The 57,671-nt window shown below is 41.8% G+C and carries 53 protein-coding genes, 1 tRNA gene, 1 pseudogene, 1 CRISPR repeat array and 2 riboswitches (1 of these 58 running past the window's edge); of the genes and pseudogenes, 27 read left to right on the top strand and 28 right to left on the bottom strand.

Annotated elements, in window-relative coordinates:
- The 6 genes from V7L12_RS10115 to V7L12_RS10090 all read left to right on the top strand — a co-directional run.
- Positions 1 to 425, top strand: partial view of a serine/threonine protein kinase gene (locus V7L12_RS10115; RefSeq protein ID WP_335084200.1) — the end only. It extends 1,129 nt beyond the left edge of the window; the window shows 425 of its 1,554 coding nt (coding positions 1,130-1,554); the start codon falls outside the window, past its left edge; it ends in the stop codon at positions 423 to 425.
- Positions 426 to 535: 110 nt separating this feature from the next.
- Positions 536 to 609 (top strand) — tRNA-Asp (locus V7L12_RS10110).
- Between the two features lie 126 nt (positions 610 to 735).
- Positions 736 to 2,181: a glutamate--tRNA ligase gene (gene gltX / locus V7L12_RS10105; RefSeq protein WP_335084199.1), complete on the top strand. Its 1,446-nt coding sequence runs from the start codon at positions 736 to 738 to the stop codon at positions 2,179 to 2,181.
- 228 nt (positions 2,182 to 2,409) lie between these two features.
- A complete protein-coding gene (locus V7L12_RS10100; protein ID WP_335084198.1) occupies positions 2,410 to 2,904 on the top strand; it encodes a hypothetical protein in 495 nt (164 codons plus the stop codon).
- A gap of 171 nt (positions 2,905 to 3,075) precedes the next feature.
- Positions 3,076 to 4,374, top strand: a complete 1,299-nt coding sequence (locus V7L12_RS10095; protein ID WP_335084197.1) for a TolB family protein — start codon at positions 3,076 to 3,078, stop codon at positions 4,372 to 4,374.
- A 53-nt stretch (positions 4,375 to 4,427) separates the two neighbouring features.
- Entirely contained in the window at positions 4,428 to 5,357 is a 930-nt protein-coding gene (locus V7L12_RS10090; RefSeq protein WP_335084196.1) for a M23 family metallopeptidase, read from the top strand.
- An 85-nt stretch (positions 5,358 to 5,442) separates the two neighbouring features.
- Here V7L12_RS10090 and V7L12_RS10085 read toward each other — a convergent pair whose 3' ends face one another.
- The gene (locus V7L12_RS10085; RefSeq protein ID WP_335084195.1) at positions 5,443 to 5,955 is read right to left on the bottom strand and encodes a hypothetical protein; all 513 of its coding nucleotides are present in this window, start codon (positions 5,953 to 5,955) and stop codon (positions 5,443 to 5,445) included.
- Between the two features lie 473 nt (positions 5,956 to 6,428).
- Here V7L12_RS10085 and ftsH2 point away from each other — a divergent pair, with 473 nt between their 5' ends.
- Complete coding sequence (gene ftsH2, locus V7L12_RS10080; protein ID WP_335084194.1) at positions 6,429 to 8,315, top strand: ATP-dependent zinc metalloprotease FtsH2; 1,887 nt, start codon at positions 6,429 to 6,431, stop codon at positions 8,313 to 8,315.
- A gap of 152 nt (positions 8,316 to 8,467) precedes the next feature.
- Here ftsH2 and rnc read toward each other — a convergent pair whose 3' ends face one another.
- The 4 genes from rnc to V7L12_RS10060 form a co-directional block, all read right to left on the bottom strand.
- Complete coding sequence (gene rnc, locus V7L12_RS10075) at positions 8,468 to 9,154, bottom strand: ribonuclease III (RefSeq protein WP_335084193.1); 687 nt, start codon at positions 9,152 to 9,154, stop codon at positions 8,468 to 8,470.
- A 139-nt stretch (positions 9,155 to 9,293) separates the two neighbouring features.
- Entirely contained in the window at positions 9,294 to 10,100 is an 807-nt protein-coding gene (locus V7L12_RS10070; protein WP_335084192.1) for an NYN domain-containing protein, read from the bottom strand.
- A gap of 549 nt (positions 10,101 to 10,649) precedes the next feature.
- On the bottom strand, positions 10,650 to 11,261 hold the full coding sequence (locus V7L12_RS10065) for a hypothetical protein (RefSeq protein ID WP_335084191.1): 612 nt from the start codon (positions 11,259 to 11,261) through the stop codon (positions 10,650 to 10,652).
- A 54-nt stretch (positions 11,262 to 11,315) separates the two neighbouring features.
- On the bottom strand, positions 11,316 to 11,903 hold the full coding sequence (locus V7L12_RS10060) for a Uma2 family endonuclease (RefSeq protein WP_335084190.1): 588 nt from the start codon (positions 11,901 to 11,903) through the stop codon (positions 11,316 to 11,318).
- Between the two features lie 120 nt (positions 11,904 to 12,023).
- Here V7L12_RS10060 and bchD point away from each other — a divergent pair, with 120 nt between their 5' ends.
- Positions 12,024 to 14,060 carry a magnesium chelatase ATPase subunit D gene (gene bchD, locus V7L12_RS10055; RefSeq protein WP_335084189.1) on the top strand — a complete coding sequence of 679 codons (2,037 nt, stop codon included), beginning with the start codon at positions 12,024 to 12,026 and terminating at the stop codon, positions 14,058 to 14,060.
- Between the two features lie 65 nt (positions 14,061 to 14,125).
- Here the strand turns inward: bchD and V7L12_RS10050 are convergent, their stop codons facing one another.
- Positions 14,126 to 14,911, bottom strand: a complete 786-nt coding sequence (locus tag V7L12_RS10050) for an RNA polymerase sigma factor SigF (protein WP_229498888.1) — start codon at positions 14,909 to 14,911, stop codon at positions 14,126 to 14,128.
- Positions 14,912 to 15,716: 805 nt separating this feature from the next.
- Between V7L12_RS10050 and V7L12_RS10045 the strand changes: the two genes are divergently transcribed.
- The 8 genes from V7L12_RS10045 to V7L12_RS10010 all read left to right on the top strand — a co-directional run bounded on the left by V7L12_RS10045 (position 15,717) and on the right by V7L12_RS10010 (position 21,251).
- Positions 15,717 to 16,445 carry a Bax inhibitor-1/YccA family protein gene (locus V7L12_RS10045; protein ID WP_335084188.1) on the top strand — a complete coding sequence of 243 codons (729 nt, stop codon included), beginning with the start codon at positions 15,717 to 15,719 and terminating at the stop codon, positions 16,443 to 16,445.
- A 219-nt stretch (positions 16,446 to 16,664) separates the two neighbouring features.
- Complete coding sequence (locus tag V7L12_RS10040) at positions 16,665 to 16,949, top strand: hypothetical protein (RefSeq protein ID WP_335084187.1); 285 nt, start codon at positions 16,665 to 16,667, stop codon at positions 16,947 to 16,949.
- Between the two features lie 29 nt (positions 16,950 to 16,978).
- A protein-coding gene (gene prfB / locus V7L12_RS10035; RefSeq protein WP_335084186.1) for a peptide chain release factor 2 occupies positions 16,979 to 18,101 on the top strand; the annotation gives its coding sequence in 2 pieces (ribosomal slippage) (positions 16,979 to 17,050 and positions 17,052 to 18,101; 1,122 coding nt in all).
- Positions 18,102 to 18,231: 130 nt separating this feature from the next.
- Positions 18,232 to 18,387 (top strand): DUF3285 domain-containing protein, encoded by a 156-nt coding sequence (locus tag V7L12_RS10030; RefSeq protein WP_104904774.1) that lies wholly within the window; start codon positions 18,232 to 18,234, stop codon positions 18,385 to 18,387.
- Positions 18,388 to 18,426: 39 nt separating this feature from the next.
- Positions 18,427 to 18,954, top strand: coding sequence for an rRNA maturation RNase YbeY (ybeY, locus tag V7L12_RS10025; protein ID WP_335084426.1), 528 nt, complete (start codon positions 18,427 to 18,429; stop codon positions 18,952 to 18,954).
- Between the two features lie 154 nt (positions 18,955 to 19,108).
- Complete coding sequence (locus V7L12_RS10020) at positions 19,109 to 19,564, top strand: diacylglycerol kinase family protein (protein ID WP_335084185.1); 456 nt, start codon at positions 19,109 to 19,111, stop codon at positions 19,562 to 19,564.
- A gap of 316 nt (positions 19,565 to 19,880) precedes the next feature.
- Positions 19,881 to 20,480 carry an anthranilate synthase component II gene (locus V7L12_RS10015; protein WP_335084184.1) on the top strand — a complete coding sequence of 200 codons (600 nt, stop codon included), beginning with the start codon at positions 19,881 to 19,883 and terminating at the stop codon, positions 20,478 to 20,480.
- Between the two features lie 3 nt (positions 20,481 to 20,483).
- Positions 20,484 to 21,251 (top strand): MBL fold metallo-hydrolase, encoded by a 768-nt coding sequence (locus V7L12_RS10010; RefSeq protein ID WP_335084183.1) that lies wholly within the window; start codon positions 20,484 to 20,486, stop codon positions 21,249 to 21,251.
- Positions 21,252 to 21,355: 104 nt separating this feature from the next.
- Here V7L12_RS10010 and V7L12_RS10005 read toward each other — a convergent pair whose 3' ends face one another.
- From V7L12_RS10005 to V7L12_RS09995, 3 genes are all read right to left on the bottom strand, one after another.
- Positions 21,356 to 22,597 (bottom strand): FG-GAP repeat domain-containing protein, encoded by a 1,242-nt coding sequence (locus V7L12_RS10005; protein WP_335084182.1) that lies wholly within the window; start codon positions 22,595 to 22,597, stop codon positions 21,356 to 21,358.
- Between the two features lie 565 nt (positions 22,598 to 23,162).
- A complete protein-coding gene (locus V7L12_RS10000) occupies positions 23,163 to 23,396 on the bottom strand; it encodes a hypothetical protein (protein ID WP_335084181.1) in 234 nt (77 codons plus the stop codon).
- Positions 23,397 to 23,417: 21 nt separating this feature from the next.
- Positions 23,418 to 23,588: an NUDIX domain-containing protein gene (locus tag V7L12_RS09995; RefSeq protein ID WP_334824447.1), complete on the bottom strand. Its 171-nt coding sequence runs from the start codon at positions 23,586 to 23,588 to the stop codon at positions 23,418 to 23,420.
- A 304-nt stretch (positions 23,589 to 23,892) separates the two neighbouring features.
- Here V7L12_RS09995 and V7L12_RS09990 point away from each other — a divergent pair, with 304 nt between their 5' ends.
- The gene (locus V7L12_RS09990) at positions 23,893 to 25,203 is read left to right on the top strand and encodes an aminopeptidase P N-terminal domain-containing protein (RefSeq protein ID WP_335084180.1); all 1,311 of its coding nucleotides are present in this window, start codon (positions 23,893 to 23,895) and stop codon (positions 25,201 to 25,203) included.
- Between the two features lie 182 nt (positions 25,204 to 25,385).
- Here V7L12_RS09990 and V7L12_RS09985 read toward each other — a convergent pair whose 3' ends face one another.
- A complete protein-coding gene (locus V7L12_RS09985; RefSeq protein WP_335084179.1) occupies positions 25,386 to 26,576 on the bottom strand; it encodes a sensor histidine kinase in 1,191 nt (396 codons plus the stop codon).
- A 445-nt stretch (positions 26,577 to 27,021) separates the two neighbouring features.
- A riboswitch (cyclic di-AMP (ydaO/yuaA leader) is annotated at positions 27,022 to 27,222 on the top strand.
- Between the two features lie 97 nt (positions 27,223 to 27,319).
- Here V7L12_RS09985 and ntrB point away from each other — a divergent pair.
- The 4 genes from ntrB (at position 27,320) to V7L12_RS09965 (ending at position 31,583) form a co-directional block, all read left to right on the top strand.
- Positions 27,320 to 28,171, top strand: a complete 852-nt coding sequence (gene ntrB, locus V7L12_RS09980; RefSeq protein WP_335084178.1) for a nitrate ABC transporter permease — start codon at positions 27,320 to 27,322, stop codon at positions 28,169 to 28,171.
- Between the two features lie 86 nt (positions 28,172 to 28,257).
- The gene (locus V7L12_RS09975; protein ID WP_335084177.1) at positions 28,258 to 29,700 is read left to right on the top strand and encodes an ABC transporter substrate-binding protein; all 1,443 of its coding nucleotides are present in this window, start codon (positions 28,258 to 28,260) and stop codon (positions 29,698 to 29,700) included.
- A 50-nt stretch (positions 29,701 to 29,750) separates the two neighbouring features.
- A complete protein-coding gene (locus tag V7L12_RS09970; protein WP_335084425.1) occupies positions 29,751 to 30,587 on the top strand; it encodes an ABC transporter ATP-binding protein in 837 nt (278 codons plus the stop codon).
- Between the two features lie 16 nt (positions 30,588 to 30,603).
- Positions 30,604 to 30,739, top strand: a riboswitch (cyclic di-AMP (ydaO/yuaA leader).
- A gap of 223 nt (positions 30,740 to 30,962) precedes the next feature.
- The gene (locus tag V7L12_RS09965; protein ID WP_335084424.1) at positions 30,963 to 31,583 is read left to right on the top strand and encodes a universal stress protein; all 621 of its coding nucleotides are present in this window, start codon (positions 30,963 to 30,965) and stop codon (positions 31,581 to 31,583) included.
- Positions 31,584 to 31,873: 290 nt separating this feature from the next.
- Here the strand turns inward: V7L12_RS09965 and V7L12_RS09960 are convergent, their stop codons facing one another.
- Both V7L12_RS09960 and V7L12_RS09955 read right to left on the bottom strand, forming a co-directional pair.
- Positions 31,874 to 32,086 carry a high light inducible protein gene (locus V7L12_RS09960; protein WP_335084176.1) on the bottom strand — a complete coding sequence of 71 codons (213 nt, stop codon included), beginning with the start codon at positions 32,084 to 32,086 and terminating at the stop codon, positions 31,874 to 31,876.
- A 42-nt stretch (positions 32,087 to 32,128) separates the two neighbouring features.
- Positions 32,129 to 32,332: a high light inducible protein gene (locus V7L12_RS09955; RefSeq protein WP_292778497.1), complete on the bottom strand. Its 204-nt coding sequence runs from the start codon at positions 32,330 to 32,332 to the stop codon at positions 32,129 to 32,131.
- A gap of 733 nt (positions 32,333 to 33,065) precedes the next feature.
- On the opposite strand from V7L12_RS09955, the gene V7L12_RS09945 reads away from it, so the two are divergent.
- The 4 genes from V7L12_RS09945 (at position 33,066) to V7L12_RS09930 (ending at position 38,506) form a co-directional block, all read left to right on the top strand.
- A complete protein-coding gene (locus V7L12_RS09945; protein WP_335084175.1) occupies positions 33,066 to 36,179 on the top strand; it encodes an MFS transporter in 3,114 nt (1,037 codons plus the stop codon).
- Positions 36,180 to 36,533: 354 nt separating this feature from the next.
- Positions 36,534 to 36,806 (top strand): hypothetical protein, encoded by a 273-nt coding sequence (locus tag V7L12_RS09940; protein WP_335084174.1) that lies wholly within the window; start codon positions 36,534 to 36,536, stop codon positions 36,804 to 36,806.
- 281 nt (positions 36,807 to 37,087) lie between these two features.
- Positions 37,088 to 37,330, top strand: a complete 243-nt coding sequence (locus V7L12_RS09935) for a hypothetical protein (RefSeq protein ID WP_335084173.1) — start codon at positions 37,088 to 37,090, stop codon at positions 37,328 to 37,330.
- A gap of 234 nt (positions 37,331 to 37,564) precedes the next feature.
- Positions 37,565 to 38,506: an extracellular catalytic domain type 1 short-chain-length polyhydroxyalkanoate depolymerase gene (locus V7L12_RS09930; RefSeq protein WP_335084172.1), complete on the top strand. Its 942-nt coding sequence runs from the start codon at positions 37,565 to 37,567 to the stop codon at positions 38,504 to 38,506.
- Positions 38,507 to 38,518: 12 nt separating this feature from the next.
- On the opposite strand, the gene V7L12_RS09925 is transcribed toward V7L12_RS09930, so the two are convergent.
- From V7L12_RS09925 to V7L12_RS09910, 4 genes are all read right to left on the bottom strand, one after another.
- Positions 38,519 to 39,370: a dienelactone hydrolase family protein gene (locus V7L12_RS09925; RefSeq protein WP_335084423.1), complete on the bottom strand. Its 852-nt coding sequence runs from the start codon at positions 39,368 to 39,370 to the stop codon at positions 38,519 to 38,521.
- 307 nt (positions 39,371 to 39,677) lie between these two features.
- Positions 39,678 to 40,433: direct repeats of the CRISPR family, unit length 37 nt; unit sequence ATTGCAATTCATCAAAATCCCTATTAGGGATTGAAAC.
- A gap of 151 nt (positions 40,434 to 40,584) precedes the next feature.
- Positions 40,585 to 41,106, bottom strand: a complete 522-nt coding sequence (locus tag V7L12_RS09920; protein ID WP_335084171.1) for a hypothetical protein — start codon at positions 41,104 to 41,106, stop codon at positions 40,585 to 40,587.
- 3 nt (positions 41,107 to 41,109) lie between these two features.
- A complete protein-coding gene (locus V7L12_RS09915) occupies positions 41,110 to 41,628 on the bottom strand; it encodes a DUF29 family protein (protein WP_335084170.1) in 519 nt (172 codons plus the stop codon).
- A gap of 104 nt (positions 41,629 to 41,732) precedes the next feature.
- On the bottom strand, positions 41,733 to 42,356 hold the full coding sequence (locus V7L12_RS09910; protein WP_335084169.1) for a class I SAM-dependent methyltransferase: 624 nt from the start codon (positions 42,354 to 42,356) through the stop codon (positions 41,733 to 41,735).
- Between the two features lie 93 nt (positions 42,357 to 42,449).
- Between V7L12_RS09910 and hemH the strand changes: the two genes are divergently transcribed.
- The gene (gene hemH, locus V7L12_RS09905) at positions 42,450 to 43,616 is read left to right on the top strand and encodes a ferrochelatase (RefSeq protein WP_335084168.1); all 1,167 of its coding nucleotides are present in this window, start codon (positions 42,450 to 42,452) and stop codon (positions 43,614 to 43,616) included.
- 17 nt (positions 43,617 to 43,633) lie between these two features.
- Here hemH and V7L12_RS09900 read toward each other — a convergent pair whose 3' ends face one another.
- From V7L12_RS09900 to V7L12_RS09850, 11 genes and pseudogenes are all read right to left on the bottom strand, one after another.
- Positions 43,634 to 44,185, bottom strand: coding sequence for a DUF4126 domain-containing protein (locus V7L12_RS09900; protein WP_334819294.1), 552 nt, complete (start codon positions 44,183 to 44,185; stop codon positions 43,634 to 43,636).
- A 317-nt stretch (positions 44,186 to 44,502) separates the two neighbouring features.
- On the bottom strand, positions 44,503 to 45,798 hold the full coding sequence (gene purB / locus V7L12_RS09895) for an adenylosuccinate lyase (RefSeq protein ID WP_335084167.1): 1,296 nt from the start codon (positions 45,796 to 45,798) through the stop codon (positions 44,503 to 44,505).
- A gap of 40 nt (positions 45,799 to 45,838) precedes the next feature.
- Positions 45,839 to 46,390, bottom strand: a complete 552-nt coding sequence (locus V7L12_RS09890; RefSeq protein ID WP_335084166.1) for a DUF421 domain-containing protein — start codon at positions 46,388 to 46,390, stop codon at positions 45,839 to 45,841.
- Between the two features lie 193 nt (positions 46,391 to 46,583).
- Positions 46,584 to 47,600: a YihY/virulence factor BrkB family protein gene (locus V7L12_RS09885; protein ID WP_335084165.1), complete on the bottom strand. Its 1,017-nt coding sequence runs from the start codon at positions 47,598 to 47,600 to the stop codon at positions 46,584 to 46,586.
- A gap of 318 nt (positions 47,601 to 47,918) precedes the next feature.
- The gene (locus tag V7L12_RS09880) at positions 47,919 to 48,620 is read right to left on the bottom strand and encodes a microbial rhodopsin family protein (protein WP_335045539.1); all 702 of its coding nucleotides are present in this window, start codon (positions 48,618 to 48,620) and stop codon (positions 47,919 to 47,921) included.
- Between the two features lie 486 nt (positions 48,621 to 49,106).
- Positions 49,107 to 50,636, bottom strand: a complete 1,530-nt coding sequence (locus tag V7L12_RS09875; protein ID WP_335084164.1) for a YifB family Mg chelatase-like AAA ATPase — start codon at positions 50,634 to 50,636, stop codon at positions 49,107 to 49,109.
- A gap of 515 nt (positions 50,637 to 51,151) precedes the next feature.
- A complete protein-coding gene (locus V7L12_RS09870) occupies positions 51,152 to 51,889 on the bottom strand; it encodes an SDR family oxidoreductase (RefSeq protein ID WP_335084163.1) in 738 nt (245 codons plus the stop codon).
- 97 nt (positions 51,890 to 51,986) lie between these two features.
- Complete coding sequence (locus V7L12_RS09865; RefSeq protein ID WP_335084162.1) at positions 51,987 to 52,898, bottom strand: helix-turn-helix domain-containing protein; 912 nt, start codon at positions 52,896 to 52,898, stop codon at positions 51,987 to 51,989.
- Between the two features lie 334 nt (positions 52,899 to 53,232).
- Positions 53,233 to 53,892, bottom strand: a pseudogene (locus V7L12_RS09860) (NAD(P)-dependent oxidoreductase).
- A 164-nt stretch (positions 53,893 to 54,056) separates the two neighbouring features.
- Complete coding sequence (locus V7L12_RS09855; protein WP_335084161.1) at positions 54,057 to 54,989, bottom strand: NADP-dependent oxidoreductase; 933 nt, start codon at positions 54,987 to 54,989, stop codon at positions 54,057 to 54,059.
- 96 nt (positions 54,990 to 55,085) lie between these two features.
- The gene (locus V7L12_RS09850) at positions 55,086 to 55,841 is read right to left on the bottom strand and encodes an SDR family NAD(P)-dependent oxidoreductase (RefSeq protein ID WP_335084160.1); all 756 of its coding nucleotides are present in this window, start codon (positions 55,839 to 55,841) and stop codon (positions 55,086 to 55,088) included.
- A gap of 166 nt (positions 55,842 to 56,007) precedes the next feature.
- Here V7L12_RS09850 and V7L12_RS09845 point away from each other — a divergent pair, with 166 nt between their 5' ends.
- Positions 56,008 to 56,919 carry an AraC family transcriptional regulator gene (locus V7L12_RS09845; protein WP_335084159.1) on the top strand — a complete coding sequence of 304 codons (912 nt, stop codon included), beginning with the start codon at positions 56,008 to 56,010 and terminating at the stop codon, positions 56,917 to 56,919.
- A gap of 90 nt (positions 56,920 to 57,009) precedes the next feature.
- Here V7L12_RS09845 and V7L12_RS09840 read toward each other — a convergent pair whose 3' ends face one another.
- Positions 57,010 to 57,537 carry a hypothetical protein gene (locus V7L12_RS09840; protein ID WP_335084158.1) on the bottom strand — a complete coding sequence of 176 codons (528 nt, stop codon included), beginning with the start codon at positions 57,535 to 57,537 and terminating at the stop codon, positions 57,010 to 57,012.
- Between the last annotated feature and the right edge of the window lie 134 nt (positions 57,538 to 57,671).

The following is a 57,671-nucleotide window of genomic DNA, read 5'->3' as shown; positions in this document are numbered from 1 at the left end:
AAAACTATGCGGTTTCTACCCGTTATAACCAGTTTGTCTTTGTGACATCCCCTCATCCAATGTTGTTGTGGGTAACTGTACTCTATAATCGGCAATTCGCTCCTAAGTGGCTACCGTGCTACTTAGATATGCAAAATCCCCAAAATCTTATGATGGTAAGTTTCCTGGCTGAAAATGAACAATATCCTTTGATTTTCTTTACTCTGGAAGCACCACATTCTTGCATCAAGGTTCTCAGCAGTCGCATTGAGTCAACTCAGCGGCAAATGTTGAAAACCTGGGTGCAACAGAGCCATAGTCTACCACCCGCTTCTCAACCCCAATTGAGCAAACAGCTATTGAAACAGCAGTATAAACAAATGCAATCCCGAATATTGCAGCATCTGGAATCAGAGCCACAGATTGTATTATCACGGTCTGTCTAACAAATAATTCGCACCTGAGAGATACGGAACAAAAATAATTCCTAATTCCTAACTGCAAAACACTTGACAAGTAGAAAAAAAATAGTGATAATAGCAAAGTTGCCAAACAAGGGACTGTAGTTCAATTGGTTAGAGCACCGCCCTGTCACGGCGGAAGTTGCGGGTTCGAGCCCCGTCAGTCCCGTTCTGCATTTATGAGTAGGAAATCACCAAACTTAGGTGATATCGGATTTTGAATTCCCTAAACAGGCTGATTCAAGGTTTAAATATAAGCTACATTTATCATGCTTTGCAAAAGAGAGAATTAACTGTGACTGTTAGAGTCCGTATTGCGCCGAGTCCAACCGGAAATTTACATATTGGTACAGCTAGAACGGCTGTATTTAACTGGTTATTTGCCCGTCACCACGGCGGGAAATTTATACTGCGAATAGAAGACACAGACCTAGAGCGATCGCGTCCCGAATACACCGACAATATTCTTGAAGGACTGCACTGGCTAGGACTTAACTGGGATGAAGGGCCATTTTTGCAATCCCAACGCCTGGATCTTTATAAAGAAGCAGTAGAAAAACTGCTAGAGCAAGGATTAGCCTATCGCTGCTACACCACTTCCGAAGAACTAGAAGCTCTCCGAGAAGCCCAAAAAGCTAGAGGCGAAGCACCCCGCTATGACAACCGTCACCGCAACCTCACCCCAGAACAACGCGCCGCCTTTGAAGCAGAAGGTCGTTCTTCTGTAATTCGCTTCAAAATCGAAGATGGGCGGGAAATTGTCTGGAACGATCTAGTCAGGGGAAAAATGTCTTGGCGAGGTAGCGATTTAGGTGGTGATATGGTCATCGCCCGCGCCTCAGATGAGGGTAGCGGTCAACCTTTATACAACTTTGTCGTTGTAGTGGATGACATCGATATGCAAATCACCCACGTCATCCGCGGAGAAGACCACATCGCCAACACCGCCAAGCAAATTCTGCTGTATGAAGCAATGGGTGCAAAAATTCCAGAGTTTTCTCACACGCCATTGATTTTGAACATAGAAGGGCGCAAGCTTTCTAAGCGAGATGGCGTCACTTCCATTTCTGACTTTAAGCAAATGGGCTTTACTGCTGAAGGCTTGGTGAATTACATGACATTGCTAGGTTGGTCGCCCCCAGACTCGACGCAAGAAATATTTACCTTAGAAACAGCAGCTAAAGAATTTGGTTTTGAGCGTGTAAATAAAGCAGGTGCAAAGTTTGACTGGGACAAGCTGGATTGGTTGAACAGTCAGTATATCCACAATACGCCAGTAGATAAACTCACAGATCTACTCATCCCCTTTTGGCAAGCGGCTGGATATAAATTTCATGGTGGAAGAGAACGCCCCTGGTTAGAACAGCTAGTAACTTTAATTAGCCAGAGTTTGACTCGCCTGGTAGATGGAGTAGCTCAAAGCCAACTGTTTTTTAGCGATACAGTTGAATTTAGCGACGAAGGCAGTACGCAACTGAAGCAAGAAGGTTCTACTGCTGTCCTTGAGGGGATTGTCACAGCTTTAGAAAATCAGCCGCAACTGTCAGAAGCCGCCGCCCAGGACATTATTAAACAAGTAGTGAAAGAGCAAAAAGTCAAAAAAGGCTTAGTGATGCGATCTCTCCGAGCAGCTTTAACTGGAGATGTTCATGGCCCTGACTTAATCCAATCTTGGTTACTACTAAATCAGATTGGTTTAGATCAGCCGCGCTTGAGTCGAGCTATAACGGAAGCTAAGTAGCGATTACTTCCAGATTTTAGAAATATTTTAGATTTTAGGGGCGCACAAATCAAATGTGTGCCCCTATTCATAAGGTAAAGCAATAATGGAAACAGGAAATCATTAACTAATTACTAATGAATTATTCTCAATTTCACATCTAAAATAGTTAGTCAATTCTCCTCATGTTGGGAACTTGGTGTGTAAAATTCATGTCTTCAAAAACACTTAGAAGCGAACGTAATTACAATGCCGACAAAAGCGCTCAATAGAGGGATGAGATTATCGTTCATGATAGTTACGCTCTTCATCACATCAACAGTTAATGCTGCGGTTGATGCTCAGGAAGCGCCAACGATATTTGGAGATGTCACCATTAGCCCTCAGTTTTCACCAGACCCGCTGACAGTTCGCGGGATGAGTGGTGGCTCAATATCTGGGAGTCAAGTAGGTGGGAGAAGCGAAACAGCCACTGGGCCTTGTACTGGATTTGTTGATGAAACACCAGACCACACATTAGCACTAACAAGTAAATTTGACTACCTGAAGTTGCAAGTGCAAAGTCCTGAAGACACCACCATGATTATCAAAGGGCCCGGTGGTACTTGGTGCAATGACGATTTTGATGGCAAAAATCCTGGCATCGTTGGTGAATGGCTACCTGGAAGTTACCAAATTTGGGTTGGTTCTTACGAAAAAGGCAAGTATCTTCCTTACACTCTACAAATTACAGAAGTTAAATAGGAAATAGGGTTAGGGAGGACAAGGGTACACGAAACCTCTTCTATTCTACCGTATATTTACTGAATCAATTTTATTTAAATAGTAAATTGAGCCAAGTTTTTCAGTAAGATTCCTCAGCTACATAAAGTAGAGGAAAAGCTAAAGTTTTTGCAGACAGGAATAACTAAATACATGATATCCAAAAAATTACTGTTAATTTCCGTCGGTTCACTGCTAACAGCCGGTGCAATTCTCGGCGTTATGGGGCAAAAAGCAACGACCACTGCTGCTAATACTACTGTCTTAGCAACCACTCCAGTAATTCTGGTGGAGGAAGATGGACAAGAAGCAATTTTCTTAGAAGTACCCAGTCAGAAACAAAAGAATCAATTGAGCGAATTACTTGGGCAAAACCCTCTGTTAACTTCAGAAAGAAACGTCCAACGTAGAGTTTATAAAACAGAAGTAATTGGTTTTGACAAGCAGGGAAGGAAGCAATCTACCAAAGTATTCAAGCGTCATGATGTGACATTTCAAGATAGGGTTAATGGTGAAGAATATACACTTGACTTGATTTCGTATCAAGGTAAGAATGGACAAATTTTTGTTGCAGAACCCGGTTCTAAAACTCCGCGTTTAATTCCGAAACCGACCGATATTTCGCAACAGTTGTTTCAATATAACGACGGTTTATACATACTAGACACGAAAACGCTGCAAGTGAAAGCGATCAGTGATGAGCAGGCACGATCTTCTACTTTTCAAAAGAAAAAAGATTTACCTGATTTAGGTATTGAGCATGGGCGCATTCTCTACTGGGCGCAACAGCCTAAATGGTCACCAGATGGTAGTGCGATCGCTTTCATTTCAAACCGTGACCGAATTGAAAGTAACCGCATTGGTGTATGGATTTATGATTTGACTACTGGTCAAGATTCCCAAGTATATCAAAGAGACAATTTTACTTCTCATGTCCTTGGTTGGACACCAGATAACCGAATTTTAATTAATGAGTATAACCATGCAGACGGGAATGGTACTTTAGTTTCTATTCATCCTAAAACAAAGCAAAGACAAGAACTTGCAAGTGGTGACTTTGTTGCACAAAGTGATGACAATAAAACTGTGCTATATATCAAACGAAATGGCACGGGTGCTCAATTGTATGCACTGTCTTTTTCCTCTGGGACATCTCAATTACTTTATCAAACAGCTGCTCAGGAAAGTCTGGGTATTGCTCAAGTAGACTTCTCTGATGATGGTGCACGTATTGTCATTGCTCTAGCTAATGGGAAAACAGGTGCAGAAAGTTTGCTGGTGTATAATTTGCAAACTAAGAATGCAAAACGTTTAGAACTACCGCAAGGCAAATTACTTTATGGTCGGATGACGGTGAAATGGGTTGGCGATGAATTAGCTGTGCCTGTTGAAAGTCGGAATTTGAATTTGCCAGACTCTACATCAGAAACGCTCTTGATGTCAGCCTTTTAAGGAGAGAAACGTAAATTATGAATAAGTTACTAAAGGCAACATCAGCAATGATAATGGGGCTGAGTTTCTTGGCATCATTGCCAACAATGGCAATTGACTATACACAAAAATTTGCACCGACTACAACTGGTTCTGGAACAGTGAACTTGGCACTTCCCACAGCTGACGTTTGGGACGTAATCAGTAAATATAATCAACCACGGAATGTCGCCAGTACTGCTACAAATCCACACCAAGGAACTGATCTCATAACACCTTATGGTACAAACGTTTATCCAATCGGCAGAGGTTGGGTCACTTATGTCAGTAATAGTGAACATGAAGTTGATATTCTTCTGGATATTAATGGAGATGGTCTACAAAATGACAATGCATATGTGCGCTATGACCATCTTTCCAATATTTATGTAACTCAAGGCAGTGTGATCAGCAGCTTAGTAATGCCTATTGCACAATCTGGAGACGAAGGTAAACGAGTAGGCGCACATCTCCATTTTGGTGTTATGAAACAAGACTCTGCCAATACTGGTCGTCCAGATTATTGGGTACGTAACGAACCGTTTTATCGTACATATCCATTTGAATATGATAATGGTAAGAAGCTTGACTTTATCTCCTACTCAACTTGGGATAGTGGTAAGATAGCAGCTTTTTATGCATATGCATATGATGACACATATGGTTACAACGCAATTGATGATGGTGATGCTGTAGTTTTCCACCGAAAATCGGGTACTAATGCCTGGGCAATGAAAACGGCAACCTTTGGTGGCGGTGTCAATAGATACTATGCAGATTTAAGTAGCATATATCCAGTAGGTACACAAGTTGATTGGATGGTACGAGTTGTTCGTTCAAATATCAAAAATGAGCCGGGATTAAATTACTATTGGGCATTTCATAACCCCAAATTTGCCCAACCGGACTTCAATCCCAGTTCTACTTCTAATCAGTTTGAGTATTTTACAAACACTAGGCAGTAACAATCAATTGCATCATTTGAAAAGACCTAGCACTTACTAGGTCTTTTTTTGTTCCTTAAAGATTGCAAATTCAGTTATTCATTAGCTATTCCGTGGCTATCCAGCGCACGTAAGGACGGAAACCTCCTAGCCCCTGATATGTAATTGTGGTATTCAGTGTCTCTTGCCTCAAATCCAGGCGGAAATAAACTTTTCCATTCCGAAACTGGAAATTGTACACAGGAGGTCTTTCTGACTTAGCACTACCAACACAAGATGCATAAGATTGCCGCAATGGTGCTTCGTATTCTAAAAATTTCTTACTAGAGGCTACCAACTTAGCATTCCTAATATCAGCAACAGCAGTATGTTCAGCACCACCTTCAAAAGGGAGCAAGAAAGTCCAAATACCGACTGTCTGAGGACATGCCCCTGCCTCACTTTTTACATTGAGTATCATGTTGGGGCGCTCAGGTGATCCAATGAAGGTTTCTGTCTGGGCTTGAGTAAGAGTTGTTGCAGTTTCACTATTACTTTGAACACAGGCAGTTAATATCGCTAAACTTATAACTGGAAGAACCAGAGCTAAAGTCAAGTGTTTGAGACTTTTGGAAGTCATTTTTGTAGTTCCATTGATTAATTTTCTTTTTCCTAGCAACGAGGTATGTAATTGTTGCAATAAAAAACTTTATCCTGATTAATAGGATGTATTTTTTATGACATATCTCAGAATTCAAAAGTTGCACGTCGTAAGAAAATCACCTTGCTCACCAGGGAAAATCGTAGGTAGTTTACTCTGTCGTGTTTCACCCTATACGCCAAGCGGCTGCTTAAATAGCTAGCTTTTCTCTCATGGCTCTCTACAAATTCTCTGCTAGTTAATCCAAGCTGTATTAAAATTAAGTTAACTTTGATTAAGATTCTTGTTGGCATCGCCATAATGCGCCAATCGCTCTATGGCAGTGCGTGTAAGAGATCAAATTAAACAAAATGGATTTATAGACATCCGTTTAACTAGCTTAAAGTGACAGAGTGATGAACATTCGGTTGCTAAGGCTGATGAGTTGTATAAGCATCTAGAGGCAAATTAAAATGAAATTCTCTTGGAAAGTGGTAGCACTCTGGACGTTGCCGGCTTTGGTAATTGGCTTTTTCTTCTGGCAAGGGGCGTTTGCAGGCGCGCCGGCCGACATGAGTAAGAATGCAGCCAATACTCGCATGACTTACGGTCGCTTTCTAGAATACTTGAACAGCGATCGCGTCAGCAGTGTGGATCTGTATGAAGGCGGTAGGACAGCAATTATAGAAGCCCGCGATCCAGACATCGAAAATCGTGTCCAAAGGTGGCGTGTGGATTTGCCTATTAACGCTCCTGAGTTAATTAGCAAGCTCAAAGAAAAAGCCATTAGTTTTGATGCTCACCCCATGCGGAATGATGGCGCAATTTGGGGATTGTTGGGCAATCTCATCTTTCCAGTTTTATTGATTACTGGGTTGTTCTTTTTGTTCCGGCGTTCTAGCAACCTCCCCGGCGGCCCAGGTCAAGCAATGAACTTCGGCAAATCCAAAGCGCGTTTCCAAATGGAGGCAAAAACCGGCGTCAAATTTGACGACGTAGCCGGAATCGAAGAAGCTAAGGAAGAACTACAAGAAGTCGTCACCTTCCTGAAGCAGCCAGAAAGATTTACGGCTGTGGGCGCACGGATTCCCAAGGGAGTGCTGTTAGTTGGGCCTCCTGGAACTGGTAAAACTTTATTAGCAAAAGCGATCGCAGGCGAAGCAGGCGTACCTTTCTTCAGCATTTCCGGTTCGGAATTTGTGGAAATGTTCGTTGGTGTAGGTGCATCCCGCGTCCGTGATTTGTTCAAGAAAGCTAAAGATAACGCCCCCTGTATCATCTTCATCGATGAAATTGACGCCGTAGGACGGCAACGGGGCGCTGGTATCGGTGGTGGTAACGACGAAAGAGAACAAACCCTCAACCAATTACTCACCGAAATGGACGGGTTTGAAGGTAACACAGGCATCATTATTATTGCTGCTACCAACCGTCCCGACGTACTAGACTCAGCCTTATTGCGTCCCGGTCGCTTTGACCGCCAAGTAACAGTTGATGCACCCGATATCAAAGGGCGTTTGGAAATCTTGCAAGTCCATGCGCGGAATAAGAAACTAGACCCTAGCGTATCTTTAGATGCGATCGCTCGTCGCACTCCTGGATTCACTGGTGCTGACTTAGCTAACTTACTCAACGAAGCAGCAATTCTCACTGCTAGAAGACGCAAAGAAGCCATCACCCTCCGCGAAATTGATGATGCAGTCGATCGCGTAGTTGCTGGGATGGAAGGCACTCCTTTGGTAGACAGCAAGAGCAAGCGCTTGATTGCATACCACGAAATCGGACACGCTTTAGTTGGGACTTTGTTAAAAGACCATGACCCAGTACAGAAAGTCACCCTGATTCCACGGGGACAAGCGCAAGGTTTGACCTGGTTCACTCCCAACGAAGAACAGGGGTTAATTTCCCGTTCTCAGTTGAAAGCTAGGATTACTGGTGCTTTGGGTGGTCGCGCCGCTGAAGAGGTTATTTTTGGGGCTGCGGAAGTCACAACTGGCGCTGGTGGAGACTTGCAGCAGCTATCGGGAATGGCTCGGCAAATGGTGACTCGGTTCGGAATGTCCGACTTAGGCCCACTGTCGTTAGAAAGCCAGCAGGGAGAAGTATTCTTGGGTCGTGACTGGACGACCCGATCTGAGTATTCCGAATCCATTGCTTCCCGCATTGATGGACAAGTTAGGGAAATTGTTGAGCAGTGCTACGACAATGCTAAGAAGATCATCCGTGACCATCGCACTGTCACCGATCGCTTAGTAGATTTGCTCATCGAAAAGGAAACCATTGATGGCGAAGAATTCCGCCAGATTGTAGCTGAGTACGCTGAAGTACCTGAGAAGCAACAGTACGTACCGCAACTGTAATAGTGGACTCTTTTCTGGATACCATCAGTAAAAGAGTAAAGTAACAAAAAGTAAAATGAGGATGGCGTATACCATCCTCATTTTTTTTGTAATTTTTCAGTATTAGGAAGATTCTAATTTTAAAATTCTCAAAATTTATAAACCCATAAATTCTATAACAAACCTTGTTTTTTTAACTTAGCTAGCGCATCTTCCGCAGCAGCTTTTTCTGCATCTTTTTTATTGCGTCCCTTACCTTCTCCATAAATTTTTTCATCCACCAATACTTTGGCTATGAATTCTGGCGCATGAGAAGGGCCTCCTATTTGGTCTGTGAAATATTTGGGGGGATTTGGAGTAACATTGCGTTGCACCCATTCTTGAAAGCGATTTTTTGAGTCTACATTGGAACGAGACACAATTATATGCTTAGAATCAACAGAATCAAATAGTGGTTCTATAATTGCGCGAACTGTTTCAATATTGGAATCATTATCCAAATAGTAAGCACCAAGAACTGCCTCAAAGGTACTACTAAGCAAATTAGGATTTTGGTAGCCTCCGTCTCGAATTGCACCTTTTCCTAACCGCATTCTAAAGTCTAAACCCACCTCTTCAGCGAACTTTGCTAATTGCTTCTCATCTACCAACGCCGAACGCCGCCGTGTTAATTCATCTTCTCCCATTTCTGGGTGACAACTATATAGATACTCGCCACTTAAGAAATTCAGCAAAGCATCACCGAGGAATTCTAGGCGTTCATTATGTTCGCCTTCTCCGGGGTTTTCATGGACATAAGAACGGTGGGTAAGCGCACGGCGTAGAAGTTTTTCATTATGGAATATTAGAATTTTGTGCATTTTTATCTTGTATCTTGTTGCGAAAATTCATTGTTGGGAAAGTTTACGAGGGCTATTGTCTTCAGACATGAAAAAACCGCAAATTGTGGTGTCTTGGGAAAACCCAGTTGAATAAAAAACTGGGTTTTTCAAAGCTATTTTAGGCAGCCAATATATCTAATTCAGTTAAAAATAACTCTTGATTTTGCTTTCGGACTTTGCCATCCTTTACAGCAACATCAATAAACTGGCTAAAACTCTTAAATTTCTTGCCATCATCTGTATAAATAGATGAGTATCCTTGATAATTAGCACAACGTTGACGCATCAATTTATCAATGCGACCAAATACGGTAGGCTTACCTTGACTTGAAGCAGTTTTGATAGCTTCAGTTAGATACTTTATAGCCTCATTGTAATTAATCTGAGACATAAGAGCCGTGTTTTGAGGTTGAATCTTATTGCTATTGCCAACTAGCTGAGGTAATTCATCTACAAAGTAAAAGTTCTCATTACCAACTAGTTTAATCAACTGTGAACTCTCACTACCTCGTTGAGCAAAGATTATCACTTTTTTACGTAAAGCCTTTAAAATACAAATTAACCCAGCATAGTCCCAGTCTCCTAATATCAGGATAATCATATTAGCAGAAGGATTAAAAGCAACCCAATTAATACAGTCATTTATCAATCTATAATCTGCACTATTCTCTGAATTATCAGGAACATCAACACCCTTCATCCCAAGAATTTCTAGCTCATTTTTGGTATAAACTTGGTTGATGTAGTGTGAATTATAGTAGACATTTTTGCAGTCTATACGCCCCTTTGATTGGGCAAATTCCAGCAAAAAATTACCCTTGCCTTTAATTGAAGAGACGTTCTGAATATCGACAAAAATACCGATAGAATTTTTCTGCTGGCTTGTTTGTGTTTGTTTTTTGGAAGATTGATCAACGTGTGTCATTGTAATGTATCCAGTTATTGTTGAGTGAACTGGACAGCTTCAACAAATTACACATCTAGCAGTAGCAGAACTTTACACAAGGAATGTATATTCAAAAAATACTTCCTTGCAATAAAACTCTCTACAGTCGCTTTTGTTTGGTTTAAGTCTCAGCAGTAGAACTCCCAGTTTCCTAGCAAGTTTCGCGTCATACCTTCCCCTGAATGATTCATCCAAACATCTTGTCTTCCCATTGAAAGTCTAGCCAATCAGTTGACCTGACATTGGACTGAACATTCAGCCGAAGGAACGACACGAAGCTCGGCAGGAAACTAGGAATTCTGCTGCTGAGACAACACCAAAAACCTGCGCTTTAGAGTGCGGTTATTTTGCTGTCTTAAGTACATACTTTCATATCTAATGCCGCATTGTCAATATAGTTATTATGAAGATTTCGTAAAAGCGTAGACGCGTAGTGGCTTGTGATAAGACATCACCTGTTATCCATAAACTTTAAGAATCATCTATAGTATTCTCTCACAACCACCCTTTTTTTAGTTAATAAATAATTTAGGGTTTGTTTTGCGCGATCGCACCATACAAAATACCTAAAATTTTCTTAATATCCTTAATATAATATTCACTCAAATCAATCGAAACTACATTACCTTCAAGTTTAAGAAATTGCCAGATTGTACCAATAGTAACAGCACCATATATAGCTTTAATTTGATTATTTCCACCTCTTTCGTTAAATAACTGAGCAGCTACCATTTCAGCAATACATTGCGCTAAACCAGACCTCAAGTTCTCATTTTTGCTTTCTACTAGGACAACTACCGGACTACGTACAAGCAACTGCTCCGAAGAAAGACTCAAAATAAAATCACAAAAGCCGTTTAATCCTCGCTGGCTATCAACAGTAAAATCAACTCCAGAAAAAAAACTTATTTCATAATTAAATTTACGTCTAATTTCTAATAAAATTGGACTAATTATCATTTCACTTCGAGCTTTCTCTGAACTTATCGCTACCGCTAAATCAACATTTTCTTTAAGTATAGTAGATAATAAATCACTGCTTTCTTGCTCCTCCACAGTCGCAAATAGTCCAGATGACTCGTGGATAACTAACCCAAAAGAATCAATAACCTCAATAAGTTTGAAATCACTATAAGCCATAAAACTTACTCCTTAGTCTTATGACTGAATCTTATCTCATTGCTATAGCAAAGTTTAAAAATTCAGTTTGGGCGGAAACACCCTCACTAAATCAAGAGATAAATCCGGGAAGCAAGGAAAATTTATTACTTGATTTGATAAAATAATCCGTTTATTTAAATAACCATATTTACCTTGATTATTCTGATATGCTTCACTGTAAACTTCCAAATAATTATCGAATAAATTGAATATCCAATAATCAGTAATACCTGCATTAGCATAGAGAGGTATTTTCACAACTTGGTCATAATCCAAAGAAGAATTGGAAACTTCCATCACCAATAACACATCAGCAGGTTGAGGATGACCAGAAAGATAATTGTCATCTCGGTTTTGAAGAATAGCAAAATCCGGTTCAGGTTCACTATTCGGTGGCAAAGCAATCGGAGCTTGAGATTGCAAAGTTGTTCTATCAGCTACAATTTTTGGAAGTTCGCGCAACAAGTTTCGCAAACAAGTTTCATGGGCTGTACCTTTGGATGCCATTTCAATAATTTCCCCGTTGATTAATTCAATGTGGTCATCTTCATGGAAAAAGCCCAATTCTCCAAGCCTGTGGTATTCATCCAGCGTGAAGCGTTTAGCCTGGGCAATACTCATAAATCTTCCTCTCAAGGGAAATGTGATGGCGTAACCGCCCACAGCAGGCGATCGCACTTATATTCTAAATGTGTCAGAAATTGGTATGCTGAAGGCCGAGACTCGCTATGAAAGCAAACAATGCCTGCGCCTACTATCAATCCCACCATCACTGCTTTTCCCTTGACAGCCGTAGTCGGTCAAGAAGCAATTAAATTAGCCTTGCTGTTAGCCGCAGTCGATCCTGGTTTGGGAGGAGTGGCGATCGCAGGTCGTCGCGGTACGGCAAAATCTGTAATGGCTCGTGCTATCCACGCTCTACTACCGCCCATTGAAGTTGTCAAAGGTTCAATTAGCAACTGTGACCCCAACCACCCAGAAGAATGGGACGATCAATTATTGGCGGAGTACGCAGACAAAGACATTCAAGATGTTTCCGTCGAAATTATCCCCGCGCCTTTTTTGCAAATTCCTCTAGGTATTACAGAAGATCGACTCCTTGGTTCAGTGGATGTTGAAAAGTCGGTAAAACAAGGTGATACGATTTTTCAGCCCGGTTTACTCGCTACAGCAAACCGGGGTGTACTGTACGTAGATGAAATTAATTTATTAGATGACCAAATATCAAATCAGCTTTTAACAGTATTATCTGAGGGACGCAACCAGATTGAACGGGAAGGGATTAGTTTTCAGCATCCGTGTAAATCCCTGTTTATAGCAACCTATAATCCAGAAGAAGGCGGATTACGGGAGCATTTGCTTGATAGAATTGCGATCGCACTTTCTGCTGACGGTGTACTAGGCTTAGATCAAAGAGTAGAAGCAGTTGAAGTTGCGATCGCTTATTCTAAATCTCCCCAAGACTTCCTCCAACAGTACAACGAAGATTTAGACTCGCTCAAAACCCAAATCATCTTGGCGCGGGAATGGTTGAAAGAAGTAACCATCACCCACGAACAAATTGCCTACTTAGTGGATGAGGCAATTCGGGGAGGAGTTCAGGGACACCGCGCCGAGTTATTCGCCACACGGGTTGCTAAAGCTGCGGCGGCTTTGGAGGGACGAACAACAGTTAATGCCGAAGATTTGCGCCGTGCTGTGGAACTGGTGATTGTACCACGCACCACAGTTGTGCAGACACCACCACCCGAACAAGCACCGCCACCGCCTCCGCCGCCGCCGCAACAGAATCAAGAAGAACCCCAGGACGAATCAGAAGAGGAAGAACAAGAAGAACAGGAAGAACAGGAAGAAAATCAAGAGCAAGAACCCCCTAGCATTCCGGAAGAATTCATTTTTGATCCGGAAGGGATAATTCTTGATGACAGCGTGCTTTACTTTACTCAAACGGCGAAGCGGCAAGGTAAATCTGGTAGTCGGAGTGTTATCTTTTCCGACGACAGGGGACGCTACATTAAGCCAATGTTGCCCAAGGGGAAAGCCCGACGCATTGCAGTAGATGCCACCTTGAGAGCTGCGGCTCCTTATCAAAAAGCACGAAGAGAAAGACACCCAGATAGAAAAGTTATTGTCGAACAGGCTGATATTCGCTCGAAACGCCTGGTACGTAAAGCAGGGGCGTTGGTAGTGTTTGTGGTAGATGCTTCTGGCTCAATGGCCTTGAATCGAATGCAATCGGCTAAAGGTGCAGTGATGCAACTGTTGACAGAAGCTTATCAAAACCGCGACCAAATAGCATTAATTCCCTTCCGAGGAGAACAGGCAGAGGTATTATTGCCTCCAACACGTTCTATTGCTTTGGCGCGTAACCGTTTGGAAAGGTTGCCCTGTGGTGGGGGTTCGCCCTTAGCGCATGGTTTAACCCAAGCTGTGCGCGTCGGCTTAAATGCTCAGATGAGTGGAGATATTGGGCAAGTTGTCCTTGTTGCAATCACCGATGGAAGGGGTAATATTCCCTTAGCGCGTTCTTTGGGTGAACAGCTAGAACCAGGAGAAAAGCCAGATATCAAAGGAGAACTATTAGAAATTGCTGCCAGAATCCGTGCTTTGGGGATGCAACTATTAGTAATTGATACAGAAAGTAAATTTGTGTCTACTGGCTTTGCTAAAGAATTATCGCAAACAGCAGGTGGTAAATATTATCATTTGCCAAAAGCGACAGACCAAGCTATTGCCGCTATGACCAAAGGTGCGATCGCTGATTTAAAATCTAGATAATTAGTTATTAGTCATTTGTCATTTGTCAGTTGCTTTTCTACTAACCACTGACCATTGACTAATGACTACGAGCCAGTGGGCATTACCTGTGGTTGCAAATAACAAATCAAATCTTGAATTCCCTTTTGGAGATAGCGCGTTACTGTCATTGGACTAGTACCAATATTTTTAGCAGCATCCTTGCGAGAAAGTTCCTTCAAAAATACCATTTCAACTGCCATGCGGGGCTTTTCTTCCAACATATTTATTGCGCCTTGGAGTTGTTGGCGTTCTTCTTCTTGTTGGAGAAGCACATGAGAACGAGGACAAGGAAGTGCCTCACCCAAGGTTATTTGGCAATCAACATAGTTAACTGCGGTTGCATCTAAACTCAAGGGCATACGGTTTTGAGCAGCTAACTTGGTTTCTTGCCACTCTTGTACAGATACACGAAGTTGGCTGGCAATTTCAGCATCCTTGGGCGGGCGACCTAAAGAGATTGACAAGTCCTTGCGAATCTTTTGTCCTTCATTATATAATTCTTGCCAACGACGGGGAATTTTTAATAGAGTACTGCGATCGCGCAAAAAGTGCAGCATCTCACCGCGAATATATGGCACTGCAAAGGAGCTAAAAGCATATCCCTGGCTAGGATCGAAGCGCTCAATTGCCCTAATCAAACCAAAATAACCGATTTGTTCTAAATCTTCATAAGGTTCATTACATTGATGGCTGAATTTATGAGCCATCTTCCGTACTAAGCCAGTATGTAACTGTACAAGTTTATTACGAAGTTTAATAGAAGGATTCTGGTGGTACAAGTGTAATAATTCTATACCATCAGTTCGTAAAGAGGACTCACTTGTTGCCATATACATTCCTTTGTTGTAACTCCTATTTCTGAGCAAATGGAGCTGCGTATATTTTCTTCTAAGCTGTAATTATTTTCGTTAGTCAAGGCAGAATAAGCCATCGTCGTTTCACTGAACTTATCAGGGGTCGAACTCCACAATTCAGTATTTGTACGCATGATTTTGCAAACCTCTCCGTTACAGGTGATTTTTGCTTTTTACATAACTCTTGAATGGTAAATAATCTTTAGCTTTTGCAACAAAAACTAGCTATTTATGCTAAAAAATGCATAATTGACCTAATACCTATCAGTCATACTGAGTGCAAGTGGATCGGTGCTGAATTAATCACAAAATAGACTAGGCAATTTTATCTCTTACTACGCACCGTCATTAACAAAGGTCAAAAATCAAAATTGGCAGTTGGATTTAAGAACAAAACCCAAGCTACAAAAAACAGAATTTCGACTCATTTTTATGGAGATTTGTACTTAATTCGGCATTGAGAGACATTTCCATTCAATAGACATCTTGCATAAATTGCAGGCGACAAGCTACCCCAGTTTGTTCATTCTCTAAGGAATCGCTGGCGTTATTTTACAAATAACGTTGTTTTACCATTGCCTTTTCCTTTTGCAATCAAGGCTAAAGAGTATGCTGTCAGTACTAAAGATCCTCTGGAATCTTCAGAGACTGAGGACTCTAATTTTTAACAACAAAGCCGCCCTTCAGATTTGGCAACCCTATTTAATCCTTGGCTGTTAACCCCAAAGATTGGTAAGAATAGGAATAAGCAGAACGTTTTCCTAAAAAACAGTTTTTCAATATGAGCAACACCAGTAATTTTCGTGAAGCTATCCGTGAGGCTAAATCTCACGCCCTCGTTGGCCCAAACGTGATTGCCAACGCCCTCCCCTACGTCGGTGGTGGATTAGTGCTAACGGCATTAGGAACCTACGGTGGTTTGGGAGTTATCCGTACTAACCCCGAAATATTCTTTCCCACCTTCATTGGTGCGGTCATTTTCGAGTTAATTTTGTTCTTTGTTGCCCAAAATGTTGCTCAAAAAGGTAATAAGGGTCTTGCATTACCCCTGTTAGCAACCTACAGCCTCTTGTCTGGATATACCCTCAGTGGTTTGGTATTTGTCGCCTTGAGATCCCAAGGTGTTGGCATTCAAGGCATTGGATTGGCTGCCCTTGGTTGTGGCGTTACCTTTATTGCTGCCCGTCAAATTGGTTCAAATCTTTCTGAACAAGACGGTATGGCTTTGACGAAAACCATCAATCTTGGTGTCATTGCCTTGGTGGTTGTATGCCTTGCCCAATTTGGGTTTGCCATGTTTGGTGTTTACACGCCCAATTGGTTAGAAATCGCCATCTCCGGTTTAGGAGTATTCTTGTTTGTTGGGGTTTCTGTTGTCGATTTCTACATCTTGCCCCGCACTTACAGCGATGACCAATATTTACCTGCTGCTTTGTCGATGTACTTAACTTACATCAACTTGTTCGTCTTTATCTTGCGGTTGCTAATTGCTATCAATGGTCGTGATTAATTGTCTGTAGACACCAACAAAAGTAAAGTTTTATAAATTAAAAACCGTGGTTAAATTTTTAGCAACCACGGTTTTTTCATTGTTTTAATAGTAGAATATGTAGATAAGTTAAGCCTCAATTGAGCAAAACTATGCTTGAATTCTTAAATATCAAAATCGAAGTATAAAAGTTGTCTAATATCTTGGGGAAAGTAGAAGACTGTCTTTGACCTTCAATATTTGGCTGCAAGAATTCAATATTTAGATCAAGTAATTTCTCAACCTGATTTTTGGAATAATCCAACTCCTGCTTATGAGACACTTCAAGATATTGAATACTCAATATTCTACAAGCATCAGCAATATCAGTACTGGTGTTTGATTCTAGAAGATATAAAGGCTGCGTTGGAATTGCTGGAATTATCAGCCGATGAGCAATTGTGGCAAGAGGTGCAGAGAGAATTTGCCCAACTACAGCTAAAATTAATAAATACAAGTAGAATAAAGAGCGATTTTCCAATTTAAAGCGCTCTATCTATCATTCAGCAAGCACTATGGAAGTCTTAGAACTCAAACGCGAAATCGAAACGTTGTCTGGCCGCCTGGGTAAAACCCAGGACTATCTTTGACGTACCTGCACTGACAGCGAAAATTCAAGACCTCGAAAAAATATCAGCACAGCCAGAATTTTGGAATGACCAAACCCAAGCCCAACAAACGCTACAAGAACTCAACGACCTGAAAGCCCACCTCCAGCAATATGATCGCTGGCACGCCAATCTGGAAGATACTAAAGCAGTTGTTGAGTTGTTGGAGTTAGAAACCGATGAGGCACTACTCCAAGAAGCAGAATCTACCATCATTAAACTCAATCGGGATCTGGATCAGTGGGAATTACAACAGTTACTTTCAGGCCCCTATGATGCTGAAGGTGCTGTACTGACAATTAGTGCTGGTGCTGGTGGCACAGATGCTCAAGACTGGGCATTTATGCTAATGCGGATGTACACCCGTTGGGGCGAAGCTCACGGCTATAAGGTAACTTTAGCTGAAGAGTCGGAGGGTGATGAAGCCGGAATTAAATCGGCAACCCTAGAAATTACCGGTCGCTATGCTTATGGTTACTTGCGTTCAGAAATGGGTACACATCGCTTAGTGCGGATTTCACCTTTTAATGCCAACGGTAAGCGACAAACCAGTTTCGCAGGGATAGAAGTGATGCCACAGATAGATAACTCTGTGCAATTGGATATTCCAGACAAGGATTTGGAAATCACCACAACTCGCTCTGGTGGTAAAGGTGGGCAAAATGTCAACAAAGTAGAAACTGCGGTACGGATTGTTCACCTTCCCACGGGTCTTGCTGTGCGCTGTACAGAGGAGCGATCGCAGCTGCAAAATAAAGAAAAAGCCCTAAATCGCCTCAAAGCAAAGCTGTTGGTCATCGCCAAGGAGCAACGTGCCCAAGAAATTGCCGAAATTCGTGGCGATATGGTGGAAGCCTCTTGGGGAAACCAAATCCGTAACTATGTGTTTCATCCTTACCAAATGGTGAAAGATTTACGCACAAACACGGAAACAACAGCAATTGGTGATGTGATGAATGGCGAACTTGATACATTCATCCAAGCTTATCTGCGCCAAGAAAATAAACTAGTAGAAAACACTCTGGCATAGAATTGCTCATTACATAACACCTCGATTGCTAAAGCGTTTCACGGAGAAACGCCTTAGCAATATACGGGCGATCGCAATTCTATCCCAGACCAACTGTTACAGTTATAAAAGAGTCTATAGACAAATAACTATGAGTAACTCTCCTTCAACAGAACCTCAACCTAGCTACGTCAAACTCGCCATGCGAAACATGGTGCGCAAGGGTGGAACTTCCCTAAAGCATTTTGCGTTGACTGCTGTAGGGCTTTTAGCTCTGCTTGTTGGTCTTGCTTACCTCACTCACTAACGATAAATCGTAAACCTCAGACAAGGAGACTGTGTGCCCCTGAGAGTTGAACTATATGTGGAGGAGTATTTTTATGAGTTGTCCCCGACAACATCTGTAAAGATTGACGAGACTAATACCCGAATTACTCCTGAAACTTGGGAAAACTGGTTTAATCACTGGCTGGAAATACTTCACCCTCAGATTCCACCAGCGCCAAGTTATGAAATTGGGCTGCGTTTGACAGATGACTCGCAAATTCAAGAACTGAATGCTCAATATCGTCAGCAAAATAAGCCGACAGACGTTTTAGCCTTTGCTGCTTTGGAGGTGGATTTTCCTCAAAGCAAAGAAATGCTTGCCTCTGTACCATTATACTTAGGTGATATTATTGTGTCTGTAGATACAGCACAACGCCAAGCTCAACAACAGGAACATAGCTTACCAACCGAGCTAGCGTGGTTAGCTGCTCACGGTTTGTTGCATCTGTTGGGCTGGGATCATCCTGATGAAAAAAGTTTGGAGCGAATGTTAAAACAGCAAGTGAAATTGCTGAATGCAATAGGTATTGCTATTGACATGGAATAGCAGTAGCTGATGTATCTCTTAATGTCAATTTTGGGTAATACTTTTATAATACTTCTGTGGAAAAGTTGCCTAAAGATTGCCTCAAAGTTAATTCTGCCATTAAGATCGGCGAATATTCCTACTGTAGCAACTCTGTTCTTGTGTTTTTAAGTCTATGTCCCAAAAAATTTCTCCATCACCAACGCCTACCTCGTTACAAACACTAGTGTCTAACGAACGGGAATTCTCCTGGAAAGTAGCCTCTAATTTATTTGTTAGTTTTAAATATGCCTGGGCTGGAATCAGCTATAGTTTTCAAACTCAACGTAATTTTCGCATCCACATAAGTGTTTGTGCAATGGCTATCGCTTTAAGCGTTTTTTTGCATCTGCAAGCGGTGGAAATAGCGGTAATTGGTATAACTAGTGGTTTAGTTTTGGCATTAGAGTTACTAAATACAGCGATCGAGTCCGTTGTGGACTTAACCGTTAAGCAGACATACCATGATTTGGCAAAAATTGCTAAAGATTGTGCGGCTGGTGCAGTGCTTGTCTCTGCTTTCGTAGCGATGTTAGTAGCAGGTACGCTATTGCTCCCTCCTCTGGTAACGTTAATTATATCGGCTTTGTAAATGTGATTTGCGTAGGCGAGCATTTACCGCAGGCATCGCTAAGTGACTCATTAAGAAAATCACACTCTATCCGAATTCCCTTTGCAGAATATATTCAAAATTTAAGTCGTGCGATGTCTACGACGGGCTACGCCTACGTGCCAAGCATCCTGGCTAAAGGATTACTTGGTAATCTTTAGGAAGTGGCCGCAGAGTAGCCGCTTTATACTTACGCGTCCACGTCAGCGTTATTTTTACACCTAGCGAACAAATAGCATGAGATACTTGTCCATGCTTTTTGCAACTGATAAGTGATAAAAACCAGGAGTGATAAGCTTTGATTATAGTTATCGATAATTACGATAGTTTTACATATAATTTAGTGCAGTACCTGGGAGAATTGGCTTCAGAGTTCCCAGTGGCAGATGATATTAAAGTTTTTCGTAACGACAAGATATCCATAGATGAGATTCGGGCATTAAAGCCGGAAGCTGTAGTTATTTCTCCTGGGCCTGGTCGCCCGGAAGATGCCGGTATTTCTTTAGAATTGATTGAACAGCTAGGCCAAGAGTTACCAATTTTGGGTGTTTGTTTGGGACATCAAAGCATTGGTCAAGTGTTCGGTGGTAAAATAATTCTTGCTCCAGAGTTGATGCATGGCAAAACCTCTCAGGTGTCTCACACTGGGGTGGGGGTTTTCCGTGGATTAGAAAATCCTCTAACGGCCACCAGGTATCATAGTTTGGTAATCGAACGTGAGACTTGCCCAGATGTGTTAGAAATCACCGCTTGGGTTGAAGATAACACCATTATGGGAGTACGACACCGGAACTATCCTCACATTCAGGGCGTCCAGTTTCACCCAGAGAGTGTCCTGACATCTTCAGGAAAACTGTTATTGCGAAATTTTCTGGAACAGTTACAGTCAAGAGCATAATTAATGAAACGACGACAGTTGATGGGCTATGCTGGGGCGGGGTTGGTAACAGCTTTGGTTACTACCTTGGGTTCTGAATCTCAAGCTGACGCACAATCTAGCAGTTTATCAGTTAAGTGGTTGGGTCATACTTGCTTTCTTTTTACTGGTGGTGGTGCGAAAGTTCTTATCAATCCATTTCGGTCGGTCGGTTGTACAGCTGGGTATCGTCCCCCAAAAGTTGCAGCTGATTTGGTACTGATTAGCAGCCAACTGCTAGATGAAGGTGCTGTGGATGTACTACCGGGAAATGCAAAACTCATCTATGAACCAGGAGTCTATGAGTTTAAAGGTATTAAATTCCAAGGAGTTGCCATAGACCACGATCGCAAAGGTGGTAAGCAGTTTGGCTCAAATACCGCTTGGAGTTGGAAGCAAGGCGGAATCAATATCCTACACTTAGGCGGAGCCGCTGCACCCATTTCCATTGAGCAAAAAATCTTGATGGGGCGTCCCGATGTAGCGTTTATTCCAGTGGGAGGCAGTGCAAAAGCCTACAATGCTGAGGAAGCAAAGCAGGCTGTTCAAGTATTAAATCCCAAGTTAGTGATTCCGACTCATTACCGTACACAAGCGGCTGATGCTGCTAAGTGCGATCTTTCACCACTGGATAATTTTCTGACCTTGATGCAAGGTATGACAGTGCAGCGTAGCAATGGAGATAGTATTTCCATTAGCCCTGGTAAATTGCCGGAAAAGGGGGAAATTCAGGTTTTGAGTTACAAATTTTGAATAAAGAGGACTGGTGATTGGAGACTAGGAAAGAAGCAGAGGAAGCAGGGGGAGAATAATCACTCCTCCCTCCATCTCCATCTCCTAAATTCTGATTTCTGATTTTAGAACGTATACCACTCTCCGGTCAGCTTATCTGCGTCGCTGACGGGAGTCTCAACTGCTGTCGTTTCATTTATAGTCCAAATGTTGTCTGTACCTGCTGTCTGATCGCGCCAGTAGATATCAGTCTTGCCATCGCCGTTAAAATCGCCAAGGGATGGTGTCAAAGCCGCATTATTAGCTGGTAAGAAAGCTTCAGTTGCTACTGTTGTACCATCCATCAACCAAGCGGTGTTCGCACCTGTGCTTCCATTGTGCCAGAAGATATCGGTCTTGCCATCACCGTTGAAATCACCAATTTTGGAAGTCCAAGATGAGTCAAGTGTCCCCAAAGCACCCTCTGTGACTAAGATGCCATTCATCGTCCAAACTTTGTTCTCACCTGTTTGGGCGTTTCTCCACAGAATGTCAGTCTTATAGTCGCCGTTGAAATCACCAAGGCTAGCAGTCCAGGCGGGATCTTGTGATTGCAGCGCAAAGTCAGTCTTTTGCGTACCATCCATAAACCAAGCGACGTTATCGCCAGTTGTCAGATTGCGCCAGAAGATGTCACTCTTGCCATTGCCGTCGAAATCAACAATGGTAGGAGTATACGCTGCGTCTGTAGTGTCTAGAACAGTCGCATTCAGAACTGTTGTACCATCCATCTCCCAAATAGCGTTCTCGCCAGTTGTGGCATTATGCCAGAAGATATCGGTTTTGCGATCGCCATTGAAATCTCCAATCTGAGGAGTCCAGGCTGGATCGACGCTACTTAGAGCAGCCGCACTACCAACTTTGGTTCCATCCATCAGGACAACGCTATTCTCACCGGTTGTCTTATTGCGTAACAAGAAGTCGGTTTTGCTATCAGCATTGAAGTCAGCAATTTTGTAATCATAGGCGGATAGGTCAAATTGACCTAAAGAACCCTGTTCGAGAACTGTTGCGCCATCCATCAACCGAATGATAATCTCACCAGTTGAAGAATTGACCCAAACTTTATCTGTTTTACCATCACCGTTAAAGTCAGGAGTAATCGCCGCACTAGTTAAGTAAGGATTAGGATTGGGATTTGCTGACGTTTTAACAGGCGCAGTCACCGGTTTACTTTCTAGTGCTAGTGAAGAACTCTTATTTCCAAACCCCAAATCATAATTTAAACTCTTAAGAGAAGTTGTCAAGATTTCTGATTTTGCAAAAGAATCTGATACCAATCGAGATGTATTCAAAGCTAAGGGTGAGGAATTTTGATTTCCAGACATGGTTTATTTTTATGATTGGTTGTTATATTCTTTTAACTTTTTTTGCCAATCTCTTTCTGTAACGAAATAACATTTACCTGGTTTTCAACATTTCTTTATAACTATTTTTTCTTTGTTAATGTCACTTATTGAAGATAAATATCTGTTTATTTTAAACCATTGTTCTAAAATTTTAAAGTTCTACACAAGCAATTATAAAATACTTTTTGTATTTTATATCTGATTATTGATAAACAAAAGCTGATTCCTTTATCTATTTTTTTTGACATTTAAATGTTGTATCAAAAATTTACTTGTATCTTTAACTGGTAATCAGTCAGATAAAAATATCCACACTAGCTATATATTTTTTCTAAACTTAGATAATCTTGATAATCCTTGTTTTGAGAGATGAATTTCTAACTACGAACTAGAATTTTATTTTATGTTTAATTATACCAACTTACTTAAGATAGAAGCGATCGCTAGATTATTCCTAATAAATTTGTATAATCTTGCCTTTATTTTCTTGGCACTTTCTTAAGTATTGGCTGAAGATCCACTATTTTTTATTTTGTAAACAAGCTTAGATAAAAAATAACCTTGACCACCCACCAGCTAGTCCTAAATTTGAGCTATCCAATTTAACCCAATAAAAATCAAAGGCTATAGGGTTTTTGCTGATACTTGGATGTATTTCCCAATGCCGCCAAGTAGATGGTGTAGGCCGAGTTAATTCGAGATGATAAACATAACGTTCTTGAATTTCATTCCGATAGGGTGTCATATTGTATTGATAAATACCCAATAACTCAATCATCCGAACTCCCTTAACACCAGATTATTCATAAATTTCTCGCAGTACAGCTTCAGATGGCTCCTCACTTTCTTCAACTGTACCAGCAGGTACTTGCACGCCAGCTTCCGGAAAATCAGTATGTGTAAACACCATTAATTCATCTTTCTTAGTTACATAAGCGATCGCTTTTTTTATTATGGGTTGAGTTGACATATTTTTTACTGTGTGTTGTTAAATTTATGAAATACCAAAATTTGTATAAAATAAATATTTAAAACTTATTTAACTTCATGAATATCCTAAATCATTCGATAACAACAAGATTTCCGAATTGTTTAAAAACTAGGAAATCTGAGTCTTTCGAGATAATTAATTCTTCTCCAATAATTTATAACTTGAGTGCAAACAAATATTGGTTAGAATAATTTAGATTAGCAACTATTAAGAGGCATAATCTGTGCATCTGCTAGTTGCCGAAAGTGTAAAATAACACAATACTTTTAAAAGTACATCAACTATGCAAGCAGAATATCGGCAGCGTCGCGAGCAGTTAATGGCAAAAATTGGTGATGGTACAGCCATTTTTCGCAGTGCGCCAATGGCAGTGATGCACAATGATGTCGAGTATGTTTATCGCCAAGATAGTGATTTTTTTTACTTGACTGGTTTTAATGAACCACAAGCAGTAGCAGTGTTAGCGCCGCATCATTCAGAACATCGGTTTGTGCTATTTGTCCAACCGAAGGATCGCGAAAAGGAAGTATGGACTGGTTATCTTTGTGGGGTAGATGCAGCCAAGGAAATTTATGGTGCTGATGAAGCGTACCCGATTAGCGAGTTAGATGAAAAGTTGCCGCAATATTTAGAAAAAGCCAGCCGGATTTATTATCACTTAGGACGCGATCGCAATTTTAACGATCAAATTCTAAGACATTATCAAAGTTTATTGCGAACTTATCCGAAGCGCGGTACAGGGCCGATCGCTATTGAAGATACTGGCCCTGTCCTCAACAGCATGAGATTGATCAAAAGCGAAGCTGAGTTGGAATTGATGCGTCAAGCAGCTGCGATCGCTACTGAAGCGCACAATTATGCCCAAGAAATTGCTGCACCGGGACGTTATGAGTATGAAATACAGGCGGAGATGGAACGGATCTTTCGAGTGCGGGGTGGCTTAGGGCCTGCTTATCCTTCGATTGTGGCTTCTGGTGTAAATGCTTGTGTACTCCACTACATTGAAAATAATCGTCAAATGCAGGATGGAGAATTACTACTAATTGATGCCGGTTGTGCTTACGGTTATTACAACTCGGATATTACGCGGACATTTCCTGTAGGGGGTAAGTTTACGCCAGAACAAAAGACGCTGTATGAGATTGTTTTAGAAGCGCAAAAACAAGCGATCGCTCAAGTCCAACCAGGTAATCCCTTCAAATTAGTTCACGATACAGCAGTGCGCGTTATCACAGAAGGTTTAGTCGAACTTGGCATTCTCAAAGGTGAAATTGATAAGTTAATTGAAGAAGAGAAATATAAACCATATTATATGCACCGCACCAGTCACTGGTTAGGTTTAGATGTCCATGATGTCGGTGTTTATCAGCATGGTGAAGACAAACCTCAAATTTTACAACCAGGTCAAATTTTGACAGTTGAACCAGGACTATATATTGTGCCAGATACCAAACTAGCAGAAGACCAGCCGGAGACTGATCCTCGATGGATTGGCATTGGTATTCGGATTGAGGATGATGTGTTAGTTACACCTGGGGGACATGAGGTGTTAACTGCGGGGGTTCCCAAAGCAGTAGATGAAATCGAAAGATAGAAAATGGGGATGGTAGACATCATCCCTAAGCCGTGGCGATTGGAAATCGCGGCTACACGAGACTTTACCTGCCTGCGCAGGTTAACAAACCCTTGATTTTCTCTTAATTCTTAGTCCACGTTGGCGTAGCGTTCCGCAGGAAAGGTGGACTTTGCTTGTGTAGCCGCGACTTCCAGTCGCTTTTAAAATCCCACTTCTAAAGGAAAAATTACGGTAAAAGTAGAACCAACGCCTACCTGCGAGGCTAGGTTAATTTGACCTTGCAATAGTTTTACTAAACGCGAGACGATCGCTAATCCCAATCCTGTACTATCAGGAAGATAGGGACGATCGCTATAACTCACGCGAAAGTAGGGTTCAAATATCTGGGCTTGGTTTTCCGATGCAATGCCAACTCCAGTGTCAGAAACTGCCATCGCCCATCTCTGGTTCTCCAACACCTGACACATGATAATAACAGTCCCCGACTCTGTATAACGAATCGCATTACTAATAAGATTTGTAAAAATTTGTTGCAATAGAAAACAATCTGTGATTAATTTTTCAGGGATGCGATCGCAATCGACTACGATTTGTAGATTTTTTCCCGCAGCTAAAGGTTCGAACATTTCACATACATTATCGATTAATACACGCACATCGGTAGGTGCTGATTGGAGTTTAATCTGCCCTGCCTCATAGCGCGAAAGTTCTAGTACATCATTAATGAGATGGAGTAACTGTCTACCATTGCGTAGTACTCGCTCAATATGTTCTAAATTGCTAAACCTGTCTTTGATATCAGTCTTTCGTCGTTGTTGGCGTAAAAACAGATCCGAATAACCAATAATGGAAGTTAGAGGATGTTTCAATTCGTGGGCTAGTTGGGAAAGATACTCTTGATTAGCGCTAATTAGCCGCGTGAGTTCATCATTATGGAGCGTTAGTGATGCTTGCAACTTCTGTAATTCCCGTAAGCGTTCCTCAACATAACTCTTGAAACATCGAGCGATCGCTTCGTCTATAATAGCGTCAATCAAACGCATGGAACGAATTATCTCTGACGGGATTCCCTTTAATAATTCTGGTTGTAGAGCATCAAATATTACTGTTCGCAGCAGATGATATTCTCTGGCAATTTCTGCTGGATCAAAACCTTGTTCGGCTCGAATCGCTCCATGCTGAAAACTGGCAGTAACCATTGATTGAATATCATTCTCTTGAGATTTTGAAAGCACTGTCACCATAGCTTTCAAAACATCAGGAATGTGATCTTTTACCGCTGTATAAGATAAGTCATCAGCACTTTCAATCCGTCTATCCCTACGAACCGTTAAAATCCATTTATCAAGGATAGTTTCCGTTTTTTCAGCCAGTACTTGACTAAAATCCATTATGTTAAATTCAGCTAGAAGATAGATGAGTAAACTTCCATATCCAAATAGTTTAGCGACTATAGTGGCGTTGTACCACAATTAGTAATATTTTTCATCTACCAAATTAAATAGATTTAACAGAATTTGGCTATTGATGAGCATTAATACTCATACATAAATTTTAAAAAGTATAATATATATCTTGATTTTATCGATAGAAGTCTAGCAATTAACAGCCTTGTGACTTGACTTAACAAAATTATTTAGCTCACTGTGCAAGGATTTGATTCACAAGATAATAAAAATTATCAATTTTCTGGATTAGCGAAAAGTTAGGTTAGCCAGACGACTGAAATAACAAAAGAAACAACAACTATCAGCAGACAGATACTTTCACTGAAGTACCATCTATGTTATATTGTTTATATCAATGTTAAAATGTACAAAACTTAAGTATTTACTTAGAGTAAGTCAGCCTAATCTAACAGATCACAGTGCGTGATGTTGGAGCGGAGGAACCAAATTGTGGGGCGTATCTCAGAGAAAGTCAGGAGTTAGAAGTTACTTTAGTAAATATTCAACTCATAACTCATAACTTTTTTTAGAAGGGCATCTCTCAGCCCTAGCCCGTCAGCTAACTTCGTAGGCATTGAGAGGAGACTGAAGAGACGGCATTTTTATAATGTTCCGATCTCATCGGTGTCCAAGGCTGGTACTGCTCGATTTTTTTGTACCTGCACTTAAATCTGTTGAGGTCGTAGATGATATTTCAACTAAATTTAGCAGCGATCGCCGCGATCGCTGGACAAGCAACTTGGAAAAAGGCAAAACCTGTCATCCTCAAAGATGTCTTCATTCTACCTGTATTGGGCTTCTTGGGAATAATTGTACTGTGGTGGATTATTGCACTTGCTAATCATGAATTGATGCCCACTCCACCAGAAGCGCTAATCGCGAATCTAGACTACATCTTAAATCCCTTCTACCAGCGAGGCCCAGGTAACTTAGGAATAGGTTGGTTGTTGATAGCAAGTCTGCGTCGAGTATTACTGGGCTTTTTATTAGGTGCGGTAGTAGCGATTCCTCTGGGGTTTCTAATTGGTATGTCCAGACGCGCAATGCTAGCGTTTAATCCGATCATTCAAATTTTTAAACCAGTATCGCCTCTAGCTTGGCTACCCATCGCTTTAGCAATTTTCAACTTAGCAGATCCTTCCGCCATTTTTGTGATATTCATAACTTCCTTATGGCCGACAATTATTAATACAGCCTTAGGAGTTTCTAGCGTTCCCCAAGATTATTTAGATGTGGCACGAGTTTTGGAAATGCCGCGTTGGCGACGGATTACAAAAATAATTTTGCCTGCAAGTTTGCCGTATATTTTTACCGGCTTACGAATTAGTTTAGGGATAGCTTGGCTAGTGATTGTCGCGGTGGAAATGCTCACAGGCGGTGTTGGTATTGGCTTTTTTGTCTGGGATGAATGGAGTCGGTTAAACCTAAGTTCAGTCTTTTTAGCTGTGTTCATAATTGGCTTAACTGGGTTAATTTTAGATTACGCTGTGGGTAAAATCCAAGAATTTGTCACCCATCGCCCTACAACTTCCAACTAATAAATTTGGCTGCATTCAAAAGAGCAAAATGTAACGATACTCTGCACCTGGAGCGTGAGTAATTAATCACCAATGGAGCTACAAGAATGGGTGATCATAACTGGACTCGACGAGACTTTATCAAAGGAATCGGAGCAACCACAACCGGAATAGCGTTATCTTCCTGTGCGATTTCAGGAGATAGATCAGCTAAAGGATTGACTGAAGAAGCCTTAGCTGTACAACCAGTAGTTAGATCCCAAGACCTAGAAAAATCTGACCTTACTATTGGTTACGTTCCCGTTAATGATTGTGCGCCATTTGCGATCGCCTGGAAAAAAGGCTTCTTCCGCAAATATGGTTTGAACGTCACACTTAACCGCGAGGCCAGTTGGGCTACTTCCCGCGACGGTTTAATATTTGGTCGTTTGGATGCTTCGCCCGTAGTATCCGGTGCAGTCACCAATGCCAGAATTGGTGCTGAAGGCGCACGCCACGCCCCCTTGTGTGCAGCCATGACCATTCACCGCCACGGTAACGCCATGACGATGAACAAAGCCATGTGGGATTTTGGGTTGCGTCCGTGGTACGAGTATCAAGAAAAATATGGCGATGGCGCGCTAGAAGCCTTTGGACGCGATTTCCGAGGCTATTTTGACAAGCAGCCGCCAGAACGCAGAGTTTGGGCAGTTGTTCTGAGTTCCGCTATTTACGAATACTTTGTCCGCTATGTATCCGCCGCCGCTGGTGTCGATCCCCTCAAGGAGTTTCGGATCATCATCGTTCCGCCCCCCCAAATGGTAACAAACGTGCGGATTGGTGCGATGCAAGCTTATATGGTTGCAGAACCCTGGAATACACGAGCAATTACAGGTAATGAAAACATTGGTTTTACCTTCGCACAAGGCAAAGAAGTCTGGTTGGGACACCCAGATCGTTTGTTGGGGGTAATGGAATCTTTTATTGACAAATATCCCAAAACCTATCGTTCCCTCGTCAAAGCGATGATTGAAGCTTGCCAGTATTGCAGCAAAGTAGAGAACCGCCAAGAAGTAGCCGAACTGATTACAGACCGTTCCTTTACAGGTGCTAGACCCAAAAAGAAAAATGCCCCAATCGCGAAATTTACAAGTCCCGGAATTCTCGGCAACTATAACTATGGCGGCTTTGACGGCAAAGACCGCACCATCAAAGCCGCTGACACCACGATTTTCTTCGATATTCCTGACAACCTTCCCAAACAGCCAGGAGAACACTCAACATTTTTATGGAGATCGAGAAGTATTTGGTTGATGACACAAGCAGCGCGGTGGGGACAAATTAAGGAATTTCCCAAAAATGCCGAGAAACTAGCAGAACTTGGCTGGAGAGCAGATTTATATCGGGAGATAGCATCGGAAATGGGCATCAAGTGTCCCAAGGATGATTACAAGGTCGAACCACCAGAGGTATTTATAGATAAGAAAGGCTTCGACCCCAGCGATCCGGTGGGTTATCTGAATAGTTTTGCCATCAGGGCTAACGCTCCCACTCGTTTTTTCATGTCTTAAATCCCAAGTTCAAATATTGATTGACTAAATTATTTCCGGAGCCTTTGATGATGGAATATACCTCATTACCTATTAATACCCAGACCGAAGTTATGCCCCGTCCTGGATTTTTAGAAATTGAAAATTTAGTCAAGTCTTATCCGACACCTGATAAAGATAACTTTGTCGTTTTAGATGGGGTTAATCTGACGATTGGTGAAGATGAATATATTTCTGTAATTGGTCACTCAGGTTGTGGGAAATCAACTCTAATAAAGATAGTAGCTGGTTTAGAAAAAGCAACTTCCGGCTCAGTCAGGCTAGATGGACAAGAAATTCGTCAGCCGGGAGCAGAAAGGATGATGGTATTTCAGAACTATTCGCTGTTACCTTGGTTAACAGTGCGAGAAAATATCCGTTTAGCCGTGGATGAAGTGTTAAAAAATGCTAAGAGGGCTGAAAAAATTAGCATTGTAAATCAACACTTGGCAATGGTAAACTTGACGGCGGCGGCTGACAAATATCCTGATGAAATTTCTGGAGGTATGAAACAACGAGTAGGTATTGCCAGAGCCTTAGCAATTCGTCCCAAAATGTTGCTGATGGATGAACCTTTTGGGGCGCTAGATGCACTAACTCGTGGCAAATTAGAGCAGCAGGTATTGGATATTTGGGAAAATAATCGTCAAGCAGTGATGATGATTACCCACGATGTAGACGAAGCAATTTATATGTCCGATCGCATCGTCTTGATGACCAATGGCCCAGCTGCTAGTATCGGGGAGATTTTAGAAGTTCCTTTTGAGCGTCCACGCGATCGCGCCGCCATGCGAAACTCAAAAGAGTATTTTGAACTCCGCAACCATGCCTTAAATTTCCTCGATCGATATTTTGCTCAAGACGAGTAAATTAGATTATCATTTTTTTAGTGGGTAGCCTAATTCAAATTCATGAAAGCTGGATTTGGAACGGAGGAACCAATGTTTGGGGCTAATCTTACGAGAGACACCTTCCAGTCTTAGCCCGTCAGCTAACTCCGTAGGCAATGGAAGGAACCCCCAAGACTTTGGCTGTAATACAGTTCTTATTGGGGTTTCCTTAACTGATTTAAGATTTGAAATTTTGGTTATCGTCACTCAATCTAAAATCCAAAATCGTTCGACTGAGCGACTTGCCTTGAGCGAAGCCGAAAGGAGCCGAAGTCCAAAATCTAAAATTGGTCGCCCTGCTTCTCATTGCTAATTCATTTCATTAGGAGAAGTAAAGCTGTGCAAATCAAGCCAATGTTAGCACGTCTGCAAAGTGCCACAGGCCGAGATGACTTAATTGAACAAATGGTACTGTTGCCAGAACCAAACAAACCTTTTTCTAAAAAACCTCAAAAGGTGAAAGCAGTTAATCTAATTGTTGCTTATGACGCATCTCCTAAGAGTCATACGGCATTAGATATTGCATTTTGGATTGCCCATCAAACGCGTTTGGCCACTAATGCAGAAGTTACAGTTCAAGCCGTTTACGTGGTAGAAGATAATCAAAGCAGTCAGTATCCAAATATTTTAAGCTTTCCCCAACAACAGCCTTCATTGGAATGTCCAGTCAGTGAAGTATCAAAGTCTGTCACACAGGTATTAACTCAACCCAAATTACAGACAGCGATCACTCCCCTACAACAAGCAGATATAATTCTCTGGCAAGCCCGAAGTCTGGCTGAAGAATGGCAAGGTTCCTTCAAATCTCACCTGCGGTTTGGCTCCATTGCCACAGAACTTAACAAAGTTGTTAAATCAGAAGCTGCCGATATTCTGTTTCTAGGTTGCAACTCTGTCAATCATCCGATGATTGAGGCTCTAGGTTCTAATTTTCCCTGTGCTGTTTTGGGCATTCCTAGTTCTATTGATGAATAATAACTGTTTAAAATTTCAGTAACTTTTGTCAAATTTTGATCGTAGATAAGTCACCTAAAACTAGGTGGCTTTTTTCGCTACTATGCAACCAATTAAACTTCGCAAGGTGGGTTTGGAAAATTGATACCGTTATATTCTAGTACAACAATTGGTAAATAAGTAGAAGAGAAGAGTAAGCAAGTTGCTCAATTTTTTGATAAGTTCGTAGTAAGCAATTTAGTCCTTATCTAGGCAGTAAAGTGCTTAGATAAGGAGTATTTTAACCGATCATAATGATTGTGGTAAGGCTACTAGTAGCCAATCAGATGTAAAACGTCGCGCAGGACGCTATAACCAGCCAAATCCCAAAGCAAATATGCAAGGAAGCCAATAGCCGCCAAACGACCATTCCAAATTTCGGCTTGGGGAGTAAAACCAAACAAAAATGCATTACGGTCTATACCGTTGTATTCGGGTGCAACAGGTGGTAAATCACTAGAAGAACGAGTTTCTTTAATTGCCATTTTTTTTCTCCAAAATCTAGTCGGTTTTTAAGTGTTTAGTTTCTAGTAGCCAATCAGATGTAAAACGTCGCGCAGGACGCTATAACCAGCTAAATCCCAAAGTAAATAGGCAAGAAAACCAATAGCTGCCAAGCGACCATTCCAAATTTCGGCTTGAGGAGTAAAACCAAACAGAAATTCATTGCGATCGCGGCCATTGTAAGCTTTAGCAGTAGATGATAAATCAGTAGATGGACGAGTTTCCATTGTTTTTTCCTTCCTAATCAAGTTGGTTTTTATTCTTTAATGCTTTAGTAATCAATCAAGCGCAAAACGTCACGCAGAACGCTATAGCCAACTAAATCCCAAACTAAATAGGCAAGAAAGGCAATCATTGCAAACGACCGTTCTAAATTTCGGCTTGAGGAGTCCAACCAAACACAAAATAATTGCCATCGCAATTATTGTATTCTGTTGAAATTATTGGCAAATCTCTGGAAAAGCGAGTTGCCATTTTTTGTCCTCAACAATTCGTTTGTTAAGTTTAGTGTAGCTATTAATAATTAGAATGTTTTCTGCCTGTAGACACAAACCACAAGCACTTCTTCTGGACGATTATTAGAAAGTATTATTAAAAACAAATCCACCTGGAGAGGGTGATAAAAAATAGATATTTAAATCTATTTAAATAATTTGGAAAATAACTAGTATTTCAATAGAATCACTCCCTCTCAAGAGAGCAATTAAAATTAAAAATTAGTGATAATTAATTAATAGGGCTTACCAATTTTATTAACATTTATACTAAAGGAGACTAAAATTTATATCTTACGCTGGATACGGTTTTCAGCCTTTGGAGAGATGCTTTAAATAGCTAAATTCTACGATTCTGATCTAAAGAGTTAGGTATTGCCATAATTACACACATAATAAATACTAAGAGTTACTTCTCAAGAAATTCTTAATTTCCCCAAATTTAAACTTAGTAGAAGGAAATCCAATGTTCCAAAGTACGGAAATCATGGTGGGACTCCATAAACCACTATTGTGGTTAGCACAGGTTCCAGTAGAACGCTCAAACGTCACACCAGAACAAGCATCTGTTCTCATTTCCGGGCCGCGCTTTTTTGTGGCTTTAATCTCCGGCGTGATTCTTGCCTTTGCTTTCCAATTAGTTCTAACTAATCTCTCCCTTGCAGCCGGTATTTCCTACCTGGGGCACTCATCTGACTCGGATTCAGATAATGGGGAAGTCGGAAGTTTGGGCGGCAGCATTCGCAAAATCGGCACAGCAGTGGGGATTTGGACATTACTCACTGTGACGGTCGCCTTATTAATCGCTTCTTATCTAGCAGTAAAATTGAGCCTTGTGATCTCAGACCGAGGATTGGGAGCGATTCTCGGTTTGGTGATTTGGGGTGCTTACTTTTTGCTCCTAGTTTGGGTAAGTTCCACCACCGTAGGCTCCTTAATTGGCTCAGTTGTCAATACAGCAACATCTGGGTTTCAGGCGATTATGGGGACTGCTACCGCCGCACTAGGCGCTAAAGCTGTGAATAGCCAAGTGGTAGCCACAGCTGAAGCCGCCGCCGCCGCCGTCCGTCGAGAACTAGGAAGCGCCATCGACCCCGTGAGTATCCGGGAAAACATTGAAGATTACTTAGAAAAGATCCGTCCTCCAGAGCTAGATGTGTCAAAGATTCGGAGTGATTTTGAAAATTTACTCAACGATCCGCAATTAAAAGCGATCGCTGGGACTCCAGATATCCGCAACATCGACCGCCAAAAGTTTATCGAGTTAGTCAGCAGCCGCACCGATCTTTCCAAAAAAGATGTTAGCCGCATTGCTGATACCTTGTATAAAGTTTGGCAGCAAGTGGTAAGTCAACAACCACCCACCGAAGACCGTTTGGGTGAGTTAATGGATTATCTGAAATCACTTCCACCAGGACAAAACAAAACAGACGAACTCAATGCCAAGCTAGATCGGTTACTAGCAGAAAAGGGTGGTTCCAAAGAATCTGACCAAAAGGCAGCTACCGGGCCAATTCAAAGTACACTCCAGCAAGGACTATCTGCTTTAAGCGCCATTGTGTTGGGACGCGCAGATCTGTCTGATTTGGATGTGGAAAAAATCTTGGGTAGTCTCACTAGCGCTAAAGATAAAGTCACCGACCAAGCAGATAAGCTAGGGTTGCCAACACCATCACAACCCTACAGCACAATTCGGGCTGATGTCGAAAACTACCTGTACAATACTTATGCTTGGCAACTGAGTCCAGAAAGAATTGCCCAGGAATTTCATGATGTCATCTACGACCCAGCAGCTGACCCTGGAATCATCCGCAGGGAACTAGAACAACTATCCAGCAATGATTTCGCCAAAATTTTGCAAAAACGGGGATTGCTTACCCAAGGTCAAATTCAGCGCATTGCAAATCAGCTAGAAACTGTCCGCCAAGAAGTGCTAATAACAGTGAGAGCTGTTGAAGAAAGAGATATCGTCCAAGACTTGCAACGCGCAGTAGAAAGTTATCTGCTCGTTACTCCCAAGGCAGATTTGACACCTGAAGGCATTGAGCAGAATTTTAAACCACTGTTGGAAGACTCAGAGGCAGATTATGAAACCCTGACATTACGACTAGCGCACCTTGACCGCCAAGAAATTCGGGAGATATTGCTACAACGTAATGACGTCCAGTTATATGAAGTAGATAGCATTCTTGATGAGTTGGAAAAACAACGCGATCGCGTCTTGGTAGAATCCAAAGGATTAGCAGAACAGGCACAATATCAAGCAGAAACCCTGTGGCTGAATGTAGAATCATATCTGCGTAACACAGGCAAATCAGAACTGAATCCTGATGGCATCCGCGCCGACTTCAAAAAGCTACTGGAAGATCCTGAAGCTGGAATTAGCTCAATTCGGGCGCGCTTGTCTCGTTTTGACCGCGACACCTTAGTACAATTGTTGAGTCAGCGGCAAGATTTGAGTGAAGATCAAGTTAATCAAATCATCAATACTACTGAAGAGTCATGGCATAGTATTCGCCACACACCCCAAGCTGTAGTAGATAAAGCTAAAGAGCAATACGACTCTGTGACGACAACGATCGCAGATTATCTCCGGAATACTGGGAAACAAGAACTGAATCCAGAAGGAATTGGGCGAGATTTGACCAGATTGTTTGAAAACCCCAAAGAGGGAGCCGTCGCACTGCGCCGTCGGTTGTCGCAGGTAGACCGGGATACACTAGTGAAATTGCTCAGTCAACGCCAAGACTTGAGTGAAGAACAAGTCAATGAAATCATTGATTCCACCCAAACTTCGATTCGTAACTTTGTACGTGCGCCTCGTCGTCTAGCTAGCCGCACACAGCAAAGAGTAGAATCATTCAAAGGTTATCTGGAAGAGTATCTGCGCCAAACTGGCAAAGAAGAACTTAATCCTGAAGGTATCAAACGCGACTTGCAATTACTGTTGCACGATCCGCGAGTCGGCGTAGAAAGTTTTGGCGATCGCCTTTCCCAGTTTGACCGTTCTACGATCATCGCCCTGCTGAAAATTCGGGAAGATATTTCTGATCAAGAAGCAGCACAGATTGCCGATAATATGGTGTCCGTAAGGGATCAATTTGTCGAACAAGTGCGGAGCATTCAACGGGGCATTCAAGATGCAATTGATGGGGTTTTTGGCCGCATTCGTAACTATCTCAACTCCCTGGATCGCCCGGAACTTAACTATGATAGTATTAAGCGCGATGTTCGCACAGTTTTTGACGATCCCCAAGCGGGGTTTGATGCCCTGCGCGATCGCCTGTCCTCCTTTGACCGTGATACCCTAGTGGCAATTATGAGTTCTCGTGAGGACATTTCCGAAGAAGACGCCAACCGGATCATCGACCAAATTGAACGGGCACGCAACACAGTATTGCAACGTGCAGAACGCATACAGCATGAAGCCCAACGCCGTTTAGAACAGGTAAAGCATCAAGCACAGCGGCAAGCAGAAGAAACCCGCAAAGCCGCAGCTACAGCAGCGTGGTGGCTGTTTGCCACAGCATTCGTCTCCGCCATTTTCTCTGCATTAGGAGGAGCGATCGCTGTAGTTTAACAAGTTGTCTCCGCTAACTTTTCAGCCTCCCGGAATGGGAGGCTTTTCTATGTTAAGGACGCATACTCCTACGCAGAAGCAAGCTACACGTAGCATCTGCTAGAGAAGAAAGAAAAGGAAGAAATACGTATTGGTGAATTTTGTGTAAGTATGTCTTTCAATTATGTCTTTCAATATAGTCATATATGAATATCCTTTACTGCTCTAATCTCAGCAATTAGATGGGTGAAAATAGAATTGGTTTAATGTTTTAATTTTATTAAATGACTTGCAATCAAACCTCAGCCTATAATCAATAAATCGCCCTGTATTTTTTGCAAGTTAATAATTTTACCTAAGTAGCAATCTCAAACAATGGAAAATACATTAGTTGATAAAACCTTCCGTGACAGCAATGGCAAAATTGTTTTGGCTGAAATGCCAAACCCACCACTTATTCTTTGGATAGTAGTTAGTTTACTAACCCTAGTTTTTACAAGTGGTAAAATCAATACAGTGTTAGACTTTCTGGCAAATGGCTCCTTGTTTACTTGGGCATGGATGGAGCTATTTCAAGGCGTTAATTATTTTCGCAGAGCGCTAGGTCTTGCCGTATTGATTAGTATGATCGTATATAAAATTCAGTAAAATTAAATAGTTAAGTAATAAATAATACTAAAAAAACAGGAGTTTCTCAACTCCCTTTTTTTTGTCCAAAGTTCAAAATGTGAATAAAGTCATACTGAAATTATGACTTTATTCCACTGTGTTTTATTATTCAGCATTTTAAACTCAGAGCAATACAGCAAATCAATTAAGTCGTGTAACAAGCAAAACTTACTATAAGGTTGATAGATGAGAATATCTGTCACAAATTATTGATAAATGCTGTATAAAACTCAAGAAAATTAATTGATGGAGATTTGAATATGAAACGTATTCTATTAGGTACATTACTTGCTCTCCCATTTGCAATTTCCTCCTTGCCGTCACAAGCATCAGCAGCAGAAATTCTTGTCAGACCTAATGTTCATAGATCCGCTATTGTGCATAAACCTGTTGTTGCCCGATTTCAACGAAAGTTAATTCCTGCACATTGGGAAACAGTACGACGTGGTAACAGGTGGGTTAAGGTTAGAGTTCCTGCTCGTTATCTAAATGTCAGAGTTTAATACAGCGTATTTCAGCTAAATGAAGTACACGGGTAGGGGCACAACATGTTGTCCCCCTATGATTATCTGTACCTCACCTTGGCGTAGCCTCTCGTAGAGAAGTTGCAATCTGCTGTATCTAAATAGAGGCTAACAACTTTAATTAAGTTGTTAGCCTCTATTAGGTAAAAGTTTGTTGCTAAATAAGACTTGCAAAGTATATTAAAGTAGCTGATATAAGTCAATTTAATCAAAATGAATATATATCAAAATTCTCAGGTTTTTAAAAAGCTTTTGATATTTATATTAGGAATTAGTTTAGTAACAGCCTGTGATTTCATTCAGGCTGACGAAAAAAGTATAACTAAAGAAAAAATCTTGATTGGTGATAATTATGGAGAACTATACAATCAAGGAAAGTTACGTAATTACTATTTTTACACTCCAAAATCTTATAATTTAGACCGCTCGATGCCTTTAGTTTTAGTGTTTCATGGAGATGATGGTAATGGTCGGTCTATCAGTAATGTGACTCACTTCAATGAATTAGCAGATCAAAAAGGATTTATTGTTGTTTATCCAGACGGAATTGACCAAAAATGGAGTCTTAGAGGTAACACTCAAGGAAGGGTAAATGATGTTTTGTTTGTCAGTGCTTTGATTAATCATCTTCAGCAACAACTTAATATTGATAGTCATAAAGTTTATGCCACCGGTTTTTCTAGAGGTGGCATACTTACCCAAGCACTGGCTTGTAAGTTACCTGATAAAATTGCTGGTTTTGCATCAGTAGCTGGTTCGCTCCCAGTTAGACTCAAACCTAGTTGCCAGCCTCAAACTCGCATATCGATGTTAACGATCAACGGTACAAACGATCGCGATGTACTTTATGAAGGTGATGACCACACTCAACGAGGAGCGTTGGTTTCGATCTCAGACATGGTAGACTTTTGGCGATCGCACGATCAATGTACCTTATCAAATGCATCTTTGAAGTTTTCTGAAGATAAAGTGAAAACCGCTATCTACACAGGTTGCAGTGGCAACTCCGAAGTCTGGCAGCTAGCGGTAGTAAACGGTGGACATTTCTGGCCTGGTGGTTCTTCAACTGACGAGAGCCTAAACAAATTCAATGCCAAGCTGGGGCTGAACGCCAGTGAAACAATTTGGGACTTTTTTCAGCGTCACAGTTCATGAGTACCTAATTTTTTAAACACCATTTTGCTTAAACCATGCCAAGAGGCGTTTCCAGCCATCCTGAGCTTCTTTCTCACGGTAGGAGGGGCGATAATCGGCAAAAAATGCGTGGGGTGCATTTGGGTAGACGATAATTTCAGATTTGCTGCTGCTGGACTGTAAGCGATGTCTACGACGGGCTAAGCCTACGCGCATCTGCTCTACTGTATCAAAAGGAATACCTGTATCCTTCCCACCATAGAGTCCGAGAATAGGGACTGTCAGTTTTGATGCAATATCAACGGGATACTTGGGCTGAAGTTCGGTAGCATCGCCCACAAGTTTCCCGTACCAAGCCACACCTGCCTTCACCTGGGGATTATGTGCAGCATATAACCAGGTAATACGACCGCCCCAACAGAAGCCTGTAATTCCCAATTTCTCGCCATTACCCTTAGCTGACTTCTTTGCCCAGTCTACTGTGGCATCAAGATCGGATAATACTTGGGCATCTGGTACTTTGGCGACAATTGGACGAATTTCGTCTATGTTGCTTAACTTCGAGACATCACCTTCACGCACAAATAATTCTGGTGCGATCGCTAAATATCCCAACCGAGCAAAGCGACGAGTGATATCCTGGATATGCTCGTGTACACCAAAAATTTCCTGGATTACCAGAACAATTGGGAAATTATCACCAGTAGCTGGTGCTGCTCTATAAGCAGGAATTTCGCCATCTTTGACGGGAATTTTAACTGCACCAGCTACTAACCCCTTGGCATCAGTAGTGATGACTCCGGCAGAAATGGGTTGTACTGCGAGGGCAAAACCTGTCGCCACTGTAGCTGTTGCAATAAATTTGCGGCGCGTTATTTCTTTCATCATCTCTACGTTGAATTACTAAGTTCCCTTATATTTAGGTTACTGTATGGTCAAATAGCGCAAAGGGGTAGGTGTACAAATTTCACAACCTAAAAAAAGTGCTTCTATCTCAGCACCAGCAAGCGTTTCACCCCACAAATTGTCAAAATTCATCCGCGCAATCTCTCAAATGCTTACAATAATTGAGTTTCAGCCTTCAACCTTTCCCAACACTCTTCCCAAAGAAATTCTCTAATGCTATGATTGCTCTAGAATCGCGCAACCGCACCTTGAAAACTAAATATAGCTTGACTTTCAAGCTCCCGCTATTGCAATTCATCAAAATCCCTATTAGGGATTGAAACTGGGGTTGGGGGTGGTGGGTGCGATCGCGCTGATAAATATTGCAATTCATCAAAATCCCTATTAGGGATTGAAACAGGTTTAGCCTTGCGCGTTCTGGCTCGAAAATTGAATTGCAATTCATCAAAATCCCTATTAGGGATTGAAACGCCAGCCATGCAACCATTGTCACAGCATCAATCTTATTGCAATTCATCAAAATCCCTATTAGGGATTGAAACATTGCTCTGCAAAAAGAGCATTCGCTAATTGCCCTATTGCAATTCATCAAAATCCCTATTAGGGATTGAAACGAATGGTTTAAGGGCAACGCAACACCTACTACATTGCAATTCATCAAAATCCCTATTAGGGATTGAAACACCAAGTGACAAAATGGAGATTATGCCCATTAAATTGCAATTCATCAAAATCCCTATTAGGGATTGAAACATGAACAATCGGATCTATCTCTAATCCAAGCTGTAAGCATTGCAATTCATCAAAATCCCTATTAGGGATTGAAACTCCAGACTGTTCAAGGACAGTTCCCATGCCCAATCATTGCAATTCATCAAAATCCCTATTAGGGATTGAAACATCGCTGGATGCCAATGCTCAGACTGAAACATCTATTGCAATTCATCAAAATCCCTATTAGGGATTGAAACATTTCAAGACCAGACCTCACTGAAAATGACTGCTATTGCAATTCATCAAAATCCCTATTAGGGATTGAAACAATAATTGATCGCAAGTTTCGCATAGCCCTTCAGTGCATTGCAATTCATTCATTAAAATTCCTATTAGGGATTGAAATAAGGGTGGCGGTGGGGTCTGGGGAAACCCCAGATATAAAACTTAGTATCAATATTAGACAAATAGCGATCGCCTTATTTTTCCCGATTTGTCCAATCTTCTCCACCAGCTAACTGACTAAGGTAATCATCCATAATCGCTGGTAATTCCTTTGGCGAATAAGTATATGTTAAAGCCAGGAAACTAGTGGCTGTAGTTATAATCTGGTTTTTATCTAACATCGCTGACAACTGAGAGCGAGTAAATTTACCATTTATCACTTCCTCACTCGCATCAGCGATCGCATCTTCAATAACTTCCTCTTCTATCAATTTATCCCAGTCATCTAAATGAATATAGTAAGATTTTTTATTATCTTTGATATTTAGCTTTTTTATTTCTCGGATTGAATTACGAATAGAATTTGCCCAGGAACCAGTTAAACATTGTTCTACTTGGTTTTTAATTAAATGAATCAAAAGAATGTTTAAATAAGCTTGGATATTCCGCAGAATAGCTTGTTTGCTCATGCCTTCTAATTCATCTACAATTGCTAAGGCATCTGCATAACGTCCTTCCAAAATATTCTTTTTGAGGTCTATAAGTTCCTGGGTCATTTTTTATCGCCTACCTGCTTTCCAATCTTCTCCACCAGGTAGCTGAGTTAAATTTTCAGCCACAGTTGCGGGTAACTCCTTAGCTGAATAAGAATAAGTTAGCGCCAAAAACTTCAAAGCAGTATGAATAATCTGGTTTCTATCTACCATTTCAGGAAGTTGGAATTCATTGTACATTCCATTCCAAACTCCCACACTGGCATCACGCACTGCTACTTCTATTTCATCTTCAATATAAGTATCCCATTCGTTGAAATTGATATAAGAGGATTTTTTATTGTCTTTGAGATTGAGTTTCTTAATTTCTATAAGTGAGTTACGAATAGAAGCTGCCCATGAACCAGTTAATCGCTGCTCTAGTTGGTTTTTAATCAAATGAATCAGCAGAATCCTTAAATAAGCTTGGATATTCCGCAGAATAGCTTGTTTACTCATGCCCTCTAATTCATCAACAATTACCAAGGCATCTGCGTAACGTCCTTCCTGGATGCAAGTTCTGAGGTCTATTAATTCCTGTGTCATTTGTTATTAACTTCAAAATTTCATCATGCTAATTTCAATATAACAATCACCTATACTTTATTAATAGCAGAGTATCTTACCTACCATTAATAAAGCAGTATTGTTCACTTCTTCGCCTGTATCACTTGCAAACTACCACCTGCATATAAAGTTGGCTCACCCACATCAAATCCAGCCTCAGTTAACAATCCAGGCAAATCAGTTTTCAACAATTCCCAAGCTGTTTCCGTCTCAAACAACAACAAAAACAGTGATACCCCAGGCCAAAATATTGGATTTGTAGGAGCGTGAAAATCCACTAGGGTAAATACCCCTCCTGGTTTCAGCACGCGATAAACTTCACTAATAATTTTTCGCAATTGTTGAGGCTGCATCTCGTGTAGTGCAACGCTAATATGCACCACATCAAACAGATTATCTGCAAATGGCATTTTCTCGGCAAAAGCTTCGACATAGGAAGCTAATGGTACATTTTGCCGCGCCCGTTGCAAAGACTTGGGTGAGGCGTCCAATCCTGTTACATTTTGTGAAAATTTTACCAAAAACTCCGTCGTTTGTCCACTACCACAACATAAATCTAAGACCTGAGAATCTGAGTGAATTGTTAAGCCTTGCAAAGCAAGTTGCCGAAAACGGGCTTCACCACCTAAAATTAAGGCTGCTAAACGTGAAATCCCATCATACAGCCACTGATAGCGGTAACTCCAATCCCTTAAAATTGTTGCCATTGCATATTTCCTTGCGATTAAGCTTTATATTTAATAAAGATATATTGTTAACATTAGTAAAAAACCTGAAAAGATTGGGGGAAAGTAACTGCTATGGGTCGTGTAGGCGTCTTATTACTCAATCTCGGTGGCCCTGATAAGCTAGAGGATGTTGGGCCGTTTTTGTACAATCTATTTTCCGATCCGGAAATTATTCGCCTACCATTTCGCTGGTTGCAAAAGCCCCTAGCCTGGTTTATTGCCACGCGGCGAACCAGAATATCTCAAGAAAATTATAAGCAAATCGGTGGTGGTTCCCCATTACGGCGGATTACAGAAGCGCAAGGGGAAGCTCTAAAGGAACAGTTAGGTTTTTTGGGGCAAGAAGTTAATATTTACGTGGGAATGCGTTATTGGCATCCCTATACAGAAGAAGCGATCGCACAAATTACCCAAGATAAGGTAGAACACCTGGTAATATTACCACTATATCCCCAGTTTTCTATCAGCACCAGTGGTTCCAGCTTCCGGCTTTTAGACAAACTTTGGCAAGAAGATCCAAAACTTCAACCTATCGATTACACCGTCATTCCTTCTTGGTATAAACAACCAGGCTATCTTCAAGCAATAGCGCAACTCATAGCCCAGGAACTTGAGCAATTCCCTAACGCGGATGATGTTCATATTTTTTTCAGCGCTCACGGCGTTCCGAAAAGCTACGTTGAAGAAGCTGGCGACCCTTACCAGGTGGAAATCGAAGAATGTACTGCCCTGATTATGCAGACTCTCAATCGACCCAATGCCCACACCTTAGCTTACCAAAGTCGTGTCGGCCCAGTAGAATGGCTTCAACCTTATACTGAAGATGCCCTCAAAGAACTAGGTGCACAAGGCGTGAAAGATTTGGTTGTCGTGCCAATCAGTTTTGTCTCAGAGCATATCGAGACACTACAAGAAATTGATATTGAGTATCGAGAAGTCGCCGAAGAATCAGGAATTCACAACTTCCGCCGCGTACCGGCTCCTAATACCCATCCAGTATTTATTAATGCACTAGCCGAATTAGTGATTGATGCGCTGAAAAACCCCAGTTTCAAGCTTTCGCAAGCTGCCCAAATGAAAAAAATGGTAAAGATGTACCCTCAAGAGCGTTGGGAGTGGGGTCTGACGACTAGTGCTGAAGTATGGAATGGTCGGATTGCGATGCTGGGTTTTATTGCCTTAATCCTAGAGCTGATTACCGGTCACGGCTTCTTGCACATGATTGGGCTTTTGCAGTAAAGGGCATAGGGCATGCCCTATGCCCTATGCCTTCTCTCTTTGTGATACCAGTCATACCACTGCTTCGCACTACGAACTGCAAACCAGAGGAGTATTAAAGCAATTACTCCTCCTTGCCAAGGAGCATCAAAGGCAAATAGTACTAGAGCGATGCACAAGGTATCTTGAAGGAAGACTGCCCACAACGGTAAGCCACGTAACCGATAGAACCAACCAATTTGGACGAGCTGGAGTACCAAAGCTAATAAACCTCCAATTATGGCAATCAGCCAGTTTGGAGTTGCTGTTGCTGTAGCTACTCCTAACCCCATAATTGCGCCTACAAGGGGAGACATGAATAACTGAACCACTTGGAGCAGTCTTTGCCCCCAGAGCTTTTTTGAGGCTAATAATTCAATTAATGACCAACTGGTGAGGCAAGATAATAATATTGGTGGAGAAATGTGAGATAAAATTGGGACTTGTGACCACAAGTTGCTACCTTGCAATAATCCAATAATTAGCAAAGGTATGCCTATTCTGATTCCTGCTGCCGCAGAGGCAGAAAGTGTGGCTAGGATTTCAATCATCAAAGCACTCGTAATATTAATAAATAAGCAAGTATTTGTTATGTATACTACCCAGTGCTGGCAATAATTCGAGCATCAAACAGATTGCAATATTAAATGTTGTTGGTATCTTTATACAGCAAAATTCAGTAGTCAGAATGAGCTACACCCCGCGGCGCTAACAGAAGTAAAACAGGCTTTATATCTGGCTTTGAGACTTAGCTTGCGTACCTCACTAACTTAAAATTCGCTGTATATCTTTTTTGATGATATCTGCGTATTTTTGGGGTAACAGGTTTGTAGTAAGCGCTTAAACGCTTACTACAAGTAAATTAATCCTAAATACCTAATCGTTGGTAAACTTCTTCTAAATGCCGCAGATGTTGCTGGGGGTCGAAACAAACCTCTAGTTCTGCTGGAGACAACTTTTGGGTAACACGCGGGTCTTTGCTAATCAAGTCTTGGAAGTTTCCTTCTGGCTGATTCCAAGCGGCGTGAGCGCTTTCTTGAACGATCGCATAAGCCTCTTCTCGGCTGCTTCCCTTGTCTATTAAAGCCAGTAGCACTTTTTGGCTGAACACAACGCCGCCGTAACAGTTGAGATTACGTTTCATGTTCTCAGGATAAACCAACAGGTTTTTTACTAAGTCGGTTATTTCTGACAACATAAAATGCGTCAAAGTACAAGCATCTGGCAAAATTACCCGTTCTACAGAACTGTGGGAAATATCCCGCTCATGCCATAAAGCAATGTTTTCTAAAGCTGCACCGGCATGACTTCTGACAAGTCGTGCCATTCCCGTCAGCCGTTCCGAACGGATGGGATTGCGCTTGTGTGGCATTGCCGAGGAACCTTTTTGACCTTTGGCGAAAAATTCTTCAACTTCTAAAACGTCTGTTTTTTGGAGATTGCGAATTTCTACAGCAAAGCGTTCGATGGATGCTGCTACCAAAGCTAATTGTTGCACGTAGTCGGCGTGGCGATCGCGGGAAATAACTTGGGTTGAGGCCGTATCGGGTTGGAGTCCGAGTTTTTGGCAAGCGATCGCTTCTACACGCGGTTCAATATTGGCATAGGTTCCTACCGCACCAGAAATCTTACCCACAGCGATCGTTTGGCGGAGTATTCTCAGGCGTTCTTGGTGTCGCAACACTTCTGCTAACCAACCAGCTAGTTTAAAACCAAAAGTAATCGGTTCAGCGTGAATACCGTGCGATCGGCCAGCCATCACTGTATGACGATGTTCCCGTGCTTTTTGGCGAATTACCTGAATCAAATCTTCCAGACGTTGCAATAATATATCCAAGCTGGCAACTAATTGCAGTGCTAAAGCTGTATCCAAAACATCCGAACTAGTTAAACCCAAGTGAATATAGCGTCCGGCATCACCAACATATTCATTGACATTTGTCAAGAAAGCAATTACATCGTGGCGGACTACAGCCTCAATTTCCAGCACCCGCTTTGGATCAAAATCTGCCTTGGCCTTAATTTCCTCAACAGCTTCAGATGGAATGTAACCAAGTTCAGCTTGAGCCTCACAAACAGCAATCTCGACTTGCAGCCAAGTTTTTAATTTATAGGCTTCACTCCACAGATTAGCCATTTCGGGCAAAGTATAACGCTCAATCACAGTTCGGCACAGAATACAACCGTCATATTTTACAGTTTAATTAATGTAGATCGCTTTTTAACGTTACTTTTCGCTCCGGGACGGAAGCAGTTTTTGAATCCGACGTGATGATACTAATCCTGCCGTCAGCCTCTATATAGGCGAACTTCACATCAGCTAAAAATTCTACACCTTGCTGACGTAACTTGCTCATCAATTCATCATCTGTAATTAACTCTCGTTGTAGATGGCGCTCAATCATCCGACCATTTTTTACCAATAGCAGCGGAGGCGGATTCAGGAAACGTTGGAACTGGGGAAGTTTGTAACCCAACCAGTTCAGCAAGTAACTCCAAAAAATCACTGTTCCTACTAGGATAGCGCCTTCAGTAATTGATGTGTAATTACTTGCCATAGCATTTTGAGCAGCTTCTGCAAATAGCACAACTACGAGTAAATCAGTAATTCCTAGTGTTCCTAATTGTCGGCTAGGAAGTAGGCGTAGCACTGAGAACAGCGCTAAGTAGACCAGTGACCTGCGGATAATCAACTCAAAGATGCTGATGCTAGGAATAAAAATTGCTTGCCAATTGATAAAAAACCATTTTTCCATTAGCACTGATTTTCTTCCTTGTTCAATAGACTTCTGGAAAAAATCCAGTATAAAAAGGAGTCATAATTCAGAATTCAGAATTGCTGAATACTTTACTCATCAACTGTGGCAATCAGAACTAATTCACTGTACTGGATATTAAATACTTCAATATCTCTCAGATTTACAAATATAAATCTCCAGCAATCAAGGATTAAAATCGCTGATTTTTTCTTCTCTGCTTTAAGCGTTTGGGCTTCCTAAAATACTGAAAGAAGCGATTAATAAAGCGAGAAGATGGCTTTTTATTAGTCGATGCTTGTTCTCTTGGAGCCTTGCCATTATAGTTTGTGTTATCAGATATATGTACAGCATTTTTAGTTGGAACTATGCCACTTCCATGCCTTCGGGAATAAACTTGAGTAAATTCTGCACCGAAGAAAAGAATTTGTGCGGCATAGTTAACCCAAGCTAAAATTACCACCAGTGAACCAGCAGCACCGTATGTTGATCCAAAAGTGCCATTACCTAAATATTGTCCTAATAAAAATCTCCCAATAGAGAACAAAACTGAGGTGAGAGCAGCTCCAACTAAAACATCACTCCATGCAATTTTGACATCTGGTAGAACTTTAAAAATTAGTCCGAACAGCACTGTTGTGATTGCAAAAGAGATGATTAAATTAGCAATCTGCCAGATGAAATCGAAACCTGGCAACAAGTTACTAAAGTACGTTACTAATGTTGCTAATATCGTACTAATTACTAGAGAAACTAAAAGTAAAAAGCCAATTCCGATCACCATTGCAAAGGACAAAACGCGGAGGCGAATCATGTTATTTATGCCACGTCCAGGTTTTGGTTTCACTTCCCAAATTGTGTTCATGGCATCTTGCAACTCAGTAAATAAGCCTGTAGCACCCACTAGTAGAACTAGGACACTAATAATCGAAGCGATCGCTCCTGTCTTTGGTTGGTTAGCATTTTGGATGGCTGTTTCGAGAAACTTTGCGCCATCTACCCCGACTAAACCTTGAATTTGTCCGACAAGTTGACCTCTTGCCGCTTCCTCTCCAAATACTGCACCTGCGATCGCAATTACAATAATTAGCAACGGTGCAATGGAAAAAATCGTGTAATAAGCTAACGCCGCCGCTAACCGTGAGGCTTTATCGTCACTCCATTCTTTGAACGTCTCTTGTAATAACTTCCAAATTTCTTGCAAATTCATCCAATCAGTCTCCTTCTAGGGGATGTTGCTTAGTCCCTGATATATTGGATACTGATTTACTGAGTTGTGACATCCTCCCAAGGGTATTTGTGAAGCGTTCTTGGGGAGGAATTTAGCAGAGTCGATAGTTTCCTTGACGGGAATATCTATAAATAATTTGCTTTTTGGTAGACAATAGGTAGCGCGATCGCTTTAGCATATAAAATGCAGTGGCAGCGATCGCATAATACCTTGATTGATTCTCCTAATATTGTTTCGCTAAAATTCGGGATTTCTTCATCGGTTAGCTATCTAAAGCATCAGACTGAAAATTTATACTTACTCATATAACGGTTCCGATTCAGTAACCAATTCTCCTGCCTGTTCTAAATTACGTAAAGTGTTTAACGATAGAAAACCAAACCCGACTTTAGAGGCAATATCTAGTAGCGTATAACCCATTGTTTCCCCAACTTGACCAAAAGCGTTAAACCATTCTGGACTAAGAATCCACACAATCGGATAGAGTGTCCACAGCACCAGATGCACAGTTATCAGCTTGCGAAATGCTTGCTTGGATCTAGGATGTTTGCGTTCTGCCTCGATTCGGTAAGGCTTCACTAATAAGTAGAAAACCGCCAGGTAAGCACCACAACTTACAATATACCAGATGTAGCTGATCGGTTTGGGTGTAACTGTGGCTAGGAAGCCAGTGGCAAGCATATAGGCGTTTGCTCCTAACAAGCTACCTGTAATCAGTAAGCTCGTTCTTCCCAAGAAAGTCAGATCCAACAACAACAGTGGCGTTGAGCAAAACCAAGTCACAAATCGCACCCAATAAGTTGGACGATCGTTGATGATGTTAACTCCTTGACCGAGTGCCATTGCTAAGTACAGCCCACTAGCAATCAAGCAGATGAAAAAATTAAGTGTATAGAGTATTTTCCAGCGTTCATTTTTACCATTGTGTGCGCCTACTCCGAAAAAAGCACAACCCACTGCCATACTGATGACACCAATCCACAGCCAAGTTTGAACCATAAATATTTTCCGGATTTTTGGTAACTATTAATGAAAAATGGCTAATTAGAACTTTCACTATTTAAAATTACTTGTTTTTGCTTGTATAAAATATATTAAATATATTATTTATTTTTGTTATTATACTAATATAAAATAATTAAAAAATATATCTTAATGGAGATTTTAGCTTAATAAAACATTTACTAAAGTCTAATTTAAATATAATTAAAAATTAGACTTTAGTAACTTGCACTTTAGTACACCACAAGCAGTCTTCTCTAAACCCTTCTCTTTAGGGTAAGAACTCATATAGAATATGAACTGAAAATTTGGCATTGCTGAATTTAGGTATGAAATTTAAAAATTCCATATTTTAAACTCTTATTCTCTATGCCTCTGTCTTGAAAAATTCGATCTAATATAAGCAAGCCTGAGCTTTTGACTTTTCGCTGCGTCTGAAGCGTGAGGCTAGTTCATACTCTCATTCAGCAACGCCGAAAATTACTACTGCATCCTATCTATCGTGCGATATTGAATCGCTTCCGCTACATGATTGGTTTTTAGCTGATCTTCTCCTGCTAAATCTGCAATAGTCCGTGCTACTTTGAGAATGCGATCGCTTGCTCTTGCTGATAAGCCTAATTTTCTAATTGCTGCTTCTAATAAATTGCGGCTAGCATCATCTAACTTGCACCATTTCTGGAGATGACTACTTTGCAAATGGGCATTGCAACGCAGATTTGCTTCTCCTTGGAAACGGGTAATGGCGCGATCGCTTGCTTGTTGCACTCGTTCGCGTACTGATATTGATGTTTCTCCCGTCGGTTGTTGGGTAATTTCTTCTGGTTTCAAGCGATTCACTGCAACTTGTAAATCAATTCGATCCATCAACGGCCCAGAAAGTTTTGCCCAATATTGCTCACGTTGGCGGGGAGAACAAGTACATTGTTGGATAGTATCGCCATAATAACCACAAGGACAGGGATTAGTACTCGCCACCAAAGTAAACTGCGCGGGAAACATTACCGATAATTTGGTGCGGGAAATTGTGACGTAGCCATCTTCTAGAGGTTGGCGCAGAAATTCCAACACATCTCGTTTAAATTCCGTGAGTTCATCAAGGAACAGTACACCTCTGTGAGATAATGAGATTTCTCCAGGACGAGGGAAACTACCACCACCCACCAGAGAAGGCCCGGATGCCGAGTGATGGGGACTGCGAAAAGGGCGATCGCGTACCAATGAACCACGATTTTTCAATAAACCAGCTACCGAATGAATGCGAGTCACTTCCAAAGATTCAGCAAAACTCAACGGCGGTAAAATTCCCGGTAAGCGCCTTGCTAGCATGGTCTTCCCACTACCAGGCGGCCCGACAAAAATTAGATTATGCCCACCAGCCGCAGCAATTTCTAAAGCACGACGCCCATGAGCTTGTCCTTTCACATCATGCAAATCTGCGCCAGGGTAGGATACTGTTGTTGTCTGTGTTGTACTATCTATCTGCACAGGTTTGTAACGCCCCGGATTATTTAAAAAATCCACCACCTCAGACAGATGTTTGCAGCCGTAAACAGCCAAATCTTCAACCACTGCTGCTTCTTGGGCATTATCAGCAGGGAGAACTAAACCTGCAATTCCCATCTTTTGGGCTGCTGCTGCGATCGGTAATACACCAGCCACGGGACGCAAACTGCCATCCAAAGAGACTTCGCCCAAAAATAGATAATCCCCCAACAAATCAGCGCTAACTTGCTCAGAAGCCGCCAAAATTCCCACACTAATAGGCAAATCGAAACAAGGGCCTTCTTTGCGTAAATCTGCCGGAGTTAAATTAATTACTATCTTTCGCATCGGAAAGGCAAAGCCAGTATTTTTCAAAGTTGCTTTGACTCTTTCTCTTGATTCTTGAATCGCTGAATCCGGCAGTCCCAAGACAACTATTCCCGGTAATCCCCCTGACACATCGACTTCCACGCCTACTTTGACGGCATCGATGCCCACAATTGATGCACTCCAGACTCTAGCAAGCATTGCTTATATTACAGTAAACCAATAGATATCTCTAGCAGATGAGTTGGTAGATTGGCATTAGTGAAACCACATAGACGATTTTTTTGCGAATCAAACCGTAGCGATGCCTACGGCGGGCTACGCCTACGCTAATCCAGTTTTATTAACTAAATGTGAAGCAGGACAAGTGCGAGAAATCTGGGTTACTGATGCGGTTTCACAGCCTTTTTGCTGCCATACTGCAATGGCATTTTGACCGTGTTGTGTGGCGATCGCGCAATATCAAGGAAGGCGATAATAATGTTTAAAAAGTAATCACTAACTGCATCATTTTGCCCAATTGTTCACTCAACGTTAATCACAGTTAATAAACTTCATCATGCCGGCATAACGTTGCCTATGACCTGCCACACATGGCTTTTGCCCTAAAGAGAGTGGGGAAGATCGTCAGGTTTTTGCTCACCATTACCGATCGCCTCCACATGTGGCCTAAAGAGACGCTACGCGAACGCAATGAGGTTGTTAACTAACTGAAACTACCAGGGGCTTTCTCCCGTTTCCGGGCTGTTGTCATCACTAAAAAACTTTCCTGTTGGACCGTCAGCGTCGATGGTGGCGTATTTCACTAAACGCGCAGCCGCATCCTCGACGGAACCGGTTCCGCTATGCTGGTTGAAATCTGTGGCAGTAAATCCGGGGTCAACAGCATTAACTTTAAACGGTGTATCCCGCAATTCGTAAGCCAAAACAACAGTGTACATATTAAGTGCTGCTTTTGATGGGTTGTAAACAGCCGCTTTAACATTGTAATACTTCCAGGTAGGGTCGTTGTGCATAGTAAGCGAAGCCAAGCCTGACGTTACATTCACGATGCGGGGTTGGGCGGACTTTTGCAGCAAATCCATAAAAGCCTGGGTAACTCTAACTACGCCAAACACATTGGTATCAAACACCTGCTTGAAAACATCTACATCTGTACCGGTTGCTGTTTGAGTCATGCCACCGCTGATGCCGGCGTTGTTGATCAGCACATCCAACACTTCGGTTTTTTTGCCTATTTCAGCACGGGCGGCTTTTACTGATTCCTGATTGCTTACATCTATTTGTATGGCTTCCACTTCGTTCAACCCTTCGGCTTTAAGCTTTTCTACTGCTTCCAAACCATTCTTTAAATTACGACTGCCTAAATAAATGTAACATCCCTTTTGCAGCAGTTGGCGGGCTGTTTCAAAACCAATACTTTTATTGGCACCGGTGATTAATACTTTTTTCATGATTTTTCTATTTAAATTATCAATGAATTTACTAATACAAAATTAGCCCACAAACAAGCAGATGGGATTACGTTAAGCAAATAATCTCTTATCCAAATCAAACAATATCGGCTTTTCTAAAATTTGTCGGTGTTATGTTCAGATATTTTTTAAAGAGATTATTAAAATGTGTCACTTCCGCATATCCCAAAGCATACGCAATTTCTGAAACCGTCCAGGAAGTTTGTCTTAAAAGAACTTTGGCTTCCTGTAATATTCGATCAATGATTAACTGAGATGTAGTTTTATTAAAAGTTTCTTTTAATGCCCTGTTTAAATGATTGACATGAATGTTCAAATTTTTGGCGTAGTCAGATGCAGATCGAAGAGTGAGCGGTCTATATATATCATCAATTGGAAACTGACATTCTAAAAGTTCTTTGAAAAGTGTAGAAATTCTAACCGAAGCATTAATGGGTTGCTTACTCAATTTGGAAGCAGGCTTCATTTTCATCGTATAAAGCACTAATTCATAAACAAGTGTTCTGAGCAAGTCATATTTATGAATAAAGTCACACTCTATTTCTTCAAACATTCGTCTAAAAATGTCTTCTAGTTGGACAAATTGCTCCTCATCTAATTGGTAGATATTATTGCCGGGCTGAAAAACTGAATAATTAGTTATATTTCCGTATTGATGAAAAAATGCCTGATCAAAGACGCAAGCGAAACCATCTGAAAAGTTTTCCCTTTGTGACCATCCATAAGGTATTTGCGGATTAGAAAAGATAATTGAATAGTTTTCTATTTCAATCTCTCTATCCGCATAGAGAAAAATACCACTGCCACTGCCTTTAATAATTGTTATTTTGTAGTAATCTTTTTTGCTATATGGCAATTGTGGAGGGTTCCCGTTCTTACCAGGATTAAAATTAAAAACATTGAATAACCCCAATTCCTTTTTAAGATCGTCAGCTAGCCAAGGAGCCCCTTGCTTATAATAACTCTCTCTTTCTTGTATAGATTGCATCGTTCAATTCTTTACCTCTATTTATTCTATTTTAATAATACCCTCCAATCTGGTTTGGGTAATTTGTGGACTTTACAGTATGACCGCTAACGAGCAAGTATTTATGAATAAGGGGAAATTTGGAACTCGTCCACCTCTAACTGATGCTGGGTTTGGTTCCAAAGTTGAGTTACTTCCAATTGCTTCATAGTATTTCGTCCGCTGGTGCTAATGTTGATTAATTTACTGATGTTCAATTACTTTCGTCCGTCCCCTTTTTCATAAATATTATGTTGTCTGTCAGCCCTTTCCCCCGTCCTTTAGAGTTTTATTTTCAAAAGTTGTTCAGCCTGATTTATGGCTTTTCTGACAAGATTAGTGCCTTATTAAAAAATTCTTCTGTTTCTAAACAATCCACTAAAAATTTTGCAAGTTGTTTACGACTAATTTTAAAAGGAGATGGTTTTTTATCATAATTAATAACTAAGTTTTGTAATAGCTCGTTGTTATTTAAAGATACTGGTCTTGTAATTACCCAATCCAAATTAGAGTTCATTAGTAAGGACTCTGGCATATTGTGGTCATCAAATGAGTTTCTCAAATTAGTTATTTTTCCAAGTAATCGCATAAATCAAGGTGCTAATAGATAAGTATCTCCAATACCGACGGATGAAACTATGGCTATTTTTCTAATTCTATATTCTCCCATACACTCAATTACGTTTCGTATGGATTTTTCTAATATTTGAGGAGGTTGTATTTTTTTTAGAGAAATCATGTCCTTTTCAGATATTGGATTTAGAGTACTTATTACTCTGTCACAATTTAACATGGCTTTTCTTACATCATTAATATTGGTAGGAAGTCCTTTAATAATAGTTAGCCTATCAGATTTTTAGGTTATTTTTTCAGGATTTCGCACAAGTGCTGTCACTCTGTATCCTTTATCCAAGGCATACTTCAAAACTTGTATGCCTGTTCTGCCTGTTGCACCAAAAAGTAATATATGCTTCATAAGTGAATTTTGATTAATTATGTCCTAATTAGTTTTGTTAGTTTATCTCGCAGGGTTGCAGGCAACTCGTAAATATACGCAGCTTTCGAGCAATTTCGTTTACGGGGTTACTCGCAATATATCCATTTTTTCGTTCATAGATTAGATTAATTCACGCTTTAAAGCTATGTCCCGACTTGCAAAACGATTTTGCCGCGTGTGCGCCCGCTTTGGGAAAGTTGATGCGCCTTTTTTACTTCCGTGAGCGGCAGAACCGTTTCGATGTGTATTTTTAATTTGCCTTCTTCAATCAGCTGGTTGATTTCGGTTAATTGCCCTGCGTTCGGCTTACAAAAGACAAACGCGGCTTCTGTGCCGAATTCTTTTGCTTTTTCTTCGGACGGAGTCTGCGCCGATGTTACCAGAAAGCCGCCCTTTTTCAGAGTTTGAAAGGCTCGCTCCTGGGTGTCGCCGCCGATCGTATCGAAAACGACATCCACGTCTTTGACAACTTCTTCAAACGGTTGCCGCGTGTAATCAACGAATTCATCCGCGCCCAAATCGCGGACGAATTTTTCGTTTTTGCCCGAAGCCGTACCGATAACGAACGCACCTTTCGCTTTGGCAAGCTGAACCGCCATCGAGCCGACTCCGCCCGACGCGCCGGTTATCAAGATTCTTTGCCCGCTGCTCAAGTGAGCCAAATCGAAGATGGACTGCCACGCCGTCAACGTGCCCATTGGAATCGCCGCCGCCTCTTCAAAACTGAGGCTGTCTGGTTTGGGCACGATTGTATCCGTTTTGGCGACCGCGTATTCGGCATAGCCACCGGAGAAGCCGCCGGACGCAGTCAACCCATAAACCGCATCGCCTTTCTTAAAACTTTCAACCGCCTCGCCTACTTCTTCGACAATTCCGGCGATGTCGCCGCCCAGAATCAGCGGAAGTTTTAAGCCGAACGCTTCGCCCATCCCATCGCGGACTTTGCACTCCGCCGGATTGACCGCCGCAGCACGAACTTTCACCAGAACTTCGTCCGCCTTCGCTTCTGGACGTTCGACATCGGCATACTGCAAAACGCTCTCATCACCGTATTCGTTAATCACAACTGCTTTCATTTTTCCTCCATGTTCAATGACCATGACATGATTACTTTATCATTCATCAAAACTTGGCGCCCGTATTCAAGCCGCGCGCCGCTCAACGATCTGCATTTAGATCGACTGACCGCCAGATATCTCGATACGCTGGGCATTTACCCATCGATTGTCTTCGGATAATAGCGCCGCGATCGCGCCGCCAATATCATCGGGAAGACCAACGCGACCGAGAGCAGTCAGGGAAGCAATCTGTTTATTCATTTCTGGATTATCGCGTACTGCACCGCCACGGAAATCGGTTTCAATCGCACCAGGAGCCACCGCATTTACCGCAATCCGTCTCGATCCCAACTCTTTCGCCATGTAGAGAGTTAGGGTCTCGACCGCGCCTTTCATACTTGCATAAGCAGCATAGCCGGGGAAGATAATCCGTGTCAAACCAGTAGAAACGTTTACAATTCGTCCGCCATCATTTATCAGCGGGAGCAGTTTCTGGGTGAGGAAGAAAACACCCTTGACGTGAATATTCATCAAGTGGTCAAAATCTTCCTCGGTCGTCTCGGCAAAAGATGAGTGAACGCCCGTTCCAGCGTTATTCACCAAAAAGTCAAAATGCTCGGTTTTCCAGTTATCCTTGAGTGCCTGCTGGAGTTGCGCGGCGAAACTATCAAAGGTTTTAGTGGTGGCGGTGTCTAGTTGCAGTGCCACCGCTTTTGCGCCAAATGCTTCGATTTCAGCGACAACTTTAGCGGCTTCCTCGGCATTGCGATGGTAAGTGACGATTACATCAACCCCTTTTTTAGCCAGATTCAAAGCGGTACTTTTGCCCAGTCCTCGGCTCCCTCCGGTTACCAATGCGATTTTGGTCATTGCCTTATCCTTCTGTGGTGTTGTTTGAATATATTCATCGTATGTTTGCAGACAAGGATTTTCAATACACAGACCTCTCTGTTTATTGCTTAATCCTCCAGATTGTTATCTTGAGACTGGATGAAAAAGTTCTATAATATGCGAAAAAAGATAAGCTCCAAAAACGATGACAGACGAACTAATCGCCGATCGATGTCGAGAACTAGCTGCCCTTGTCAACCGCTACACCGATGGCAAGGGTAACGGTTTTCACCAAACGAGTATCGCGCCGCTGGGATTTAACCGTGAGTCTTTGACTGGCACTATGCTGCATGGTGTCAGCACCCCGATGCTGGCGATCGTTGTTCAGGGTAAAAAAGGCGCAGCACTGGGTGAGGAAATCTATCGTTATGGTGAGGCGCAATATTTGGTTATTTCAGTCGATCAGCCGATTAGCGGATTTATTATTCAGGCAACTCCCGATCGCCCCTATTTAGGATTCAAACTAGATATTGACCCGCGCGAACTTTGTGAGATTATTGCGATCCAAACCCCTGCGATCGCGGGTAAGAAAGAAACTTCGGTTCGAGGCTTTTTCACCAGCACCGCCGACATATCATTGCTCGATTGTGCGCTGCGACTGACCCGGCTATTGGATACACCGCAAGATATTCCGATCCTAGCGCCGATGATGATCCGTGAAATCTACTACCGTTTATTAATCGGCGAACAAAGTGAAGCAGTTCGTCAGATTGCGACATCGGGTAGCAACATGCAGCGGATCGCGGCAGTGATTCAAGGCATCAAGGTGGATTTTACCAAACCAATGCGAGTTGCCGATCTCGCCGAGCAAGCGAGCATGTCGCCTTCGTCTTTCCATCACCATTTTAAGCAAGTGACATCCATGAGTCCGCTGCAATATCAAAAGCAACTCCGACTCCTAGAAGCCCGTCGCCTCATGCTGGCAGAAAATTACAATGCGATTACGGCTGCCGATCGGGTCGGCTATGAAAGTCCATCCCAGTTCAGTAGGGAATATGCCCGACTGTTTGGTGCGCCGCCAATTCAGGATATCGAGCGTTTGCTCTCAACCGGATAAGATAATTGTCGTCGAACAGAGGGTCTGGGTTGAAATGTTTTAAAAAGCAGCAGCAAGCGACAATCCGACGTATAGCGGGGAACAGTCTCTCTATAAATTGAAAAGAACTTTTAACCCCTCTTTAAGCGATGCAGGCTTTCGCGCAAGCAGGTTCTCCAGGTCGGGGCTTACCTCTTCTTCTTGCCCATTATTGATGTCCGTTAGAAAACCCACGACCCTCCCAAGCATCGTTTCCGGTACGCCACGTTCTTTCATTTGCACCTCAAATGCTGATTTCTCAGCAGGTGTATAATCTACCTCCTTACCTGATAAGTCGGAAAGGGTAGCTGCAACATCGTCAAAGGAATAGGACTCACTTCCTGTGAGTTTGTAGATTCGATTACCGCAACCGCTCTCTAATAGTGCATTTGCAATGGCTTGTCCCATTTCGCTTCTCAGGGCGAAAGGGACTCTTCCGTGACCAGTCGGTAAGTTGATACCCGTATCAAAAACTCTTTCCCCTACGAACTGCGGAATGGTGTCCATATACAAGACATTGCGAAATATGGCATAGTTCAACCCACACTCCTTGATGTAATCTTCTGTCTGAAAATGACCCCCCATCAACTTGTTTGCCAAAGTGTTTCTGTCTTTCAACGTTTGACTGGTGTAGGCGACACATTAGACCTCTTGCAAAAGTCACTCAGGAAGATTTGATTTTGGGGAGACAAAGCTCGTAATTGTAGAGAGCAGCAATCAGATTAAACCTTAAA

The organism is Nostoc sp., from assembly GCF_036918245.1.
Lineage (GTDB): Bacteria > Cyanobacteriota > Cyanobacteriia > Cyanobacteriales > Nostocaceae > Nostoc.
The sequence above is the reverse complement of the archived record's forward strand: the minus strand, read 5'-3'. Positions and strand labels throughout refer to the sequence as shown.

What these genes read in the sequence shown, in the direction of transcription:
- V7L12_RS10100 (WP_335084198.1), top strand. Translation starts at nt 2,410, where the DNA reads ATGCCGACAAAAGCGCTCAATAGAGGGATGAGATTATCGTTCATGATA.
- V7L12_RS10095 (WP_335084197.1), top strand. Translation starts at nt 3,076, where the DNA reads ATGATATCCAAAAAATTACTGTTAATTTCCGTCGGTTCACTGCTAACA.
- V7L12_RS10090 (WP_335084196.1), top strand. Translation starts at nt 4,428, where the DNA reads ATGGGGCTGAGTTTCTTGGCATCATTGCCAACAATGGCAATTGACTAT.
- V7L12_RS10085 (WP_335084195.1), bottom strand. Translation starts at nt 5,955, where the DNA reads ATGACTTCCAAAAGTCTCAAACACTTGACTTTAGCTCTGGTTCTTCCA.
- ftsH2 (WP_335084194.1), top strand. Translation starts at nt 6,429, where the DNA reads ATGAAATTCTCTTGGAAAGTGGTAGCACTCTGGACGTTGCCGGCTTTG.
- rnc (WP_335084193.1), bottom strand. Translation starts at nt 9,154, where the DNA reads ATGCACAAAATTCTAATATTCCATAATGAAAAACTTCTACGCCGTGCG.
- V7L12_RS10070 (WP_335084192.1), bottom strand. Translation starts at nt 10,100, where the DNA reads ATGACACACGTTGATCAATCTTCCAAAAAACAAACACAAACAAGCCAG.
- V7L12_RS10065 (WP_335084191.1), bottom strand. Translation starts at nt 11,261, where the DNA reads ATGGCTTATAGTGATTTCAAACTTATTGAGGTTATTGATTCTTTTGGG.
- V7L12_RS10060 (WP_335084190.1), bottom strand. Translation starts at nt 11,903, where the DNA reads ATGAGTATTGCCCAGGCTAAACGCTTCACGCTGGATGAATACCACAGG.
- bchD (WP_335084189.1), top strand. Translation starts at nt 12,024, where the DNA reads ATGCCTGCGCCTACTATCAATCCCACCATCACTGCTTTTCCCTTGACA.
- V7L12_RS10050 (WP_229498888.1), bottom strand. Translation starts at nt 14,911, where the DNA reads ATGGCAACAAGTGAGTCCTCTTTACGAACTGATGGTATAGAATTATTA.
- V7L12_RS10045 (WP_335084188.1), top strand. Translation starts at nt 15,717, where the DNA reads ATGAGCAACACCAGTAATTTTCGTGAAGCTATCCGTGAGGCTAAATCT.
- V7L12_RS10030 (WP_104904774.1), top strand. Translation starts at nt 18,232, where the DNA reads ATGAGTAACTCTCCTTCAACAGAACCTCAACCTAGCTACGTCAAACTC.
- V7L12_RS10020 (WP_335084185.1), top strand. Translation starts at nt 19,109, where the DNA reads ATGTCCCAAAAAATTTCTCCATCACCAACGCCTACCTCGTTACAAACA.
- V7L12_RS10010 (WP_335084183.1), top strand. Translation starts at nt 20,484, where the DNA reads ATGAAACGACGACAGTTGATGGGCTATGCTGGGGCGGGGTTGGTAACA.
- V7L12_RS10005 (WP_335084182.1), bottom strand. Translation starts at nt 22,597, where the DNA reads ATGTCTGGAAATCAAAATTCCTCACCCTTAGCTTTGAATACATCTCGA.
- V7L12_RS10000 (WP_335084181.1), bottom strand. Translation starts at nt 23,396, where the DNA reads ATGATTGAGTTATTGGGTATTTATCAATACAATATGACACCCTATCGG.
- V7L12_RS09995 (WP_334824447.1), bottom strand. Translation starts at nt 23,588, where the DNA reads ATGTCAACTCAACCCATAATAAAAAAAGCGATCGCTTATGTAACTAAG.
- V7L12_RS09990 (WP_335084180.1), top strand. Translation starts at nt 23,893, where the DNA reads ATGCAAGCAGAATATCGGCAGCGTCGCGAGCAGTTAATGGCAAAAATT.
- V7L12_RS09985 (WP_335084179.1), bottom strand. Translation starts at nt 26,576, where the DNA reads ATGGATTTTAGTCAAGTACTGGCTGAAAAAACGGAAACTATCCTTGAT.
- ntrB (WP_335084178.1), top strand. Translation starts at nt 27,320, where the DNA reads ATGATATTTCAACTAAATTTAGCAGCGATCGCCGCGATCGCTGGACAA.
- V7L12_RS09975 (WP_335084177.1), top strand. Translation starts at nt 28,258, where the DNA reads ATGGGTGATCATAACTGGACTCGACGAGACTTTATCAAAGGAATCGGA.
- V7L12_RS09970 (WP_335084425.1), top strand. Translation starts at nt 29,751, where the DNA reads ATGGAATATACCTCATTACCTATTAATACCCAGACCGAAGTTATGCCC.
- V7L12_RS09965 (WP_335084424.1), top strand. Translation starts at nt 30,963, where the DNA reads ATGTTAGCACGTCTGCAAAGTGCCACAGGCCGAGATGACTTAATTGAA.
- V7L12_RS09960 (WP_335084176.1), bottom strand. Translation starts at nt 32,086, where the DNA reads ATGGCAATTAAAGAAACTCGTTCTTCTAGTGATTTACCACCTGTTGCA.
- V7L12_RS09955 (WP_292778497.1), bottom strand. Translation starts at nt 32,332, where the DNA reads ATGGAAACTCGTCCATCTACTGATTTATCATCTACTGCTAAAGCTTAC.
- V7L12_RS09945 (WP_335084175.1), top strand. Translation starts at nt 33,066, where the DNA reads ATGTTCCAAAGTACGGAAATCATGGTGGGACTCCATAAACCACTATTG.
- V7L12_RS09940 (WP_335084174.1), top strand. Translation starts at nt 36,534, where the DNA reads ATGGAAAATACATTAGTTGATAAAACCTTCCGTGACAGCAATGGCAAA.
- V7L12_RS09935 (WP_335084173.1), top strand. Translation starts at nt 37,088, where the DNA reads ATGAAACGTATTCTATTAGGTACATTACTTGCTCTCCCATTTGCAATT.
- V7L12_RS09930 (WP_335084172.1), top strand. Translation starts at nt 37,565, where the DNA reads ATGAATATATATCAAAATTCTCAGGTTTTTAAAAAGCTTTTGATATTT.
- V7L12_RS09925 (WP_335084423.1), bottom strand. Translation starts at nt 39,370, where the DNA reads ATGAAAGAAATAACGCGCCGCAAATTTATTGCAACAGCTACAGTGGCG.
- V7L12_RS09920 (WP_335084171.1), bottom strand. Translation starts at nt 41,106, where the DNA reads ATGACCCAGGAACTTATAGACCTCAAAAAGAATATTTTGGAAGGACGT.
- V7L12_RS09915 (WP_335084170.1), bottom strand. Translation starts at nt 41,628, where the DNA reads ATGACACAGGAATTAATAGACCTCAGAACTTGCATCCAGGAAGGACGT.
- V7L12_RS09910 (WP_335084169.1), bottom strand. Translation starts at nt 42,356, where the DNA reads ATGGCAACAATTTTAAGGGATTGGAGTTACCGCTATCAGTGGCTGTAT.
- hemH (WP_335084168.1), top strand. Translation starts at nt 42,450, where the DNA reads ATGGGTCGTGTAGGCGTCTTATTACTCAATCTCGGTGGCCCTGATAAG.
- V7L12_RS09900 (WP_334819294.1), bottom strand. Translation starts at nt 44,185, where the DNA reads ATGATTGAAATCCTAGCCACACTTTCTGCCTCTGCGGCAGCAGGAATC.
- V7L12_RS09890 (WP_335084166.1), bottom strand. Translation starts at nt 46,390, where the DNA reads ATGGAAAAATGGTTTTTTATCAATTGGCAAGCAATTTTTATTCCTAGC.
- V7L12_RS09885 (WP_335084165.1), bottom strand. Translation starts at nt 47,600, where the DNA reads ATGAATTTGCAAGAAATTTGGAAGTTATTACAAGAGACGTTCAAAGAA.
- V7L12_RS09880 (WP_335045539.1), bottom strand. Translation starts at nt 48,620, where the DNA reads ATGGTTCAAACTTGGCTGTGGATTGGTGTCATCAGTATGGCAGTGGGT.
- V7L12_RS09875 (WP_335084164.1), bottom strand. Translation starts at nt 50,636, where the DNA reads ATGCTTGCTAGAGTCTGGAGTGCATCAATTGTGGGCATCGATGCCGTC.
- V7L12_RS09870 (WP_335084163.1), bottom strand. Translation starts at nt 51,889, where the DNA reads ATGAAAAAAGTATTAATCACCGGTGCCAATAAAAGTATTGGTTTTGAA.
- V7L12_RS09865 (WP_335084162.1), bottom strand. Translation starts at nt 52,898, where the DNA reads ATGCAATCTATACAAGAAAGAGAGAGTTATTATAAGCAAGGGGCTCCT.
- V7L12_RS09855 (WP_335084161.1), bottom strand. Translation starts at nt 54,989, where the DNA reads ATGAAAGCAGTTGTGATTAACGAATACGGTGATGAGAGCGTTTTGCAG.
- V7L12_RS09850 (WP_335084160.1), bottom strand. Translation starts at nt 55,841, where the DNA reads ATGACCAAAATCGCATTGGTAACCGGAGGGAGCCGAGGACTGGGCAAA.
- V7L12_RS09845 (WP_335084159.1), top strand. Translation starts at nt 56,008, where the DNA reads ATGACAGACGAACTAATCGCCGATCGATGTCGAGAACTAGCTGCCCTT.